Source organism: Variovorax guangxiensis (assembly GCF_003952165.1).
In the GTDB taxonomy this organism is placed as follows: Bacteria; Pseudomonadota; Gammaproteobacteria; order Burkholderiales; family Burkholderiaceae_C; genus Variovorax; species Variovorax guangxiensis.
In genome coordinates, this window is sequence record NZ_RXFT01000017.1 from 1 (window position 1) to 56626 (window position 56626).

A 56626-nucleotide genomic window follows, 5' to 3' on the forward strand; every position below is an offset into this window, starting at 1 on the left:
GCCATGCAGGCGCTTCAGGTTCGCTTTCAGCTCCTCCCGGCCGGCGCCTTCATCGGGAAAGATCAGGAAGGTCCTACCCGATCTTGTGGTGGCGAATCCGACGTAACCCTTGGCCTTTCTGGGCGCGGGCACGCCATCAACCATCCGGGCAGTCAGGTCGCCGGGATTGTTGATGCGCCACGGCAGCGTTCCGCCCGAGCGCAGCAGGTGACGGCCGTCTTCGCAGATGAATTCGGCGACTTCGATGTTGGGGTGGTAGGTTGCGGATATCAGTCTGGACATGCGGGTGTTTCCCTAGCTCAAGCGAAGCCGTTCAGGTGGGCTTCGATGGCGGACTCGGAAAGAAAGTGGCCGAGGTCGAAAGCGCCCGCAGCCGAGGCATACATGGAGTCTTCCGCTTCCGGCGATTCGGTCACGCCGTCGTCACCGGCTTGGTCATCGTCCTGCGCGCCACCTGGCTCGGTGCGAATCGTCGGAACGGGCGTCCAGTCCCAGGCCTCCTCTCCAACGACCAGCACCGCCTCGTCCGGCGTTTCGAACGCGACGCGGGGCAGCCGTCCGTCGTCGGGAATGACGCCTTCGGCCAGCGTTTGGCGCTTCTCGCCGAGGATCCGGTAGGGCAGCCCCGACATGCCCGCGTGCTTGAAGATCTCGTCGCTGCCAAGGGGCGCGAAGCGCACGCTGTACCTGTCGTCGTGGCTCACGCCTTCCATGCGACGGCGCTTGGCCATGTCCATCGGCCCTGCATAGCTGTGGGTGGCCGCGTGCTCGCGCCAAAGGCCCTGGGTGCCGTGCACGATGCCGGAGGCACTCCACCTGGAAAAGCTGCCGCCGCCGTTGATGACGACCTCTTCCTTGGCGCTGATGCTGATCCTGTCGGACTCCATCTTGATGTCGAGCCTCGCCAGGAGGTTGATGCTGTTCTGCAGGGCGACGATGTCGATGCCGGCCGTGGCTGCGGTCAGGCGGATGGCCTTGCATGCGAAAAGGCGTACGGCTTCTTTCACGCTCACCAGAAAGCTCCTGCCGGCGCTGATGCTGGTGTGCCCGCCGCTGCTCAACGCGTTGTGCGTGATGCTGGCGATGTGGGTGGCGCCCGCCGCCGTGCTCTGGATGCCTGCCGCACTGGCGAGCACGAGGTGCGGTTCGCGGAGTTCAGGGAAATCTCCATGCCGCGAATGGCGGCCCTTGATCGCATCGTTCTGTTCCTTGAGGGCCTGCGTGACCGCGTCCTGGTCGCCCGCTTCGTGCGCCTTCGCTTCCTGTGCGGTCCGGCTCTGCCGTTCATGCAGGTCGCGCGCGGCCGTCAGGCGTGCGACTGTTTCCCCAAGATCGGTGATGTGCGCATCGGCACCGGGCCTCGGCTCGGTGCTGAGCAGCAAGCCCCTTGCTGCGCGCACCGCGGCATGGCCATCGGTACGCAACTCGGCGCCCTCGCCGCGGTCGTCCTTGCGGCCTGCCGTGTCGTCGATGCGCCCGATGTGGCCGAGGCTCAGGCTGCTGCTGAGATGGTCGCTCTTGAGCTGTGCCTGGATCTTTCCGGGCTGATCGTCCAGCACCAGGTGGTTGCCGCGCGATCCGCCTGCTGCACCCGCATTCAATTCACGGCTGCGCAGGCCCGATAGGTTCTGCTGGTCGGGCAGCCGCCACGCGGGCATGTTCTCGGCATTGAACACACGGCCGGTGATGATGGGACAGTCCGGGTCGCCGCCGAGGAAATCGACGACCACCTCCTGGCCGACGCGCGGCAGCGCAGCCGCCCCGAACGTCTCTCCGGCCCAGGCCATGGACACGCGGATCCAGCAGCTGGAGTTCTCGTTGCGCTGCCCGATACGGTCCCAGTGGAACTGCACCTTCACGCGGCCGTACTGGTCGACCCAGATCTCTTCGTTCTTCGGCCCGACAACGATGGCCGTCTGCGGTCCGCGGGTGCGCGGCTTCGGCGTGGTGCGTGGCGTGCGCCACGCGTGGCTCACGGGCTGTGCCTCGAAGACGAAGCGCTGGACGGAGCCTTCGCCGGCATCGGCGCCTTCGGTGGCCCGGAGGTTCTCCCGCAACTCGTAGTCGACGGCAGTCAGAAGGTACTTGCGGTTCTGATCGTCCCTCGGATGGCCCGCCAGCTCGAAGATGCAGCCCGGCGCGAGTTCTCGCCTGTTTGAACGGCCGCTTGCAACGCTGCCACCGCTCAGTTGCTCTTCGATGCGGGTGCGCGCATAGGCCTCGCCGTCGTCGTAATGCCTGTACCCACCGGGCCATTCGTACAGCTCGAGCTCGTCGTGCGAGTGGCCGGTGCGCAGCTCCCGCCGGCTGGAGAGGTCGGCCTTTGGCTTGAGCGGGTCGTAGTCGTTGGTGAAGTGCAGGCCGGAACGGACTTCTTCGCTCGTGCGCCACTCATGGATGCGTTCGTTCGAACCATCGCCACCGCCGGTCATCCCCGCCTTTTCCAACGGATGAAACCGCACCGTCTCCCCTCCGGGCATCGGATCGTGCGAGCCCAGCACGTCATCCGCAAACACCAGCACCTGCCGCCGAGCCTCATGCCGGAAGTAGTAGTAGATGCCTTCCAGCTCGCACAGCCGCGAGACAAAAGAGAAATCGCTCTCGCCGTACTGCACGCAGTACTCCCACACGCGGTAATCGCGGGCCAGCCGCTTCTCCATGGCGTAGCCGTAGGCTTCGAGCACGTCGGCGACGATGTCCGGAACGGTCCTGCCCTGGAAGATGCGGAAGTCGCTTCGCCGCGTCGCGAGCCACAGCCACGGGCGCAGCCTCATGCGGTAGAAGCTGTGCCGTGCGTCCTCTGCGGCCAGGCCGAAGGACGCGACGACGCCGCCCAGGTAGCGCGTGCCGCCGCTCTCGGTCTGCATTGCCACGGTGGCGGTCTTGCCGAGCAGCGCTTTCGCGTCAACGTTGTTGCTGCTGCCCAGCAGTTCCACCTCGAAGTCGTGGAGCCGGCTCAGCGCCTCGCGGCCGGTCAGCCGATGGAACTGCAGCGCTTCCCCCAAGGGGGTCTGAATGCAAACCCGGCGCGTCATCGCACCACCGCGGACGCAACGGCGCACGGCGCCGGGCGAACGTGCCGGCGCGTGCCATCGAAGATGGACATGGATCCTCCCTGAAATCATTCGTTGCCGCTCTGTTCGGCGGCATGTTTCGTCGGAGTATCCAAGTGCGCGGCGTCTTTCGTTCGACGCCGGCGAATGCTTCAGCGGATTCGTGAACGAATGCGCGCAGCGGCGGCGGTGCCTCTGTGTGCGCCGGATCGCAGGTGTCGAATGTTCACAAGCCGCATGGGCCGCGGCCGATGCGGATCACGCGTTCGCGAACCTGTCCGCATACGCGCGGAACATCGCGTTGCGCTCGTCGAGCGCCTCCTGCGTAGCGGGCACCATGATCGGCGCGCCTTCGCTCGCGAATGCCTGGCACTGTTCGACATACGGCCGAAGCTTCTCGTGATAGACCGGCGACGCCGCCGCCATGTCGCCGCCGTGCTCGGTCCACGTGGTCGCCAGGAGCTCCGCCGAGACCATCGCCAGCGTCGTGCCCATGCCCGACAGCAGCGCGGCGCAATGCCCCGCATCGCCGATGACCGCGACATTGCCCTTGATCCAGCCCGGCATGCGCGTCTGGCTCACCGAGTCGAAGTAGAAGCCCTTGGCATCGGGGTCGATGAAGGCCGCGCGCATCGCAGGCACCTGCCAGGCATCCACGCGCGAGAGGAACCGGCCGAGCAGCCTGCGCTGCGCATCGAGGTCGCGGTAGTCGTAGTCGATCTCGGGGCTGGCGACGATCATCATTCCCTGCGGCCCGTCGCCGGCGTCGCGCACGGCGATGGTGAGGCCGGGCACGCTGAGCATCGCACGGCGCCATGGCCGGCCGGGCGGCAGATCGACGAGCGCGACGTAGTGGCCGAAGTGCCGCACGTAGTCCCTCTCAGGCCCGAAGGCCAGCCTGCGCACGTTGGAGTGCAGGCCGTCGGCGCCGACGACCAGGTCGTAGCGGCCCCTCGCGCCGTCGGTGAAGCCGATGTCCACTCCGCCCGCTCGATCGTCGAGCGACACGATCGAAGTCCTGAAGCGGAACTCCACGCCCGACGGAATGGCGTCCAGCAGGATCCGGTTGAGGCGGTCGCGCGTGATCTCGATGTCCTCGTCCGTCTCGTTGGCGAACCAGCGCAGGTCGAGCGTGGCGACCTGCGTTCCGCTGCCGTCGAGCACCGGCGCCGGCTCGGCGATGGCGACCTGCTCCTCGGCGATTCTCTGCAGGAGGCTCATGCGCTGCGCGGTGCCGAGCGCGCGGCCGCGAACGTCGATGGGTGCGCCCCCCGGGCGCACCCCGTCGGCGCGCTCGACCACGGTGACCCGGTGGCCCAGGCGGGCGAACCAGCAGGCGGCCGACAGGCCGGCCATGCTGGCGCCGGAAATTAGTACGTCCATGGGCTGATCCTCCTTCTGCGGCTACAGCTTGATTTCGCGGGCCATCTGGATCACCGCCTGCTTGTCGAAGGCGTTGATCTCGTCGATCAGTTCGTTGGTGAACAGCCGGTTCGGGTCGCCGAGTTCGCTCGCGAGCTTGGGGTTCTTGCTGGCCTCGGCGGCCATCTCGACGTTGGCCTTCCATTCGGCCGTCGACGATGCGCCCATGCGCTGGTCGGGGTCGTCGGGGCGGCGCATCCAGCTGTTCTTGCGGTCTTTCAGGATGAAGGCGAGCTCCTTGCGCGCGTCGTCCTCGCTGCGGCCCTTGGGCCGGCTCTCGGGATAGACCGCCCAGTGCAGGTCGATCGCGGCTTCGAGATTCGCGTTCGAGAACAGGGTCGACTTCGCGATGCCGCGGAACAGCGCCACCAGCGACTTGCGGTCCTCCTTGAGCATCTTGCGCGGCACGCACATCCAGCCCGAGCCCACCTGCGCGAACCTGGGCGTGAGCGGCACGTAGCGCAGCTTCGTTCCCACCAGCTCGATGCGGGCGGCTGCGGTGTCGAAGGCCACCATCGCGTCCACGCGGTCGTTGTCGATGGCCGCGCCGGCCGGCGCGCCGTCGCCGATGGCGATGTACTCGCAGCCGTCGTCCTTCAGGCCCAGCTCGGCCAGCATGGTCCTGGTGATGACGATGCCGGTGTCGCCCTGGCTGCGCACGCCGATGCGCTTGCCAGCGAGGTCGGCGGCCGACCTGATCGGGCTGCCGGGCTTCACCACGATGACGTTTGCGTTGCGCGGCAACCACTTGTAGACGCTCACCAGGTCGAGCGACGGGTCCTTCGCCATCGCGGGCAGCAGGATGCCCGGCACCGCCGGCCCGAAGTCGACGTGGCCGGCGCGCAGGCTCTGCAGCGCCTGCGTCATGCTCGACATGTTGACGTACTCCACGTCCACGCCTCCGGGCTTGTAGAAGTTCAGCTTCGGGTGTTGGCCCGCGGTGCAGAAGCACTGCTGCGGATCGTTCACCGCCGCGGTGTTCGCCACCTTCATCACCCGCACACTCTGCGCCAGCGCCGGCAGGCTCCCGGCCAGGCCGAGGGCACCGAGGCCCAGGCCGAAATCACGTCGCGTCAACATGGCTCGCTCCTTCATATGGAAAAACAGGAATCCTGAATTGCGGGGATGCGGCGTTCAGACGTTCACCGTCCGCTGCGAGGTGTCCGCCGGCATCCAGTGCAGCACGCGGCGCTGGATGCGGCGCAGCAGGTCGGTCATCACGATGCCGATCACCGAGAGCACCACGCACACCGCGAAGCTGCCGCCGGTGTCGGCCTGCGCCTCCATCTGCAGGATGAGCACGCCCAGCCCCGCCTGCGCGCCGACGAACTCGCCCACCACCGCGCCGACCACGCTGAAGGCAGCGGCCATGTTCAGCCCCGCGAAGATGTAGGGCAGCGCGCTCGGAAACTTGGCCTTGCGGAAGATCTGCCACTGCGTCGCCGAGAGCGAGCGCAGCAGGTCGATGCGGTCGGGGTCCACCGCCTTGAAGCCTGCGATGCTGGTCACCAGCACGGGGAAGAAGGTGAGCAGGCAGATGATCATCACCTTCGAGCCGACGCCGAAGCCCAGCCACACCACGATGATCGGCGCGACCGCCACCTTGGGCACGCTCTGCAGCGCGGCGACGTAGGGCTCCAGCAGCGCCTCGACCCTCGGCATCTGCGACACCACGATGCCGATCGCGAGGCCGACGCCGCTGCCGACGAGAAAGCCCAGCAGGATCTCGGTCACGGTCACGCCGCCGTGGTACCAGAAGCCGTCCTTCGCGAGCGGCCCGGTGGCGAGGCCGCGCCACAGCGCGACCAGGATGTCGCTCACCGGCGGCACGAGGTGCTGCGGCACCTTGAAGAGCCGCACCCCCGCCTCCCACGACCCGAGCAGCGCAGCGAGCAGCAGGATCGACTGCACCCGCGTCGAGGCGAGCGGGTTGGCGCGGCGACGCGGCCTGGGGCCGGCGGCGGGGGCCGGCGCGCGGTCGCCGGATAGCGCAGGAGAGTCGGACTTGGCGAGCATGGCGGTGGTCATCTGGTGGCCTCTTTGAATCGAACGGACGGAATCAGTCGAACGAAGCCGCATGCGAGAAGCGTTGGCGGATCGACGCGGATGCGGCAGCGAAGGCGGGGTGCGACATCACGTCCATCGAGCGCGGACGCGGCAGGTCCACCGGCAGCACGCGCTCCAGCGTGCCGGGGCGCGGCGACATCACGAAGACCCTGTCGCCGAGGAACACCGCCTCGGGAATCGAGTGCGTGATCAGCACCACCGTCTTGCCGCTTTCCATCCAGATGCGCTGCAGTTCCAGGTTCATGCGCTCGCGCGTCATGGCGTCGAGCGCGCCGAAGGGCTCGTCCATCAGCAGGATCTTGGGGTCGTGCAGCAACGCCCGCGCGATGGAGGCACGCTGCTGCATGCCGCCGCTGAGCTGGCGCGGCAGCTTGTGCTCGAAGCCTTCGAGCCGGACCATGTGCAGCAACTGCATCGCGCGCTCGCGCGCCTGCTTCGCGGGAATGCCCAGCACCTCGGCGGGCAGCATCACGTTCTCGAGGATGGTTCGCCAGGGCAGCAGGATCGAGCTCTGGAACACCACGCCCACGTCGCGCCGCGTGCCGCGTATGGGCTGGCCGTCGAGCACGACGCGGCCCATGCCGTAGTCGAGCAGGCCCGCGAGGATGCGCAGCAGCGTGCTCTTGCCGCAGCCGCTGGGCCCGACGATGGTCACGAAGCTGCCCTGCTCGATGCTGCAGTCGATGTCCTTCAGCGCGAGCACGCCTTCGGTTGCGTCGCCGAAGTGCTTGGATAGCCCTTCGATGCGGATGTAGTCGGCGCGGCCGCGCGCGCGGTCGTGGTTCGTGCTCATGGCCTGGCTCCTTCGGGTTTCAGTTCTTGAGGAAGCGCACGATGTGCTGCGCCAGCATCTGCGGCGCTTGCATCGCGGTGACGTGGCCGATGCCGGGCAGCAGCACCGCATCGGCGCCGCGGATGCGGCCGGCCATCGATAGGGTCACGCTCGCGGGCACCACGCGGTCGAGCTCGCCGGCCAGCACCAGCGTGGGCGCGACGATGTCTGCCACGCCCCGCTCGATGGCGGTCAGCGCCGTCGCCATCCGCCGCGCGGAGCGCGCCGAACCGGGCCGTGCGCTCGCGAAGATGCTCCGCAGTTCGGGCCGCTGCTGCAGGAAGGCTTCGGGGAAGAACCATGTCGCCAGCTCTTGCGCCGTGGCCGGTAGCCCGCTGCGCAGCTCGGCCAGGCGCTTCGCGTCGGGGCACAGTTCTTCGTAGGGCCTCGGCAGCGGCCAGGTGCTGCCGAGCACCAGATGGTCGACCGAGCGCGGATGCAGCAGTGCCAGCGCCTGCGCCACACGCCCGCCGAAGGACGAGCCGAACACGTGCGCGCGCCTGAAGCCCAGCGCCTTGATGAGCCGCTGTGCGTCGTCGGCAAGATCGGCCAGCGTCGATGGGCGCTGCGGCCCTTCGGTCTCGCCGCAGTCGCGCTGGTCGTAGGCGATCACGGTGAAGTGCTTCGACAGATGCGGCACCAGCGCCGAGAACATCTGGCGCGAGGCCTCGGCGCCATGCATGAGCACCAGCGGCGGGCCTTCGCCCTCGCGCTCGAAGGCGACGCGCAGTTCGCCGGCCTGCAGGAAGCCGGTCATGCCGTGCCCCCCTTCCCGCCCTGCCGATCTTCCTGGTCCATCCAGAAAGTCATCTCGATCTTCAGCCCGCGCGGGTCGTGCAGAAAGAGCTGGTGGATCGCCCAGCCCGGGATCGGCGCCTCGGCGAACGCGACGCCGTGTGCGCGAAGGTGCGCGCGCATCTCGGCGAGCCCATGGGCGCGGAACGAGATGTGGTCGACGTGGCCGGTGACGGGCTCGACCGGCTCGTCGGGCGTCGAGAGATGCGCGTAGAGGTGCACGATCGGCTGGCCGTCCGCATAGAGCCAGGCGCCGGGCGCGGGGATCTCCGGCCGCGCGCCGACTGTGAGGCGCATCACGCGGGTGTAGAAGTCCAGCAGCGGCGGCAGCTCGTGCGGCGCGCAGCGGATCGTGAAGTGGTGCAGGGCGGTCACAGGCATGGCGTTTCCTCGAAGCTGTAGGCGAGCCCGGGCGCGACGGGCACCCAGCGCGCGGCGGCGAGCGCCAGCATGCGGATGCCCAGCACTTCCTGCGGCAGCCAGTACTCGCGCGTGCCGAAGACGTTGAAGGTGGCGAAGCAGGTCCGCCCTTGCATCAGCGGCACGTTGACCACGCTGCGCAGGCGGTACTCGCGCATCTGCTCGAAGTCGTCGAAGTTGCTCGCGAGCACGTGCTCGCCCTCGCCGACGAACACACGGCCGCGCACGAAGAGGCATTCGCTCCACGGCGTGAGCGTCTTGCGCTTCGCGCCATTCACCGGAAAGCTCGACGCCTCCGACGAATAGAAGCGGCGCAGCAGGACCTGACCCGCGGCGTCGCCGTCGGTCGTCACGTTCTGCTGGATGCTGAAGATGCTGCCGGGCGCGACCTGCAGCCGGCGCTGGTCGATCAGCCGCATCGCCTCGCCGGCGTCCTGCGTCTCGGCCAGGGAGTCCAGGAAGGCGGCCGTGATGGCGGTGGCGGAGGTCGCGGAGGTGGCTGGCGGTGCGGTGGTCGGGTCCATGCAAAAAGTCTAGGACCCTCGATTCACCAAAGTGAAATAATTTCTGATAGCTCGATAACCGTGGAGTTATGACCTTGCCCACCGCCCGCGACCCCGCCGCCGAACTGCAGCGCGCGCTGCTCTCCCGCCTCAAGCTGCGCCAGCTTTCGCTGCTGCAGGCCATCGACCGGCACCGCACGCTCGGCCGCGTCGCCGCCGAGATGCAACTGAGCCAGCCCGCGATCACCAAGGCGCTGCACGAAGTGGAAGACATCTTCGGCAGCACGCTCTTCGAGCGGACCAGCAGGGGGCTGGTGCCCACGGCCGCGGGCGAGGCGGTGCTGCGCTATGCGCGGCGCTGGCTGGCCGAGCTCGAGGCCACCGCGCGCGTGCTCACCTCGCTCGAGGCGGGCCGCGCCGGGCGGCTGCGGCTGGGGTTCACGCAGCAGGTGCCGCAGCAGTTGATGTCGGCTGCACTCACCCACCTGCTCGACCGCACGCCGCGCATCTCGGTGATGGCGCGCGAAGGCACCACCGACGAACTGGTCGCGAGCCTCGTCGCGCGCGAACTCGACTGCGCCATCGGCCGCTCCTACGACGGCGACGCGACCGGGCTGGTGCAGGAGGCGATCCACGAGCAGGAGCCCTGCCTCGTGGTCGGCGCGAAGAACGTGCGGCGCCTCTCGCGCGGCCCGCTCGACTGGGCCAGGCTCGCGCAGCTCGACTGGATCCTGCCGCCGCCCAACACGCCGATGCGCAGGACCTACAACGCGATCTTCGTCGGCGCGGGCGTGCAGCCACCGCTGCCGATCCTGGAGACCACGTCGATCCGCAGCATCGAGACGGCGCTGCGCCAGGAGCCCAACGCGATCACCATCTTCGCGCGCGACGTCGTGGCCGGCATGGAAGGCGCGGGGCACCTCGCGGCGCTGCCCCACCGGCTGAGCTGGAACCTGCCGCCGGTGAGCTTCTTCACGCTGAAGGAACTGGAGGCGCACCCGACGGTGCAATCGCTGCGCGCCGCGGTCGTCGAGACCGCGCGGCGCATGAAGCGCGCGGCGGGCTGAGCGCCGACACCGTGGCCGGCGAACACGGCGACCCGGCGTTCCCTTTTTCTCTTTCTCTGTCCCGCCTTTCTTCTTTACTTTCTTTCTTATTTAAAGATAGTAGTAGATAAGGGTAAACCCTGTCTGTGGAAAGTACCGCTTTTTCCTTGCGCGACAGGGACTTGCGGTCGCCGTACCGCTGTGAGCGCGCGTGCTTCGGTGCTGCATCGGAAATGGGAACAACATCCGGCAAGCGGCTGCGACTGTGGATAACGCATGACTTGTACCGGGACTGTCCCCAGGTTTTCTGTCGGTGGCCTCCCCTCGCCCGGATCGCGCTGACCGCGAAAGAGGGACCGAAAAACAAAAAAGCCGGACACCTTTGAAAGTGTCCGGCTTGGTAGCTGGTCCGCCGCCAGGGATCACATATCGCCTGGAAATGCTTATAGATCCTAGAGATTCTGATCTTCACAAGGAAAGATACCGGCAAAAGTACCTGCAAAACTAAAAGTGTCCTACCTGTTGCTGTTTTGCCACGGGCAATTACAGCAACCCAAGGAGCCTATAGTGGGGCGGGAGCCTCATCTAACGTGTCATCTTCGACCAAGCAGACTGGCAGAGATGCAAGCTCTCGGATCGTCGGCTTCTACAACCGAGGACGAACAAGGGGATGGACGCACAGTCGCGGGTCATCGGCGGCGGTAATCTGCTGGCATCGTTGATTCGGTGATCGCCATCCGCTACTGACGGGCTACTTCGAGGCAGGCTTCTGTTTCTGCGCCGCAACGAACCTCGTCTCGAAGTCGCTCATCATGGCTTGCAGTTGCGTGGCTTCCGTCGCGCCCGGTTCAATCCCACCACCATCCACGATGCCCTTGACCAAGTAGTACTCGGCCTCGGAACGGATCGTCCCTCGCTTGAGGATTTGCAGGTATTTCTTCGAATAGCGCCGCCTGACCTCACTCAGGGTGAGACTGCCTACTTCTGCAAATTTGGCATCGGCCTCAGCAAGCTGCTTCGGTGTCCAGTCCGAACTCATTTCAACTACATCATTGACCGCCATCTGTAAGCCTTTCTTGGCATTGGAGAGGGAGGTCTTTTCCAAGTTACCGAGAAACACCAATGGCTGGTGCTCGGGTTCATCACTTCGGTGTGTTGGCGGGACGAATAGATCAACGTAGCAGACAAAGAATTTTTTGAGCTGCTCGTAATCCTCCGTTGAAAGGCTGTTTTTCATTTTGTCTAATTACTGGCATGTGCATTTGCCTGCGGGAACTGGCGCACCGAACTCTCTGTTCGCGCTTGGTATGTAGAGCAGTGGTCCAGCCACGTTAGCAGGCGAGATGCCATTGATCTTATTCCTCGAATCTCCCCCGCTGCTTTGAGCTCCGCCATTCAAGTCCATCACTTGCTGTTCTCGCCCTCGAATGGCGTTGTAGCTTGTCGAAGACCGATCAACCACGCCCGGCAAAAATCCCTCTGCGTTGAGAAGAGGTTGCCCGTACCCACGATTCTTGACGTTCTCCTCGGGAGTACCGTATCCCGACGTACGACCTGTGTAGCACTGACCTGTGAGGGGGTTGTAGCGAGTGTACGTCTGGTATGTTTTTTCTCGCTTTTCCTGATTTCCTTCAAATGCTCGGCTCAGTCGATCTGCAAGATCCTTGTTCCCATCGAGAACCGGGTTTGGTACACCCGGAATGGGCATGGGCGGAGGGGGCATCGGCACTTGCAACCCCAGCGGGTCCATATTGCCCAACGGATTGGCATTGGCATAGATGCGCCGATTCCATCCGCCGTCTAGCCCAATCGGGTCGTTCTGCGTATAGAAGCCACCCGCCGGTGAGTACGTTCTGAACCCGTTGTAGAACAACCCAGACTCCTCATCCGCGTATTGCCCCGGATACCTCAGGTTGAACCTCACCTCTCCGATGCCGGTCGTACCCGGGTTGGAGGTTGTGTCCGTGTTGGCGAACCTGTTCTTGGCTGTTGTCGGCTTGTCCTCCCCGAAGGCGCTGTAGCCCCACTGCCAGACGGCCTGGCCGTCGGCGTTGGAGAGCTTGCGCGGGGTGTTCAGGTGATCGCTGTGCACGGCATAGGTGGCGCCATCGATGAAGGCCACGATCGGCATCGGGCCGTTGGCCGTGGGCAGGTAGATGTACTGGCTCTGCCCTGCACTGTTCGTTCCCCCGCTGCCCACCTCCGCGATCAGCGTGCCCTGCTCGTCGTAGATGTAGGCATAGCCCAACTGCTCGGCCGTGGCGGTTGTCGGGCTCCACAGCTTCGTGAAGAACGCGATGAGGCTGGCCATGAAGCCAGGGTCGGCCTCGTCGCCCTGGCTCGGCGGGTACAGAGGCTCCGTCTTGAACACCCGCTGGCCCAGCGCGTTGTGCGCATAGCGCGTGGTTGGGCTGACATCAGTGGCCCCGGTGGTGGCCGCCGCCAGGCGACCTTCGGCGTCGTAGGTGTAGCTGCGCAGACCGTCAGTGAGCAGGTCGCCATTGGCGTTGTAGCCGTAGGTGACGCTGGTGTTGCTCGCGCCGTTGATGGTCTGGGTGAAGCCGCTGAGACGGTTGCTGGAAGAGCCGACCGTGTAGGTGCGGTCGGTGGTCTGGCCGTTGAGGCCTCGGGTGCTGCTGGAGCGGTTGCCGTTGGCGTCGTAGCCGAAGCCTGCGGTGTTGCCCGTGGCGTTGAAGCTGGTGATGCGGCCTACGGCGTTGTAGCCCACGCTCCAGGTGATGTTGGCATTGGCGATAGTGCTGTGGGTGGGGTCAGTGTCACCGGGCTGCCAGAGGTTCTGCATGAGGCTGGTGATCCGGCCTGCGGCGTCATAGGCGTAGCTGCTGAATTCGGTGGTGGTCAGTCGGCCTGCGGTGTCGTAGCTGCGGCTAGCCGCCAACTGCGGGCTGCTGGTGGTAAAGGCCCAGGTCCATGCAGTGGGCTGTCCCAGCGGGTTCCAGGCGATGCCGCTGACCAGCGGGGTGCCGTTCCAGTTCAGGCCCGTGAGGCGGCCCGTGGCATCGTAGCTGTGGCTGAGCGTGCCGCCGTTGGGATAGCCGATGCTCGCGAGGGTGCCGTTGGGGTTGTAGGCGTAGCTAACCTGCTGGATGCTTCCGTTGGCGAGGGTCTGCTTCTTGAGGGTCACTCGCCCGAAGGCATCCCGGGTGTACTCGGTGGTGCCACTGCGGTCGATGATCTCGGACAGGTATCCCTTGCTGTTGGCTGAGAGGTCGTAGCGCAGTGTGATGGTCTTGCCGTCGGCGAAGACCAGGCTGGTGGGACGGCCCAGGGCATCGCGGGTGATCGTCGTCGCTTGGCCCAGGGCATCGGTGATCTTGCTGGGCAGGCCGAGGTCGTCGAACACGGTGAGGATCTCTCCAATGTCCGAACTGCTTTCCTTTGTGACGTTGCCCCGGCCATCGCGCACGCGTGTGGTGCTCACGCCGTTGAAATCCGTCAAGTTCGCCAGCAAGCCGAATCTGTTGTACCAAAGCGTTGCAGAGGCATTCGCGGCGTCCGTGACACTCTGAAGCCGACGCAGGTTATCCAGCGTGTATCGCGTACTTTGATTCATGCCGTCGGTCGCGGTGGTCAATTCACCGTTCGCGTCATAGCCAAAGCTACTGGTCTGGTTTGGACCTTCGGTTCTTCCCGAGGGGCGATTAATGTTGTTGATGGTGCGTGCGACGCTCCATGCGACGTTGCCCGTGGAGTCTTTGATCTGTTCGGCGGTGCGGTTTCCCATGCCATCGAGGGTGTAGGTGCCGGACTCGCCTCGGTTACTGCTCCAGCCCGTGAGGCGATGAGCAGCATCATAGGTATAGGTCAGTACGAGTCCTGTGGGCAAGGCGACTGTTTCTACGGAGCCGAAGGGCTTGTAGGTCAGAGCAGTGGTTTGGCCTCCAACTGTCTGAGTTAGAAGGCGGTCGCGAAGGTCATAGGTATAAGTGGTAACAAGGCCATTGGGCTCTGTACGACTAACAATACGGTTGGCGGTGTCATAGGTAAAGCTAGTGATGTGTCCCACACCATTTGTCGAGGTGAGGACATTGCCTCTGGCGTCGTAGGTGAATTGGGTGACTGCACCGTTGGGCTCTGTGGCGGTACTGACCAACTGCTGGGCGTTGTAGGTCCAACTCCAACTGCTGTTGCGCGATGCCAAGTTATCGGTGACCGTGCGACTTAGTAGATTTCCAATGCTGTCGTAGGCGTAGGTCGTGCTAAGGCCGCCTCCCGTAACCCGCACCGGTAGCCTGAAGGTGGAATGCCACTCAGTGGTGGTGATCAGTGCTTCGGGCTTACCAGAGGCACGCTCGACGCTCAGGGGCAGCCGTCGGATCGTGTCCCACGTAAAACTGGTCTTGATGCCCTTGAAGTCAGTTTCGGATTCGAGCAGTCCAGCAGTGCCCAAGCGCCGGCTGGCCGCATCCTTTCCTCCGGTCTCGGAAGGCAGAGAGCTTTGTCCGACGGTCAGTTCCCCCCCACGGGTTTCGTAACCGTAGGTGCGCACCGTGCCCAAGGGATCGGTGACAGTGGCCGAGTAATTTGAGGGATAACTAACCTGATAGCGATCGACGGCCCCAGCCAGAGCCGAATCGATGGCACGTCCTTGACTGTCATAGGTGAAAGTCGCGAAGCGTGCGCCGCTTTCATCTAGGAGTCCAGTGAGGGCGTGCGGAAAGGCAGCATTCTCGTAGAGAAAGCCTCGAGTCTTGCCGTCGGGATAGGTCACGACCGAGAGGCGGCCCGCGGCATCGTAGGCATATGCGATGACACGTTGGTCGGGCATCGTGATGCTACTCAGTTGCCCGCCGCTGCCGTAGGCCAAGCTCAGAGAACGGCCGAACCCGTTCGCAATGGTGCTTAACTGGCCCGTTGCGTTGTAGGTGTAGGTCGTGCTCCAGCCATTGCGCGAGACTAGGCTACTCAGCTTGCCGTTCGAAGCAAAGTTCAGGGTAGCGTCGTCATCGGCTCGACGATAAGTCCACGAACCATTGCCGTTTTGTGCGAGGGTGTCCGCACTCTCAAGAGCACTCCATGTCGCAGTGCCCGGGTCTTTGAGAAACGCCCTCACAGTGCCCTCGGCATCTATGACGGAAACAGCGGTGGGATTCGTTGGCGGGGTCGCCATCAATGCCAAGGCGTGCCCGTGCGTCCATGCCTTGTCGAGCACTCCGATGGAGCGCGAAGGATCCATCCCCCATTCGCTTCGATAGACACGAGAGAAATTCAGCGGTGCGGGCCCGCTATCAACAAAGTCACTCTCTGAACGGTACTTTTCCCCGCTGGCAGGCAAGATCGGAAAGGGTGTGGCGGCCCCTGCTTGGCACATCTTGTTTGATGCTTTGGTTGCTGGCAACGTTTGCGTGAAGCATGCGTTTTCGAGCGTGGCATTGCCGAAGGCTCCCTTCGAGGGAACCCAGCCAGCTTCCGTAGGGAAGCCGTAACCCTTGGGGCAGCTTGCCGTCTTGAAGCTCGAAATCGAATGTAGAGCGTCGCTGACACTGCCGTCAGAGTTACGAACCTTCAAATTCCACGCTATGTTGTTTCGTACTAATTCGACGCCCCAAGCGCTCACGGGATCTCCAGCGGATCCCTGGGACATACTAATTACGTCATGACCCCATTGTGCAGCCCAGTAAAGGATCGCTTCTTGGGGCGTCTCGAACTTGGGGTCATAGGACTCCCGTGGATCGTCCCTAGACGTTGGCATTACGTGATAGCGCAGTTCCGCAATCTGTATAGGAGCGCAGTATCCGATCGCTAACGGTGAGGAGGGATTCTGGTCGGGACTTGTGCAGGCGTACTGTGCGATAGCAGGCGAGGAGCCCCCCAATATGAACACAAGTGCAAGAAGAATCCTGCGGCAAGAATGCAAATGTCTAAAAACCGATTTCATGCCCCCTCCGGCAACCTCTAACATTTTTGGACGCCCCCTCAGGGGGAATAGCGCACCGCCCCCAGCACGCTCCGTACATATTGTTTTCAGGCTAGCCGATAGGCCCCATGCAGGCAATGATAGATTGATGGCGTGGAGAGATTTAACGCATGGAATGAATCGGAAAGTACGCAAGCCCTTTTGATTGCTGTCGCGAGCGAACGACGGCTACGGCCAGCTGCTGATCCACAGGCAACCTTCTTACCCTGCTTTGGGCCTAGTGAAGAGCACAAAGAGGCCGAGGATGATGTCCCCCACCACCCACAAGCCAATGATCAGGATTGCACCAACTCCTGCCCCGACTGCTGCTCCTGCCTGGTGTGCAGAACTCATCCCTTCAAGCCCTTTGGTAGCCGCGCTCATCCCTGCGATCAGCCACCAAGCCATGACGACGTTGAACACGATGAACGCCCACTTGAAGAGCTTGCCAAAGAAGCCCCGCTTGGCCTTCCTCAGCTGAACGCCGCAGTTCTGACACTTGTAGGCAGTGTCGCTGACTTCTTTGGCGCATTCGGGACACGAAATAAGTGACATATGAATCAGTGATGTTCGGGTTGATCTGGGTGCCGCATTTCTTGCGGATTTGGTGAATAGGAGCTTGCTAGCCTAAAAAACTCGGGCCAGGCCCCTCACTTTCACCTCGACCTTTCCATCGGTCTGCTTCATCCCCTTCGCCTCGTACACAGTCATCAGTGAGGTATCGAGATGGATGATGGAGGTCGGCTTGCCTCTCTCCCAGTTCGGCCGTTCCCCATCGTTCAAGGCAATCGTGCCCTTCATGGTCGTCGAATAGGAAATCTCACATGAGATTCCATTGGGGAGCCAGTCTCGAAGTTCAGCCTTTGCAAACCTCCATTGGATCTGCACGTTGACCTGCCGAGCTATATCGCCCTTCTCGTAGATAGGGCGGAGGTAAAAGTAGAAGTCTCTTTCTGCCTTCGGCTTCAACCTCGTCGGCATGCTGTTTGCCACATTGAGCGGCTCCACGGGGTCATTCAGCTTCTCTTCAATCTTCCTCCTCACCTCCGGGTTGTTGGCGAGTACGGAGCAGTTATTGAATGCTTCGGTCGTCGGCCCCGTCGGGGCAGCAAGCTTGGGGAAGGCATTCGGATAGCTCAAGCGCACAACCTCTTCGGGCACGCCCGACTTCAATGCCAACTGCGCCTTGGCGACTTCGGCGGCGTTCAATCCCTCGTCAATCATGCTGCCGATCGTTCGAGCTTTACTAGTCTGCTCGGGGTCCGAGACCTGCGGCAGGTTCGATTGGGCCGATGCCAAGCCCGACGCCAGCATGAGTGGGAGAAGGGGAAAAATCTTCATGGACGTACTCCTCGCGGTGAAACGGATGTTCTGTGGGTTCACATGCATGGTGCAAGTCCCGATGAACGGGTCGTCTGCACGCATTAGTACCTCGCTGCAAGTGTACGCAATTTTGATACTCATAGACCGCGATGTTTTGGACCGTCACTCTATGGACCGTGGCTTCTTGGACCTGTTACGAGGACCATTTCCGAATGGCTCGTATCCCTCCCCCGCTCGAAGAAAGGCACCCGGCACTTACCGCGTTCGGTGAGGCCGTGCGCCGACAGCGCAAGGCTCTTGGCTATTCACAAGAAGCGTTTGCTGATGCTTGCGAGATTGACCGCAGCTACATGGGTGGGGTGGAGCGTGGCGAGCGCAACTTGGCGATGATTAACATCATGCGAATCATCGAGACGCTCGGGATGAGGCCTGCCGACTTCTTTCAAGGAATGGACTATCCCAAGAAGAAAAGAACCAAGACAACGCAGTGATTGCCGGGTCCGATATCTGGGTTGATCCCCGCAGCCTATGTTCGAGCAAAAAACATCGGCCAATGTTTACGTCCAATAGCTACGCTGGGCCGCTTGCCTGACCCGCGATGAAGGGTTCTACCCTCTTTTCGTCATAGCCCATCTCACTGGCAGACCCAGGGCTACGGAATGCCGTAGCCCTAGGCTCATACGAGCTGATTGCCCGCAAGATGCGGCAGCTCAAGGGCAAGCAATCGCCAACATCAACGACCACCCGGACATCCGCCGGTGCTTCGGAGGGTGGGATGGAAAGCCTGACGACCGATTACGCCGTTGGCGCCGATGCCAGTCGGGCCGAGCAGGAGGAGCTGATCATCTATTCATGGGATCGAGAATCAGAAGCCGCTGAGCTATTCTGAGCGTCCCAAACAAACGAGGAGAAGCGATATGCCGGGTAGCCGCGTTCATCTATTTGTGGACAACTCAAACGTGCTGATCGAAGGCCGAAGGCTCGCCTACGCCAAGCGCAATGCGGGCGGGCGTCGTGGCACACAGGTGGATGACTCCTATGAGGTCGACTGGGGGAAGTTCCTCTATTTGGTCAAAAGTCGGGGCGACCGGCTGCTTTCCCGTGTGCCGACCCTTTACGGCTCCCGCCCACCGCCAGACGATACAGTGTGGCAGCAGATCCGCGATGAAGGGTTTGATGTCCGGGTCTTCGACAGAAACATTCGAGACAAGGAAAAGGGTGTCGATATGGAAATGGGAATGGACGTGGTCGAGCGTCTATTCGAGGTGACGCCGCCAGAAATCCTTGTTATCGCTGCGGGAGATGCGGACTTCAAGGGGATCGTCGAACGGGCCAAGAAAAAGGGTTGGGATGTCGAAGTCTGGTTCTGGGGCAATGCGGCCGCGGAGATGCGGAAGTCAGCGACCTTTGTGGATCTTGACAAAGCGTTCGACTACCTCCGAAAGGGAGGCGGCGTCGCATTACCACCGGCACTCTGACTCTCTCGCAGCGACGGAAAATCAGCGCAGTTAACGGCTCGAGCTGGTCCACCGCTGCCGAGCGGCGAGTACGTAAGCGCGAGCCCGTTTGCAGCTAAATCTCCGTACTTGGCTAAGGTGCTCCTGGTTGGCAGGCTATGTTTCGTCCACAAAAATCCGCACAGACTCTTACTTCAGGCATTCCGCTACGGCCTTCCCCAAGCTGTCGACGTAGATAGGCTTAGTTTGGTTGTTCTTCACACGCCAGATAGTGAATCCTTCCTTCGACACTGTCTTCGCCCCAAGGCCGTCCTGTTTGCCTTTGACCACAAAACGCACATGAACTCGCGTTTTCGCTCCGTCTCGGATGTCAAACATCTTCCTCAGTAAAGCGTCTGTTAGCAGGTGCCTACCTTTAGTGTCGATAGCAAATACTTTATTTCCTTTCCAGGCTAAAAAGTCGGGAAAGAAATTGGCTGTGTCACCAGGCGAAAGTAAGGGAATCGAATATCCTCCTGACACAGGGTTTCGATGCCAGGGGACACCGGCCGCATCCAAGCCTCTGGCAAACGCGACCTCCTCAGTGCTCATCTTGCCGTACTGCGGGTAGAGGCTATTAGTGAATTTAACGGCCCCCTCCTTCACTACCCGAACCGGTCCAAAAGTGAAGGGGTCGTCTTCCTCATAAACTAATTCGGAGTGCTCGAAATATGCCTCCCCGATTTTTTCCGCCAACCCTCTCACCGCGACATCTGCATTGCTCCGCACTTGCACTCGCACGTCAAATTTCGAATTATTCGTGTTCACGATCTTGCCGGCTTGCGGGGCACACGAGCGCACGGCCAACGACAATAGCCATCGCAATCGGACGGGGTTGGTATGGCCTCCCTCGGTCCACTCTGGCTCGGTGGGGCTGCCGTCTTTATCATTCACCTTGATAACCGCCTTAGCGCTCTCCGCTGTGCCGATTGAATCAGGCCCGCCCTCCGAAAAGGTAGGGAATTGATTCAACAAGCTATCCACTACCGTCATAGCCTCCTCCTTCAGCACATAAATGCTGTGAAGAGGTGCCGCTACATCGTCACGCGGTAGAACTTCCACCGCTCCCGGGCTGCTGCTACCCGAGAAAGAGGACGAAATCGCGATGGGCGCCCCTTCTTGGTCCAACTTCGCCCTCACTAAGTCAAGCGCTTGCGTAAAGACGCTCTTTTTATCAACGCGCAAGAAGAAGTGCGCCGCGTTTAAGACTTCGCTGTTGTAGTGAGTCGCATCGGGCTGGCGCAGCACGCGACCGATAACCTGTTGGACTTGGGTCGAAGAACCCATCGACTTATCGATGTAGGCCAAGTAGCACTCTGGATCGTCCCATCCCTCTTGCAGAGACAGGTTGAAGATGATGTGCTCGAAGTCGCCTTCGCGGAACTTGTCAAAGTCATCATCCCCCTTGGAGAAATGCGCCACCTCTTCCGGTTTTGTACCGTCGGTAAATTTCAAATCGGAGTATATCGCGATCGTGGCAGGATCGACGCCCTTAGATTCAACGAGATATCGCCAAATGCGAATGGGGGGAGCTTGTCGCAAATTGAATGGCTTAGCTGGATCATCAGGCTGGCCGTCATCTGTGATATTCGTCTTGCACACATATATCGCCTTAGGTTTGATACTCAGGCCTCTGTCATCTATCTCCTTTTGGATAATAGATCGGCGTTCGATGAGGCTATCGAGGCATGCCTCCATAGGTGCCGTTGTGCCGTCGAAGTGGATAGCGTTCTTCACCAGTTCAGCATCAACGACCTTTTGGCTTTCTACTTGTGTCGCCATCCACGCATCTGGATCCGATGCTCCATTCTTAATCGCACCCAAATCGCGAAACTTCTCAACCTCGCCCGAACACCGCACCACCCAAGACTTGGTAGGTTGAATCACTAAATCGTGAAATTTGGTGGGCAACTTGATCGTAGCGCTAGCCAAAAGCCAAGCCTCGGGCTCCAGTTCGTGCAAAATGTCGGTTTGTTGCTCAGATAGGTTGTGTGCTTCGTCATAGACGATGATTAGCGGGCGGCGGCCTTGCCCCTCGTTGCGGTCTATCAGACGCTGCCACATCGATTTGCTGCCTTGACTGTCCTGAGCAGGGCGGTAAATCTTTAAATCACCTTCGGCCTGATCTTTATTGTTGAACAGGCCCGTAGTTGTAAGTACGAGCAGCGGGGTGCTACCATCCTCCACCATTTGTGGCTTTAAGTCCCTGATGGCACAAACTTGAAAACCTTCGATTAACGGCGCATATTTTCCGCCGTTGAAATTGTTGAATGTCTGAGCAACGACAGATCGCGCCTTAGACATCCACAAAACAATTGGTTCTCGCTGGAGCTCACTACGGATCAAGCTTACAGCCTCCGCGAGGATCGGTGTTTTACCAGCACCCGTCAATGCGGACAGAGCTTGAAAAAACGGATCGCCGAGATGTCGCGTCCCCGGGCGAAATCGGTGATTCGCGAAAAATGCATATCGGCGTGCGATCTGAAGCGCCGCGTCGTTCTGAAACTTGATTTCCTTCATCTCTGTTCCATTTCGCTCTCTGGCGCGATTTCGTTGTTGAAGGCGTCCGCGCGCGTATTGAAGCCAATATGTTCCAAAACACGATCTGGAATTTTGTAAAACTCTACCGTGCGACCTGAATAGGGCGCCAGAGAGGCGTACACGTGATAACGGTCCATGAGACCGTACGCCTTAGCCTCTTCTACAATAGCTTTAAATGTGTCACGATTCAGTATAGAAGGATGTGAGGCACCGTCCCAAATCAAAAAGAATCCTTCGTTACGCGCATTAGTCGCGAATAGAAATCGGCGACTCGCCTCGGGCGAAAACCGGGTGAGCGAAGTTTTTGCACGATCAGACTTATCCCAATGAACGGTCAACAAAAGATCGATCATTTCTTCTCGTTGCAGCGCATTGACAGCAGCCGCATCTACTTGTTGACGCTGCAATTCAATGAACTGAAAGCCCCCCTCCAAAGGCTCGCGTTTACCCGACTTCCAATCGCCTTTAATCACTCGACGGACTCTGTCCGCCGTCAAGCTCTTAGCATAGTGGTCGCCTTTTTCATCATTTCCTTGCTCTACAAGAATGAAGCGCCGTGAAGCGGCACTTTCCTTATTTAGGTCAAGAACGGCATGAGCAGTCGTTCCTGAGCCCGCGAATGGATCGAGCACTATGCCATCCGATTTGCACCAGATTTGAATAATTTTCTTGAAAAGACGAAGCGGCTTAACTGTGCGGAAATTGTGATTTTTTCCAACCACAGCATCAAGCTCCGTCACCCCTGTCTGACTATGACCACTCTCGGTGTGATCCCAAGATTGGCTTTCAATATTCAGCGGTGATTCGTAGTCCTCATCGGCCCAATAGGTCATCGCAACCTTGCCCCGCTTCACGTCTTTTAAATAATTTTTGAGCTGGGGACCGTTTTCGCCATCCACACCGAAATAAAGCGCCGGCCAAGCGCCTCGTTTAAGGATCTTCAATGCGGCATCTCTTGCCTTGATCACAACTGGATCGCCACGTACTGGCTCGCCCTCGTGAAACTTTGCTCCCTTCAATACCAGGGCTTTGGCGAAACCGTCGCCGAGGTCCTTCCTCGTATATTCGGAACCCCATGCAGTCAACCATCGTTTCATCACAGGGGCATCGTTAGCCCAGTGTCCGCGTCCCTCTCTGGGATAGAAAATGCGGCCGGTGAAGGGACTCTGAACTCCGTAGGTACCCGTTTCACGGATCTCAGGCGCCGAAGCATCAGCCGACTTCCAATCGAGATCAGGATCGTTGTCGTAGTTTCGGTACCTCGAGTTCATCACTTCGGTGCGATCTAGAAGCTGCGTGGTCGCCCGATCTACGTCCTTTGCATACACAAGCACGTACTCTGTGGCCGTGGAGATATGCTTTTGGCTTCGTGCCGAATAGCTCTTCTGCCAATTGATGATACCGATGCGATTCTCTTCTCGGAAAACCTCATCCATCAGCATGCCCAAGCGATATAGCTCTCGGTGGTCTATGCAAATTGCAATCACACCACCGGGCTTCAGCATTTCGCGCATCATCCATAGCCGCGGCGTCATGAAGCGCAGCCACTTGGAGTGTCGAGACCCGTCTTCCTTGGGAACCAAGTCACCCAGATCGGGATCGTTGGGGTCTTTATCCCACTTGTCGTTGTAGCGAAAATCCTCGCCTGTGTTGTAGGGCGGGTCGGTGAGGATCAGATCGACTTGGCCACGATATTTATAGAGTGTCACCATGGCCGACAGGTTTTCGCCATCCATGATGATGTTCCGTCCCTGCGCCTCCGCACCCCCTACGGATGACCGCTGGTGAATTTTTGTCAGTTTGGGTTTGACTTGACGGATGATCTGCCAAGGGGCCGTGCGACCCGTATAGGACATGATGATGCCGTCCTTGCCTGCTTCGGCGCGCTCCGCATCGTGCTGTTCGAGCAGGCGGATCAAGTCCCCGCGCGTCAGTTGCTCGTATGCCATTCTGTTTCTCTCGTCTTGTGGGCTGGAGTGCCACACGCTGTTCATATAGAAGGCCATGGCGCGGACTCTCGTCCAGGCCATGGCCGTTGATTTGGATACTGTAAATGCATACAGTATTTTGGTGCAACCCAATTCGCGGAGAGCGTACCAGTGTTTGAGAGCTGAGCCCCCTTCTCTGCCTCAGCACCGACTACATCGCCAGCGGTTGACCAATGCCATGCAGCTCATGACGTCCCTGACACACTCCTGGAAACGGTTGCGGCGATTCATGCTCTTGGCACCCCCAGCCATTTGATACCAGTGCGATCATGGCGAGACTGAGGGGTCTGTAGCAGGGCCTGCTTCGCGATGCGGCTGAAACTGTACTCGGCGCGGTCAAGGGCTACGCTGAAGTAGCCACCCTTTTTCGGCATTGAGCGTGCTGCAGGCTTTGCATTGCGCTGATCGTCATTCAGGATGGCGGGTTTTTCCCCGTGTTGCGCATCGGCGGGCCGCGTTGCGAGGCCCCGGACGTTTTACGGGCGCACGCGCACCAGCAGCAGCCCTCGGCTCATGTAAATGTTGGCCAGCGCAAGGGCCGTGGATGCCCTCGTCGCGTTCTTGTGAAGTCCACGATACCGGACCTTGCTGAAGCCCCATAGCCTCTTGATGACACCGAACACGTGCTCGACCTGCGCGCGCACCTTGGACTTCTTGCGGTTGCTCAGCCGCTGGCCCTCGTCGGGCACCCCATCGACCTTGCGCACGCGCTCGTTGGTGCAGTCCAGCGCCGCAGGCGCCTTGCTGGCGATCAGTTCCTGCTGGCCCGCGTAGGCGCAATCTCCGTAGACCTTCAACTCTTCGCCGTGCAGCAGTTCGGGCAGTGGGTGCTTGTCGTGCACATTGGCCGCCGTGACCACTGCGCTGTGGGCCAGCCCCGTGCGGCTGTCTACGCCAATGTGCAGCTTCATGCCGAAGAACCAGTTCTTGCCCTTGGCCACCTGGTGCATCTCTGGATCTCGCTTCTTGTCAGCGTTCTTCGTGGAGCTGGGCGCGCTGATGATCGTCGCATCTACGATCGTCCCTGTGCCTACCTTCAGCCCTTGGCCTTGCAACACTTCGCCCACCTTGGCAAACAGCGCCTGCCCAAGGTGGTGCTTCTCGAGCAACCGGCGAAACCTCAGCAGCGTCGTTGCATCGGGAACACGCTCACGGCCCAGGTCGATGCCCACGAAACTGCGCAGGCTGGCGCTGTCATACAGCGCCTCTTCGCACGCCTCATCGGCGAGGTTGAACCAGTGCTGCACGAACAACATGCGCAGCATCCGCTTCAGCCCGACCGGCGGGCGCCCGCCTTCGCCCTTGGGGTAGTGCGGCCGCACCACCGCGCAAAGCTCCTGCCAGGGCAGGATCTTGTCCATCATGTTGAGGAACACGTCCCGCTTCGTCGGGCGGCGGAATTGCTCAAAGCCTTTGTCTGCGGCCATCGCCAAGGTCTGTTGCTTCATGCTCTGGTCAACGAATCAGCCGGGATGGCGGTGGACCTTTTTCAGCGTAGCCCTAGAACTCTTCTTGGACCGCTTACGATACGTTTGCACGCTGTGGCCCATTCTGAGATTCCTCATCAACTCAACCGTGGCCCTGCATACCCGCGCAACGTTAACGATCCAATCGCTCATCTAGTCCGCCACGGGCCGATCCACACATGCAGCTATAGCCGGAACGGGATCGACCCAGCATTGATCCGGGCCTGATTGAGTAGCTCCCGCAGGCGCCGCTGAACTGTTAGCCCACCAATCGGAGCGGGTCAGGGGCGCGTTCTGAGGGCTCAAACGCAGCGCTCCTGGACCAACAGGCCACTACCCCCTTGCCGCCGTCTCGTGGTGCACGCTTGATGGGCATACGCACTGTTCCGCACCTCTACGTGACAAGCAAGGTGGCCCTGCGTTCAATGCCTCGTGTTACCGGCATGCTCGCCCGCTGCAAAGGCAGTCCCTCGGTAGTCCGAGGAGATGTACCACTCGGTGAAGGAGCTGCTCTTGGTCATGTAGACCGTGGCCGCCTCAAGGTCGACTTCGGTGTTGCGGATGGGCTCGATGTGGAGGTCCCCGGTACGGACGATCTTGTTCCAACGCTCCGGGGCGATCCTGAGGAACCAGTCCTCCCGGCTGGGGTTCACCCTGGCAACGCAGTGATAGTGAAGGTGGTCGCGTTTGGTGTATTCCGGGTAGCCGACCATCACAAGGGCCTTCTCGTCCGGGGTGACGCTCGGATGCGTCTTGAACAGGCGGCGGTGCACCTGACGGTTCCATTCGTCCATCCGCTTCTGGGCCTGCTCCATCGAGTAGTAGTTGTAGAAGTTGAACGTCAGGAAGTGGGTGGGGTTGATCCCCTTGGCCATCTCGATGAACGCTCGCCTGAGGTCAGAGATGTTGTCTTTGGCCCTGGTGAAGGTGGACTGGCTCATTGCAAATCGATCGAGCTGGGTTTGATGGAGATTCATGATGGGTTCTCTGGGCTAGTTTCTTCAAGGGATGAAGAGCGAATTGATTGGCTCAAGGGTTTTGCTGGATCAATCATTCAGGTTGGATCAAGGTCTACTGAGTTCTTTATCGAGGTCCGATCAACAATCTCAGTCGGCTGGATTGCGACGTGAACTAGTTGGTGGGCAGATCGACTGGGCCAGTGAGATTGGTTGATCTTGTTTTGAATGTTCTTTACCTGACCCGCATAAAACCCAAAGACCATAGCGGCAGCAAAGCACCTACGGTACTTCGGGTAAGCCTCATAATGAAAAAGGGCGAAACGCACCTTCAAAGACACCGCCGTGATTGCAAATTTAAGCGGTAGGCACTTCTAGTTAGGCTGCTCAACATGAAGGATGGGCAGCACCTCGCAAAAACTAATGGGGCTTAGGCTGGATCGAGAGATCGAGCCTCCAACCAAGCGACCACTTCTTCGAGCTTCCAAGCCGTCACATGAGCCGTGAGCTTGATAGGCGCAGGGAAGTTGCCCGCTTTGACCCAGCGCCAAATAGTGGCCGGTGACACAGGGACAACGTCTGGCACGAGTTGGGCCAGCCTCAAATACTTGGGCAGGGGTGCGGCATGCCCACCGTCACGGTGGTTACGCACTGGAGTCGACCGCGAGGTCCGGTAGATCTGATTGTGGTGGGGCTCAATGCCCGGCTTCTGCAACATGTCCTTGGTACTTTCGAAAAAACGGTCTATGCGATAGCCCCGTGGGCCTCGCGTGAAAAACCGTCCTTCTCCAAGGACGAATGCCTGATGTCGTTATTGCTGCTGTCGAACCAGGTTCGATGCGGGATCACTGTAACACACGATTCGTCAAAGATTTGACGACAAAAACGTTGGTTGTGCCCCGCCGGGGCGATGGCTGCAAGCTATCGATGCGAACCTGTCAAATCAGCCCCGCGCTGAGGTGGGCGCGCACATGAGAGAGGAGATTTTGCGGCAACGGTCGGGGAGTACGGCGAATCCCCAATTCGCTATCCTTGATGCCAAACTTGGCCAGGCGACCTCGAAGGGCTTCCTCCATAGCCGAGATGTTTTCGACCAAATTTTCGACGTGATTTTTTGCGTGAACCATGGCAGCAGCGCTCCTGAGCAAAGCAGCATCGCAAGTGGCTGAATCGACGTTTTCCATCTCTTGGTCGAGTTTGCGAAGAACTGACAAGCGATCAACGCTCATATTGCTTACTTCGGTGATTAAGTCAAATTCTGTTTTGAACATTTGAAAATCCTTAAAAAGATTGCCCGGGCGGAGGCGGATTTGACGCCCAGACAGAACTGTAGAGGCAAATCCTTCAAAGAACTTTTGTTAAGCAATCTGTCAACCTCATTGAAGTCCCCGCGCCGCAAAGGGTTTTAGCGCGACTGCGGTGACCATTGACAAAGTGTTTGGGCGCCTAGTCAGGCCGAAGCTGGCCCAAGCAAAGCAACCGCCTTGCTTTGAGGCGAGGGCTACCGTGGTGCGTGGTGGTAGAAGCCTTCCCAGCCAAGGGGCTCTGCAAAGCGAGTTGCAAAGGCTGCGCGCGTGACCTCGTCTTGGCCGAGAAACCAGTCGAGCCAATCAAGCAGGTAATCCTCTCCGTCGCCCATCCGCCAGCCGATGGAGCGGGGCGGAATCTCCGGGAACTTGAGCCAGGGAGGCAGCAAGCTTAGGCCGCTGGTCGTAGCGGGATCACTTCTGCGCCGATGCGCAGCTTGTCGAGGTAGTCAGCCCAACGCTGCATCATCTCCTTGCGAGCAGGCAGGTGGGCGGTGCGGTTGTAGGCGCGGCCGTTGGGGTCTTTGACCATATGGGCAAGCTGATGCTCAATGAAGTCAACTCGCTCGCCCAACACCTCGTCCATGATCGTTCGCGCCATGGCTCGAAAGCCGTGTGCCGTCATCACGTCCTTGGCGTAGCCCATGCCGCGCAGCGCCGCGTTGACCGTGTTCTCACTCATGGGCCGCTCGCCCGTGCGAATGCTGGGGAACACGTAGCGGCCATGTCCTGTAGCTGCATGCTGGTCACGCAGCAGCGCAACCGCTTGGGTCGATAAGGGCACGATGTGATCGATGCCCATCTTCATCTTCGAGCCCGGTAGGCGCCACTCTGCGGCATCCAAGTCAATCTCAGCCCACTCCGCGGTTCGGAGTTCGCCTGGGCGCACAAAGACCAGTGGCGACAACTTCAGGGCAGTGAGGGTGTATTGGTGCCCACCGTAGGCATGGATGGCGCGCAGCAAGCCCCCGACCTGCACAGGATCGGTGATGGCTGCGTAGTTGGCCTTCTCGACGGTCGCCAATGCTCCGCGCAGGTCTACCGTCACATCACGCTCCACGACACCCGAGGCGACCGCATAGCGAAACACCTGCGAGCAAATCTGCATCACACGGTGCGCGCTCTCGTGGATGCCCCGCGCTTCCATTCGGCGCGCCACCTTGTCCAGCAAGTCCTTGGCTCTGATGGTCGAGATCGGCCAACCTCCAACGTAGGGGAACACGTCCTTCTCCAGCCACTTGGTGACCTTGGCCTGTGTGCCCTCGCCCCGCTTCTTCGTGGTGTTCTTCAGCCAGTCCCGTGCAACGGCTTCAAAGGTGCTAGCTGCTGCCGTAGCCCTAGCGACCTTCTCTTCGCGCTTGGCGACGCTGGGGTCGATGCCAAGCGCCAGCTTCGTGCGTGCCGTCTCTCGGCGCCTACGTGCCTCAGCAAGTGTGATGGCTGGGTAGACGCCTAAGGCTAAGGTTTTAGCCTTGCCCTCGAAGCGGTAGTCCATGCGCCAGTACTTGCCCGCCGCCTTGACTCGCAAGTACATGCCGCCGCCATCGGCGTAGCGCTCGCCGATTACCGCGCCCTGATGTTTGACTTGTTTTACGAAGGTGTCTGTAAGTGGCATGCCTCGCCTCCCCATGTTGTAGGTACCTGATACGCCAGCGCGTGGCCGGTACCTGCAAAAGTACCGGCAAAGTACCGATATGGGATGCTACGCCGTGCGACAACACGAGGCAAAGAAAAACCCGCTGTACCTGTGAAGCACGCGGGTTTTGAGATGGGATGAGACAGTATGAATCTGCTATTTGGTCCCGCCGCCAGGAATCGAACCTGGATCTCAGCCTTCGGAGGGCCGAATTCTATCCGTTGAAATACAGCGAGAAATTGGGATCCGGTTTGCACCGGAGTCCGACATTATCGCCTATCAGACGACGACTGCTTCGGCCTCCGCCGCAGCCGCGGCTCCCGGTTGCGGCCGGGCGAAGCCGAGACCCGCCAGATAGACCCTGAAGGTGCGCCTTCCCGTCGGCACGAGGTCGAAAGCTTCCGGATCGAGCAGCCAGTTCTGGATGAGCCCGCTGATCAGCGCGTGCAGCCCCTGCGCCGCCACATGGCCCGGCACCGGCAGCTTGATGCGGCCTCGGCGCGCGGCCATGCGCAGGGCCTTCTCGAAATCGGCGACGCAGGCGTTGCGGGCATCCAGGTGGCGCTGCTGCACCGAGGCCATGTCGTGCGTGTATTCGACCTTGTGGGTCGCGATGTCGAACACGCGGCGCACCTGCAGGTCGGTGGTCATGAGGTTGAGCGCGTGGACCATTCCTTCCTCGATCTCGGCGAGCGGGTCCTCGACGTTGGGCGCGGTGGCGGCCGCCCTCGGCGTGGTCTCCAGCGGCAGGATGACGCGCTCCATCATCGCGTTGAAGAGATCGGCCTTGTCCTTGAAGTGCCAGTAGATGGCGCCACGCGTCGCGCCGGCCTGCTGCGCGATCTGCTGCAGCGTGGTCTGCGAGACGCCTTGCGCCTGAAACAGCAGCTCCGCGGCGTCGAGCAGACGATGCCGCGTGGCCAATGCTTCTTCCTTCGTACGACGTGCCACCAAGTCTCCTGATTTGTAAAGACAACGCCCTCTATGTATCGTGGGGCCATTGCTCGGCTGTCACTATACATCCATGAATGTATGTAAACTAGCCGGCTTCCCCGATGGCCCGCCTGGCCGTACAGGTTTCCGGTTCGCCCCGCGAACGCGCCATCTCCCGTCTTCGCTTCAAAGGAATCGCATGCCTCTCTTGCATGTTTCGCGCCAATCGTCCTTTTCGCCGCGCCTCGCGACCGTGGCCGCCGTCGTCCTGCTGGTCCTCGCGGGCTGCGGCAAGAGCGACGCACCCGGAGGTCCGGGCGGCGGAGGCGGTGGTGGTGGCGGTCATCCCGCGCCCGAAGTCGGCGTGGTCGTGGCCGCGCCGACCGACGTCGGACTTGTTACCGAACTGCCCGGTCGCCTCGAAGCCTCCCGCGTCGCCCAGGTCCGCGCCCGCGCATCGGGCATCCTGCTGAAACGTGAATTCCGCGAGGGCAGCGACGTGAAGGCCGGCCAACTGCTGTTCCGCATCGATCCGGCGCCGCTGGTGGCCGCCGCCCAGAACGCCCAGGCCACGCTCGCACGCGCCGAAGCCAACGCCGTGCAGGCCAAGGCCCTGGCCGACCGCTACAAGCCGCTGGTCGAGGCCAACGCGGTGAGCAAGCAGGAATACGCGACCGCCGTCGCATCGCAGAAAACCGCCGAAGCCGACGTGGCCGCCGGCCGCGCAGCGGTGCAGACGGCCAAGATCAACCTCGGCTATGCCGACGTGACCTCGCCCATCGCCGGTCGCATCGGCCGCGCCCTCGTCACCGAAGGCGCGCTGGTGGGCCAGGGCGACGCCACCGAGCTCGCCGTGGTGCAGCAGATCAACCCGCTGTACGTGAACTTCACGCAGTCGGCCTCCGACGTGCTGAAGCTGCGCAAGGCCGTGGCCGACGGACAGTACAAGCGCGCCAGCGGCGACGAAGCCGCGAGCATCCGCGTGGTGCTGGAAGACGGCACCGACTACCCGCTCGAGGGCAAGCTGCTGTTCTCCGACCTCACGGTCGATTCCACCACCGGCCAAGTCACGCTTCGCGCCGAAGTGCCCAACCCCAAGGGCGAGCTGCTGCCTGGCCTGTACGTGCGCGTGAAGCTCGAGCAGGCCCAGGCCACCAACGCGATCACGGTGCCGCAGCAGGCCGTCACGCGCACCCAGCAGGGCGACACGGTGTCGGTGGTCGACAAGGACGGCAAGATCAGCAAGCGCACCGTCAAGATCAGCGCCGCCAAGGACAACCAGTGGGTCGTGCTCGATGGCCTGAAGGCCGGCGAGCAGGTGATGGTCGACGGCTTCCAGAAGCTGCAGATGATGCCGCCCGGCACGCCGGTGAAGGCCGTGCCCTGGACCAAGCCCAACCCGAATGGCGGCGGCGCAGCGGCCAAGCCCGCCGCCGAGGCAGCCTCGCCCGCGGCACCCGCCGCGGCTGAGAAGGCTCCGGCCGACAAGGCCCCGGCCGAAAAGAAGTAATCAGGAGCGCGCCCGCAAATGGCCAAATTCTTCATCGACCGACCGATCTTCGCCTGGGTGATCGCACTGTTCATCCTGGTGGTGGGCGGCGTGTCAATCACCCAGCTGCCGATCTCGCAGTACCCGCCGGTGGCGCCGCCCGCCATCGTCATCAACGTCGCCTACCCGGGCGCCTCGGCACAGACGCTCGAGGACAGCGTGCTGTCCGTCATCGAGCGTGAAATGAACGGCTCGCCGGGCCTGATCTACATGGAATCGGTGGCCCAGGCCGACGGCACCGGCTCCATCACGATCAGCTTCGAGCCCGGCACCAACGACGACCTCGCGCAGGTGGACGTGCAGAACCGGCTGTCGCGCGCGACGCCGCGCCTGCCCTCCGCCGTGACGCAGCAGGGCGTGCGCGTGGACAAGTCGCGCAACAACTTCCTCATGTTCGTGATGCTGTCCTCGGACAACCCGAACTTCGACCCTGTGGCGCTCGGCGACTACGCCGCGCGCAACGTCGTGCCCGAACTCCAGCGCGTGGTCGGCGTGGGCCAGGCGCAGCTCTTCGGCTCCGAGAACGCGATGCGCGTGTGGATCGACCCGGCCAAGCTGCAGGGCTTCAACCTGTCGGCCACCGACGTCAACAACGCCATCCGCGCGCAGAACGCGCAGGTGTCCTCGGGCACGCTGGGCGACCTGCCCAACATTCCCGGCCAGGCCATCGCGGCCACGGTGACGGTGAACGGCCAGCTGGTCAACGTCGAGCAGTTCAAGAACATCGTGCTGCGCGCCAACACCGACGGCTCGACCGTGCGGCTGAAGGACGTGGCGCGCGTGGAACTCGGCGGCCAGTCGTACGCCACCTCGGCGCGCCTGAACGGCGTGCCCGCGGTCGGTGTCGGCGTGCAGCCCACGCCCAACGGCAACGCGCTGCAGTCGGCCAAGGCGATCCGCGCCAAGATGGCCGAGCTCGAGCGCTACTTCCCGCAGGGCGTGAAGTGGGCCATTCCGTACGACAGCTCGCGCTTCGTGCAGATTTCGATCAGCGAAGTGGTCAAGACGCTGCTGGAAGCCGTGGCGCTGGTGTTCCTCGTGATGTTCCTGTTCCTGCAGAACTGGCGCTACACGATCATCCCGACCATCGTGGTGCCGGTGGCGCTGCTGGGCACCTTCGCCTCGCTGCTGGCGCTGGGCTTCTCGATCAACGTGCTGACCATGTTCGGCATGGTGCTGGTGATCGGCATCGTGGTGGACGACGCCATCGTGGTGGTGGAGAACGTCGAGCGCATCATGAGCGAGGAGGGGCTCTCGCCGCTCGAAGCCACGCGCAAGGCGATGCGGCAGATCTCCGGCGCCATCATCGGCGTGACGGTGGTGCTGATCTCGGTGTTCGTTCCGCTGGCCTTCTTCGCGGGCTCGACCGGCAACATCTACCGCCAGTTCTCCGCGGTGATGGTGGCCTCGATCGCCTTCTCGGCCTTCATGGCGCTGTCGCTCACGCCGGCGCTGTGCGCCACGCTGCTCAAGCCGGTGGAAGCCGGCCATCACCATGAGAAGACCGGCTTCTTCGGCTGGTTCAACCGCGGCTTCGCACGCACGGCCAAGGGCTACGAAGGCATCGTCGCGCGCATCCTGCGCCGAGCCGCGCGCTACCTGGTGATCTACGTCGCCATCATCGGCGCCGTGGCGTTCACCTACAGCCGCCTGCCGAGCTCGTTCCTGCCGCAGGAAGACCAGGGCAACATCATCGTGAACGTGCAGCTGCCGCCCGGCGCCACGCAGGAGCGTGCGCTGTCGGTCATGCAGCAGGTCGAGGGCTTCATCCTGAAGCAGCCCGAAGTGCAGAGCATGGTGGGCGTGATGGGCTTCAGCTTCTCGGGCCAGGGCCAGAACGCGGGCCTCGCCTTCGTGACGCTGAAGGACTGGGAAGAACGCAAGGACCCGGCCCACTCGGCCAGCGCGCTCGCCGGCCGTGCCTTCGGTGCGCTCTCGGGCATCCGCGACGCCTTCATCTACCCGCTGAGCCCGCCGCCCATTCCCGAACTGGGCAACGCCAGCGGCTTCAGCTTCCGCCTGCAAGACCGCTCCGGCGCGGGCCATGATGCGCTGATCAATGCGCGCAACCAGCTGCTGGGCATGGCCTCGCAGAGCAAGGTGCTGGCGCAGGTCCGTCCCGACGGCCTTGAAGACGCGCCGCAGCTGCAGATCGACATCGACCGCGACAAGGCGAACGCGCTGGGCGTGAGCTTCGACGCGATCAACGCGACGCTGTCGACCGCACTGGGCTCGAGCTACATCAACGACTTCCCCAACCGCGGCCGTCTGCAGCGCGTGGTGGTGCAGGCCGACGCTCCGGCGCGGATGCAGCCCGACGACCTGCTCAAGCTGAACGCCAGCAACACGCAGGGCCAGCCTGTGCCGCTGTCGGCCTTCGCGACCACCAAGTGGGTCACGGGCGCCACGCAGACGGTGCGCTACAACGGCTATCCGGCGATCCGCATCAGCGGCGACGCGGCACCGGGCTACAGCACCGGCGCGGCGATGGCCGAGATGGAGAAGCTCGCATCGCAGCTGCCCGCCGGCTTCGGCTACGAATGGACCGGCCAGTCGCGAGAAGAAAAGCTCGCCGGCTCGCAGGCCATCATCCTGTACGGCTTCGCGATCCTGGCGGTGTTCCTCTGCCTGGCCGCGCTGTACGAGAGCTGGTCGATCCCGCTGTCGGTGATCCTGGTGGTGCCGCTGGGCGTGCTGGGCGTGCTGGTGGCGACGATGCTGCGCGCGTATTCGAACGACGTGTACTTCCAGGTGGGCCTGATCACGATCATCGGCCTGTCCGCGAAGAACGCGATCCTGATCATCGAGTTCGCGAAGGACCTGCAGGCGCAAGGCAAGGGCATCATCGAATCGGCCCTGGCCGCCGCCCACCTGCGGTTCCGCCCGATCATCATGACCTCGCTGGCCTTCGGCCTGGGCGTGGTGCCGCTGGCGATCGCCTCGGGCGCCGGCTCCGCCAGCCAGCGTGCCATCGGCACCGGCGTGCTGGGCGGCATGGTGACAGGCACCGCGCTGGCCGTGATCTTCGTGCCGGTGTTCTTCGTGGTGGTGCGCAGCCTGTTCAAGGGCAGCGCGCGCCAGCACGAGGCCGACAAGCGGCATGCAGAAGCCGCGGGCATCTCCGCGGAGGAAACCAAACATGACTGAACTCGGGCACACCCCCAGGCTTCGCGCACTGCGTGTCGCTACGCCCACCCCCTTGCAGGGGGCAACACCTGCGGCCCGGCAGAGCCGGTTCCGTGGTGTTTCCCGAACAGGCCGCGCAGTGCGTGCAGCGCGAGCGGCCATGGAGTCGCAATGACAATGACGAAATTCATTCCAACGGCACTGGCCGCGGCAATGCTGCTGGCCGGCTGCTCGCTGATCCCGACCTACGAGCGCCCCGCCGCGCCGGTGCCCACCACCTACCCGGGCGACCCGTCGCAGCCTCCGGGCCAGGCCGCGGCCACCCTGCCGTGGCAGGACTTCTTCACCGACCCGCGCCTGGCGGGCCTGATCCGCACGGCGCTCGCGAACAACCGCGACCTGCGCGTGTCGGTGCTCAACATCGAGCAGGCGCGCGCGCAGTTCCAGATCGAGCGCTCGAACCTGTTCCCCGCGCTCGGCCTGACGGGCACGGGCTCGCGCTCGAGCCCCAACGCCTACCAGGCGATCGACCCGAGCCAGGGCAGCGTTTCGTCGCAGTACGCCGTCAACTTCGGCTTCACCTCGTGGGAGATCGACTTCTTCGGCCGCATCCGCGCGCTGAAGGACCAGGCGCTGGCCCAGTACCTCGCCACGGACGAGACCCGCAAGGCGGTGCAGATCAGCCTGATCGCTTCGGTGGCCAACGGCTGGCTCACGCTGCTGGCCGACGACGAGCTGCTGGAGATCACGCGCCAGACGATGGTCACGCGCGAGGAGTCGGTGCGCCTCACGAAGCTGCGCTTCGACAACGGCGTGTCGTCCGAACTCGATTTCCAGTCGGCGAACTCGGCGCTGGAAACCGCGCGTGCCGCCTATGCGCAGCAACTGCGCGCCCGCGCACAGGACGAGAACGCTCTCGCCCTGCTGCTGGGCGCGCCTGTGCCGGCCGATGCCACCGCCGGCGGCGCCAAGGGCCTGGACGGCATCAAGCCGATGCCCGACGTGCCGGCCGGCCTGCCTTCGGACCTGCTGGCCGAACGTCCCGACATCCGCTCGGCCGAGCAGCAGCTGATAGCGGCCAACGCCAACATCGGCGCGGCGCGCGCGAACTTCTTCCCGCGCGTGTCGCTGACGAGTTCCATCGGCACCGCGAGCAGCGAGTTCTCGGGCCTGTTCGACCGCGGCTCCAAGGCCTGGTCCTTCGCGCCCACGGTGACGCTGCCCATCTTCGACGCCGGCCGCAACATCGCCACGCTCGACTCGGCCAAGGCCGGGCGCGAGATCGCGGTGGCGCAGTACGAGAAGTCGATCCAGACGGCGTTCCGCGAAGTGGCCGACGCACTCGCGGGCCGCGCGACGCTGGGCGAGCAGGCGCGCGCGCAGCGTGCGCAGGCCGACGCGGAAGCCGTGCGCTTCAAGCTCTCCGACCTGCGTTATCGCAACGGCATCGCCAGCGCGCTCGACCTGCTCGACGCGCAGCGCTCGCTGTTCACTGCGCAGCAGTCGGCTGTGACGACGCGCCTGCTGCAGCTGCAGAACCAGGTCACGCTGTACAAGACGCTGGGTGGCGGCTGGGCCACGCGCGACAGCAACGACGCGGCGGGCGGCAAGGGCTGAGGAAGCTCCCGGCGTCTCGGAAGGTCCCGAGACGCCAAGGCGTCCCATAAGGGAGGTCCCTTGCTCCTGCCGGCAAGGGCTCTCTCTATAATCGCCGGTTGGTTAGGAAAAGCCCCCCGACGAGCCCCCGATAATTGAGGACGCGAATGAGCGCAGACCCGCATTACCAGGCCACAGAAGAAGCCCACACCGGGCCGATCAAGAACCCGAAGCAACTGCTGCTCGCGGTATTTTTTTCCTTCATTGCCCCGATCCTGATCATCGTGGGTCTTGTCTCCTACGTGGTCTCGGGCAACAAGCCCGCCGGCACCGCCCAGGGCGACAACATGGCGCTCTACGGCGTCACCAAGGAAGCGCGAGACCGCGAAGTGGCCGAGCGCCTCAAGAAGGTCGGCAGCATCGAGATCCGTGACGCCAACCGCCCGCTCGCAGCCGGCGAGGCCGTATTCAAGGCCCAGTGCGTCGCCTGCCACGGAGCGCCCGGCATCCCCGGTGCCCCCCACCTGAACGACGCGGCAGCCTGGGGCCCGCGCATCGGCCAGGGCTACGCAACGCTGCTCGAACACGCCCTGAAGGGCAAGGGCGCCATGCCTCCGCAGGGCGGCGGCGACTTCGAAGACCTCGAAGTCGGCCGTGCCGTGGTCTACATGGCCAATGCCGGCGGCGCCAAGTTCCCAGTGCCGGATCGCCCTGCCGCAGCCGCGGCGCCGGCCGAAGGCGCTTCGGGCGCGGCGCCTGCCGCACCGGCGAGCGCGCCAGCCAAGTAAGCGTTTTCCCTAATCAGCCAAAAGAAGAAAGCCGGCCCAGCGCCGGCTTTTTCTTTTCCGCTCAGGTGGTGTGCGGGACGGCTGCGTGGCGTCCGGCCGGGCTCAGCACGTGTCCGAAACGCGCGGGCAGATCGCTGGCCTGCACCGTCTCCGGCGTCCAGATCCCGCGTTCGACAGCCTCGGCCGCGATGCCCACGTCCTGCGTGTGCACCAGCCCGAGCCCCAGCGGCGAGGCCAGATAGAGCCGTCCGTCCTCGTCGAGCAGGCAGCCCGACACCGTGACCGCCGCGCCCGTATGAGCGATGACGGCGAAGCCCCCGCTCGCATCCTCGGCGACACGCCATACCAGCGGTGCCGCCTCCAACTCCACGTACACGCGCTGCGGTCCGTTCTGGAAGAACCACTGTCCTTCGTCGTCGTGCTCGTAGTTGCGGTGGATGAATTCGATCAGCTTGTCGTGCCGCAGCATCGAGCCCTTGGCCGTGCGGAACGGGCCCTGCGCCTGGGTGCGGTCGTCGCGCATGTACCAGTTGCCGCGCGCATCCAGGCCCAGCCAGCCGTAGCAGTGCGGCACGTTGGGCCATTTGGCGAGCGCCTGCTTGACGATGTCATCCATGGCGTCATTCTCGTCCCGGCGGCAAGCCCCCGCCGTCAGCGGAGGCGCCGCCGTGCAGCTGCAGCCAGCCACCGACCTGTTCCGGCATGCCCCGCACATGCCCTGGCGGCAGCCCCATCGGAAAGCCGACGTGCCCGCCGTGCTCGGGCTGCCACAGCGTGACGTGCGAACCGACTTCGCCAGGCCTTGGCAGGCTGCGCGCCGGAATGAATGGATCGTTGCGCGCATTCACCACCAGCGCCGGCACGCGGATGGAGGCCAGGTGCGGCTTGGCCGAGCCCCGCGCCCAGTAGTCGTCGGCATCGCGAAAGCCGTGCAGCGGCGCGGTGAAGACGTTGTCGAATTCGTAGAGGTTGCGCGTGGACACCAGCCTCTCGCGGTCGAACAGGTCCGGAAACTGCGCCAGCTTGGCCAGCGCCTTGGGCTTCATGGTCGACAGGAACATGCGCGTGTAGACCAGCTTGTTGAAGCCCTTGCCGATGGCCTCGCCGCCCGCGGCGAGGTCCAGCGGCGCGCAGACCGAAGCCACGGCGCTCACCACGCCCGTGGCGGTTTCTCCCGCCTCGGAAGCCCATCGCATCAGCGCATTGCCGCCCAGAGACACGCCCGCGGCCAGCACCGGGCCGCCGCCCTTTTTCACATGCTGCTCGCGCATGCGCGCGAGGATCCAGCCGATCTCCTCGAAGTCGCCCGAGTGGTACGCGCGCGGCGCGAGGTTCATCTCGCCGCTGCAGCCGCGGAAATGAGGTACCGCGAAGGCCATGCCGCGCGATGCCGCGAAGGTTGCGAAGGCCTCGGCGTAGTGGCTGCGCGACGAGCCTTCGAGCCCGTGGAACAGCACCAGCAGCGGCCGCGCGCCGGGCATCGGCGCGTCGACGAAATCGACGTCGATGAAGTCGCTGCCATCCGGCGTCGACCAGCGCTCGCGCCGGTAGGCCGGCGCCTGGCCTTCGAAGCGGCGGGCATAGAGCGCGGCCCAGATGGTCTGCAGGTTGCCGCCGGGCAGCCAGCGCGGCGCGGTGTAGTCCATCGGCTGGAGGGAGGTTCCGGCAGAGGCAGCCGGAGAGAAGGAAGCGACCGGAGAAAGCATCAATCGATCAATGCAGGACCTGGGGCGGATCGTTGGCGTCGTCCGGCTCGCGCGCGGTGCCGGGGCTCGCATGGTGCGCCACCATGCGCCAGCCCTGCGCGGTCTTGTGATAGACGTTGGTGGCCAGCACGAAGGCATGGCGCGGGCCTTCGGCGGTGAGCACCTCGATGCGCTCGAGCACGTTGTGCACCGCGCTCGCGAGCGAATCGATCTTGCGCACCCGCGCGGGCATGGCGTGGATCGCACCGTTGCCGAACATCTGCTCGAAGGCAGCGCGGATCGCCACGGCGCCCACCAGCCTCGGGCCGCCGGGGTGCACGCAGAACACCTCGTCCTCGTCGGCCCAGCAGGCCATCAGCGCGTCGATGTCGCCGCGCTGCAGCGCTTCGTAGAAAGCCGCCTCGACGTCGTCGGCGGTGCCGCCGATGGCCGCGGCGGCGCGGAGTGGGGTCTTGGGCATGGCGTGATTTTGCCGCGTGCTCCGTGACGCGGGCGCTGCACCGCTTTGGCCCCGGCCGCACCGCGGTGCCGCAGCCCGGCCGAATCTTCTGCTCCGTTTTGGACCAAATGGTCAAAAGGAAAGCGCGGATTTTCCACAAGCCATTGATATCAAAGAACTTATTCAACTGGCACGGTGCATGCAAGGAGCCTCCCGAACCCGCAACAGGAGCCCTTCCAATGAACGTCGGCATCTTCATTCCCATCGGCAACAACGGCTGGCTGCTTTCCGAGAACGCGCCGCAGTACAAGCCCAGCTTCGAGCTCAACAAGCAGATCACGCTGAAGGCCGAGCGCTACGGCGTCGACTTCGCGCTGTCCATGATCAAGCTGCGCGGCTTCGGCGGCAAGACGGAGTTCTGGGACCACAACCTGGAGTCCTTCACGCTCATGGCCGGCCTCGCCGCGGTCACCAGCAGGATCAGGCTCTTCGCCACCGCGGCATCGCTGGTGATGCCCCCTGCCATCGTGGCGCGCATGGCCTCCACCATCGACTCCATCTCCAACGGCCGCTTCGGCCTGAACCTCGTCACCGGCTGGCAGCGGCCCGAGTACTCGCAGATGGGCATGTGGCCCGGCGACCAGTTCTTCGGCACGCGCTACCAGTACCTGTCCGAATACATCCAGGTGCTGCGCGACCTCTGGGGCAAGGGCTCATCCGACTTCAAGGGCGACCACTTCAAGATGGACGACTGCCGCCTCAGCCCGCAGCCGCAGGCCGACATGAAGGTGATCTGCGCGGGCCAGAGCGACGCGGGCATGGAGTTCTCGGCGAAGTACGCCGACTACAACTTCTGCTTCGGCAAGGGCGTGAACACGCCCAAGGCCTTCGCCCCCGCGGCCGACAAGCTCATCGAGGCCACCGCGAAGACCGGCCGCAAGGTCACCACCTACGTGCTGATGATGGTGATCGCCGACGAGACCGACGAGGCCGCGCGCGCCAAGTGGGAGCACTACAAGGCCGGCGCCGATCACGAGGCCATCGCATGGCTGGGCCAGCAGGGCGCGGCCGACACGAAATCGGGCGCCGACACCAACGTGCGCCAGATGGCCGACCCGACCTCGGCCGTGAACATCAACATGGGCACGCTCGTCGGCTCCTACGAGAGCGTCGCGCGCATGCTCGACGAAGTGGCCGAGGTGCCCGGCACCGAGGGCGTACTGCTGACCTTCGACGACTTCGTTCAGGGCGTCGAGGCCTTCGGCGAGCGCATCCAGCCGCTGATGAAGAGCCGCGCGCATGTGCAGAGTCCCGTGCCCTCGCAGGCGGTGCCCGAGCGCCTCGCAGCCTGAGCAGGAGCGCCAAATGACCACTCCGGCACGCAACACCACCCTCACGTCGAACACGCCCGTGGGCGCGCCGCGCGCACCCGGTGCGCCCGCGCCGCTGGTACTGCCCGCGCGCCCCGAGCCGCTGGCGCTGAACGCCACCGACTCCGCGCTGATCGTGGTCGACATGCAGAACGCCTACGCCTCCATCGGCGGATACGTCGATTCGGCCGGCTTCGATATCTCCGGCGCACAGGGCACCATCGCCAGCATCTCGCGCAGCATCGCGGCGGCGCGCGCGGCCGGCATGCTGGTCGTGTTCCTGCAGAACGGCTGGGACGCGGCCTACGTGGAAGCCGGCGGCCCCGGCTCGCCCAACTGGCACAAGTCGAACGCGCTCAAGACCATGCGCGCCCGGCCCGAGCTGCAGGGCAAGTTCCTCGCCAAGGGCGGCTGGGACTACGAACTCATCGAGGAGATGAAGCCCCAGCCCGGCGACATCGTCGTGCCCAAGACGCGCTACAGCGGCTTCTTCAACAGCACGCTCGACAGCACGCTGCGCTCGCGCGGCATCCGCCACCTGGTGTTCACCGGCATCGCCACCAACGTGTGCGTCGAATCGACGCTGCGCGACGCCTTCCACCTCGAGTACTTCGCCGTGATGCTGGAAGACGCCACGCACGAGCTCGGCGGGCCCGCCATCCAGAAGGCATCGGTCTACAACGTCGAGACCTTCTTCGGCTGGGTGTCCACGACGGAGCACTTCTGCAGCACCTTCGCGCCCTCCCTCAACACGCAAGCCGCTCAGCCCGCAAAGGCCGAGGCGGCCGTCGCCTGACTTCCCTTTCCACCCTCCTCGACAAGGACCCTCCACCATGCCCAAGCAAGCCATCATTCCTCCCGGCACCGGCGTTCCCATCGCTCCCTTCGTCCCCGGCACGCTCGCCGACGGCGTGCTCTACGTGTCGGGCACGCTGCCCTTCGACAAGGACAACAACGTGGTGCACGTGGGCGACGCGAGCGCGCAGGCAAGGCACGTGCTCACCACCATCAAGGGCGTGGTCGAGGCCGCCGGCGGCACCATGGACGACGTGACCTTCAACCAGATCATGCTCAAGGACTGGGCCGACTACGCGAAGATCAACGCGGTGTACGCCGAGTTCTTCCCCGGCACCAAGCCCGCGCGCTATTGCATCCAGTGCGGCCTGGTGAAGCCCGACGCACTGGTCGAGATCGCGTCGATCGCGCACGTGGGCAAGAAGGCCTGAGCTTCATGAGCGCGCTGCACTACGAGGTGCACGGGCCGTCCGATGCAGCGGCCACGGTGCTGCTGTCGTCGGGCCTCGGCGGATCGGCCGGCTTCTGGCAGCCGCAGCTCGGCGCGCTGATCGCCGCAGGGCACCGCGTCATCGCCTACGACCAGCGCGGCACCGGCCGCAGCCCCGCCGCGCTGCCCGAGGCCTACGCGATCGCGCACATGGCGCGGGACGTGATCGAGATACTCGACGCGACGAACACCTCGCGGTGCCACTTCGCGGGCCATGCGCTAGGCGGCCTCGTCGGACTGCAGCTCGCGCTGGATGCGCCTTCGCGCATCGCGAGCCTCGCGCTCGTCAACGCGTGGTCGAAGCCCAACCCGCATTCGGCGCGCTGCTTCGATGCACGGCTCGCACTGCTGGGCGCATGCGGTCCGCGCGCGTACGTCGAGGCGCAGCCGATCTTCCTGTACCCCGCCGCATGGGCCGCCGAGAACGCGCAGCGCGTGGCCGATGAAGTCGACCATGCCTTCGCGCACTTCCCCGGCGAAGCCAACATGCGCGCGCGCATCGCCGCCCTGCGGGCCTTCGACGTGGATGCGCGCCTCGCCGACATCTCTGCGCCCACGCTCGTGGCCGCAGCCAGGGACGATGTGCTCGTGCCCTGGACCTGCTCGCAACGCCTGGCCGACGGCCTGCGCGACGTCACGCTCGACTTCGTGCCGCACGGCGGCCACGCGCACTGCGTGACCGAGGCCAAAGACTTCAACCGCAGCCTGCTCGACTTTCTTTCGCGGGTCAGCGCACCCGCCGTTCCAGCATGACCACCACCATCGCTTCCACCCTCGACGACGCCGCGCTGTCGCTGCTCTTCACCGGCGCGCGCAGCCACAACGGCTGGACCGACGAGCCCGTCACCGACGCGCAGCTCGAGCAGATCTACGCGCTCGCGAGCCTGGGCCCCACCTCGGCCAACTGCTCGCCCGCGCGCTTCGTCTTCGTGCGCACGCCCGAAGGCAAGCAGCGCCTCGCACCGGCGCTCTCCAAGGGCAACCTCGACAAGACCATGACCGCGCCAGTCACCGTGATCGCCGCGTGGGACCGCAAGTTCTACGACAGGCTGCCCACGCTGTTCCCGCATGCCGATGCACGCAGCTGGTTCACCGGCAGCCCCGAGGCCGCGCACGAGACGGCCTTTCGCAACGCCAGCCTGCAGGCCGGCTACCTGCTGCTCGCGGCGCGCGCGGTCGGGCTCGACGCGGGGCCGATGTCGGGCTTCGACAAGGCGAAGGTCGACGCGGCCTTCTTCGAGGGCACCGACTGGACCGTCAACTTCCTCATCAACCTCGGCCACGGCGACGCGTCGAAGGTGTTCGGCCGCCTGCCGCGGCTGGCCTTCGACGAGGCCTGCCTGCTGGCCTGAAGGAGTCACGCGAGATGCTGCACAACGCCATGGCCTCGAACCCTGCTCCATCGTCACCCAACCCTGTCCTGCTGCCGCAGGGCCTGCAGAAGGCCGACTACCGCAATGCGATGGCGCGGCTGGGCGCGGCGGTGAACATCATCACCACCGACGGCCCGGCCGGCCGCGCCGGCTTCACCGCATCGGCAGTGTGCAGCGTGACCGACGAGCCGCCGACGCTGCTGGTGTGCCTGAATCGCTCGGCCTCGGTGTACCCGGCGTTCAAGGCGAATGGCGTGCTGTGCGTCAACGTGCTGGCTGCCGGGCACCAGTCGCTCTCGGCGCTATTTGGCGGCAAGACGCCGATGGACGAGCGCTTCGCCGCCGCGCGCTGGAGCAGCAAGACCACCGGTTCGCCGATGCTCGACGACGCGGCCGTGTCCTTCGACTGCCGCGTGGTGCATGCGACGAGCGCGGGCACGCACGATGTTCTTTTCTGCGAGGCCGTCTCCATCGCCATCGGCGGGGCGGCGCAGGGGCTCATCTACTTCGATCGCCGGTATCACGAGATCGCTGCGCCGCCGCAGCACTGACCCGTTTTCTCCCCTCTCCCCTCGGGGAGAGGGTTAGGGTGAGGGGGTAACGGCGCTCGCAACAGCAGCAGTGACTTTCAGGCCGCCACCCTCTCCCCAAGGCCAGAGGGAGCAGGCCTCAGCGCGGCACGATCCCCTGCAGCACGATGCGCTGAACGTTCTCGACGGTCTGCTCGAAGAACCCTTCGTCCTCCAGCGTGTGCCCCGACAGCGCCTGCACCTGCACGCCGAAGTCCGCGTAATGCTGCGTCATCGCCCACAGCGCGAAGATCAGGTGATGCGGATCGACCGGCGCCAGCTTGCCGGCTTCGATCCACGCGCGGATCACTTCCGATTTCTTCTCCACCAGCGTGCGCAGTTCGCGATCGAGCTCGTCGCGCAGCAGCGGCGCGCCCTGGATCATCTCCAGGCAGAAGAGCCGTGACGCGTCGGGCCTGTCGCGCGAGACCACCAGCTTGCGGCGGATGTAGTCGCCGATGGCCTGGGCCGGATCCTGCTCGGCGCTGAAGCCGCGCAGCGGTTCGAGCCACAGTGCGAGCAGGTCGCGCAGCACGTTCACGTAGAGCTCTTCCTTGTTCGCGAAGTAGTAGAGCAGGTTGCTCTTCGACACGTCGGCGCGTGCGGCCACCTGGTCGATGGAGGTGCCGTGCAGGCCGAAGCGCGAGAACAGCCCCAGCGCCGCGCCGAGGATCGCGCTGCGCTTGTCCTCTATCTGACGCAACCGGCGGTTCACCGCGGAAGCGCTTCGCACCGCGGGCTTCGCGCGCTTGCGCGCCGGGCTTTCCTTGCCGGCATTCGCAGCCAGCGCTTTTGTCTTCGGCATCTTCCCTCGCTCTTGATCTGATCGTGAATCGACAAACGCGCACCACTGTAAGGCCACGGTGCATCGCCTTGCGCCCTGACCGCATTCGCAACGCATTCGCGCGCACCATGCTGACGCGACGGATGCTGTTTGTCCATTTGGTCCAACTGGCACAGACGTTGCATGGCGAAAGGCATGCCAAGCATGAGGAACCTGCCATGACCCTGCTTTCCGTACCCATCATCGATCTCGCGCCCTACTTCGCCGGAACGGACGAAGGCAAGGCGGAGGTAGCGAAGAAAGTCGACGAGGCCTGCCGCAGCATCGGCTTCCTCGTCATCACCAACCACGGCATCTCGCCCGAGTTGATCGCTCGCGTGTCGTCCCTCTCGCGCAAGTTCTTCGACATGCCACTGGGCGAGAAGCGCAAGGTCGATCGTCCGCGCGAGGACGCGGTGCGCGGCTACAGCGCGGTGGGCGAGGAAGGCCTCTCCTACAGCCTCGAGGAGGCGGCGCCGGGCGACCTGAAGGAGTCGTTCTCCATCGGCCCCTCGAACGTGCCCGACGACGACTACCACCGCGGCCCCGCCGCAGGCCCGCACTTCGAGCCCAACAGCTGGCCGCCCATCGAGGGCTTCAAGGAGGCCTACGAGCAGTACTTCGAGGCGATGAGCGATCTCTCGCGCTCGCTGATGCGCGTCTTCGCGCTCGGCCTCTCGCTGCCCGAGACCTTCTTCGACGACAAGATCGACAGGCACATCAGCATGTTCCGCGTGCTGAGCTATCCGCCGCAGCGCGAGCAGCCGCTGCCCGGCCAGCTTCGCGCGGGCGCGCACAGCGACTACGGCAGCCTCACCATCGTGCTGCCCGACGACAAGGGCCTGCAGGTGTTCAACAAGGCCGGCCAGTGGGTGGACGTGCCGCAGGTCGAGGGCGGCCTGGTGGTCAACATCGCCGACCTCATGATGCAGTGGACCAACGACCAGTGGGTTTCCACGCTGCACCGCGTGATCAACCCGCCCTTCGAGGTGGCGAGCACGAACCGCCGCCAGTCGCTGGTGTTCTTCCACCAGCCCAACTACGACGCGATGGTCGAGTGCCTGCCGAGCTGCCTCGCGCCCGGCGAGCAGCCGAAATACGCGCCCATCTCCTCGGGCGACCACCTCACCTCGAAGTTCGTCAAGCAGACGACCTTCGGCGGCACCAAGGTCACGGCCTGAATCGCGCGGATCACATGGCCCACCTGTCCTACGTCAACGTCTTCGCGAAGGACGTGGTCGCGCTCAGCGGCTTCTACCAGCGCGTGTTCGGCTTCAAGGAGATCGAGGCGATCCGCTCGCCCATCTTCCGCGGGTTGGACACCGGCAAGTCGAGCCTTGGCTTCAACGCGCTCGATGCCTACGAACTGCTGCACCTGGGCGAGTTCTCCGACACGCGCGGCGTGAAGTTCCTGCTGAACATCGACGTCGACAGCCGGGCCGACGTCGACCGCATGGTGCCCGTCGCGCTCGAAGCCGGTGCCACGCTCGTGAAGCCGCCCTACGTCACCTACTACAACTGGTACCAGTCGGTGCTGCTCGATCCCGAAGGCAACGTGTTCCGCATCAATTTCATGATGTAGCGGCGCGGCCCTCCATCTCCTCTCTCCTCTCTCTCCCCGTTCTTCACGCTCCTCACGAAAGGTTGCTCCATGCCGCGCATTTCCTCCAACGGCCCGGCCCTCGGCCTGGCACTGACGCTCGCAGCCTGCGGCGCCTCGTTCTCGCTGCCGGCCGCCGCCGACGGCTTCACGCTGAAGGACAAGCCGAAGATCGCGATGCTCTACTTCGGCCCGAAGAACGACGGTGGCTGGACGCAGGCCTTCGACGAGGCGCGCGTGAAGATCGAGAAGGAGATCGGCCAGAAGATCCAGTTCGTGGAGAACGTGCCCGAGGACGCCTCGGCCATCAAGCCCGCGGCGGAAAAGTTCATCCAGCGCGGCGCCAACATCGTGATCGGCACCGCCTTCGGCTACTCCGACAGCTTCAAGGACCTGGCCGCGAAGTACCCCGACGTGGCCTTCCTCAACGGCTCGGGCACCACCAACGGCAGCAACCTCGAGTCGTTCTACGGCCGCACCTACGAGAGCCAGTACCTCTGCGGCATGGCCGCCGGCGCGGCCTCGAAGACGGGCAAGCTCGGCTTCGTCGCGGCCAACCCCTTCGGCGTGGTGAACTGGACCATCAACGCCTTCGCGCTCGGCGCGCAGAAGATGAACCCCAACGCCACCGTCAACGTGATCTACACCGGCGCGTGGAACGACCCGGTTAAGGAGCGCGCGGCGGCAGCAGCGCTCATCGACCAGGGCGCAGACGTGATCGGCCAGCACGTGGACAGCCCCACGCCGCAGATCGTCGCGCAGGAGCGCGGCGTGTACGGCACCGGCCATCACCGCGACCTGCGCCAGTTCGCGCCCAAGGCCACGCTGTGCTCGTCGGTGTGGGTGTGGGACCGCTTCCTGACGCCGGAGCTCAAGAAGATCATGGCCGGCGGCTGGAAGCCCGCACAGTACGGCGCCTTCATCGAAATGAAGGACGGCGGCACCGACATCGCCGGCTTCGGGCCCGCCGTGCCCAAGGACAAAGCCGCTCTCATCGCCGCCGAGCGCGACGCGATCATGAAGGGCAAGCAGGTCTACGCCGGCCCGCTCGCCGACCGCGATGGCAAGGAGCGCGTGGCCAAGGGCGCCGTTCTTTCGGACGCCGAACTCTGGAAGATGGACTGGTTCGTCAAGGGCGTGGTCACGCAGAAGTAAGCCGGAGCCACGCACCTCATGCCCAATGCGCTCGAACTCACCGGCATACGCAAGTCCTTCGACGGCTTCGCGGCGCTGACCGATGCCCGCTTCTCCGCACGCTGGGGCGAGGTGCATGCGCTCCTGGGCGAGAACGGCGCGGGCAAGTCGTCGCTGATGAACATCGCGGCCGGGCTCTATGCACCCGAGGCCGGGCAGTTGCTGGTGGACGACAACGCGGTGCGGTTCGCCGGGCCGCGCGACGCGGCGAAGCACCGCATCGGCATGGTCCACCAGCATTTCAAGCTGGTGCGGCCTTTCACCGTGGCGCAGAACATCCTGCTCACCGCTCCGCCGCCGGCGGAGTTCCAGAGCCATGGCGAGCGGCTGCGCGAGATTTCGCGCGACATCCGCAACAAGGCCGCCGAGCTGGGTTTCGACATCGATCCCTCGAAGCGCGTCGATGCGCTTTCGGTCGCCGAGCAGCAGCGCGTGGAAATCCTCAAGGTGCTGCTGGCGGGCGCGCGCATCCTGATCCTCGACGAGCCCACGGCCGTGCTGACCGACCAGGAGGCCGCGCGCCTGCTGCAGACGGTGCAGGGCCTGGCGCGCAAGGGCGCGGCGGTGGTGCTGGTCACGCACAAGATGACCGACGTGAAGACTTATGCCGACCGCGTGACGGTGATGCGCGGCGGCCGCACGGTGGCCACGCTGAATCCGCAAGAAGCATCGGTCGCCGAGCTGGTGAAGCTCACGGTGGGCGAATCGATCGCTGCGCAGGGCTTCCAGCCCTCGGCGGCGCCGCGCGGGCCGGTGCGCCTTTCGGTGCGCGGCCTGCGCACGCCCGCATCGCCCGAGGGCCGCCGCGTGCTCGACGGGGTGGACCTCGACCTGCATGCGGGCGAGATCTACGGCCTCGCCGGCGTGGGCGGCAACGGACAGGGCGAGCTGGCGGGCGCGATCATGGGCCTGGAAGGCGAACCCACCGAGGGCGAGATGCGGCTCGAAGGCCATCGCGACCTCAAGACGATGCCCGCCTCGGTGCGCCGGAGCATCGGCATCGCGGCCATTCCTGCCGACCGCTACGGGCTCGCGCTCGCCGGCGGCCTCTCGGTGGCAGAGAACTACGCCATCGGCCGCGTGCACACCGGCCGCTACGGCCCCGTGTGGCGCCTGCGCCGCAACCGCATCCAGAGCGACACGCAGGAGGCGGTGCGCGCCTTCGACGTGCAGGGCGTGCGCTCGGTCGCGCAGAAGGCGGCGCTGCTGTCGGGCGGCAACGCGCAGAAGCTGGTGCTCGCGCGCGAGTTCGGCAAGTCGCCCACGCTGGTGCTCGCGCACAGCCCGAGCCGCGGGCTCGACGTGCGCGCCAGCGCCGAGGTGCATGCGCGGCTGCGCGCCGCGCGCGACAGCGGCGCGGCGGTGCTGCTCATCAGCGAAGACCTCGACGAGGTGCTGCAGCTCGCCGACCGCGTGGGCGTGATGACGCGCGGGCGCATCGCCGGCGAGTTCGCGCAGCCCGCCGACCGCCAGGCCATCGGACAGGCGATGGTGGACCATGGCTGAAGCATCGCTCTCCGCCGACATGGCCTCGTCGCACAAGACAACGGCAGCGCAACAGCCCCAGCCGCTCGCCGGCCGCCGCTATGCGCTGGAGATCCGCCAGCACATGGCCTGGCACTGGCAGGCGCTGATCCTCGCGGCCGCGCTGCTCGCGGGCTTCGCCATCTCGGCGGCGATCCTCATCGCGGCGGGCGTGCCGGCCGACGAGCTCGCCAACGAGTTCGTGGTGCAGACCTTCCTCGACGGCCAGAACTTCCGCGCCGTGCTGTTCCAGGCCGCGCCGATGATCCTCGTCGGCCTCGCGGGCTGCGTCGCCTTCCGTGCGCGTTTCTGGAACCTCGGGCTCGAAGGCCAGATGATCTGGGGCGCCATCGGCGCGACCACCATCTCGATGTGGCAGATCGGCCCCGAGAACCTGCGCCTGCCGCTCATGTTCGCCGCGGCCATCGGCTGCGGGCTGCTGTGGGTGCTGGGGCCCGCGTGGCTCAAGCTCAAGCTCGGCGTGAACGAGATCATCTCCACGCTGATGCTCAACTACATGGCAGCCAACTTTCTGCTGCACCTGGTCTACGGCAGCTGGAAGGACCCGAAGGACAACTTCCCCTACTCGCCGCAGTTCCGCGCGTTCGAGCGCCTGCCCGAGCTGGGCGCGGGCATCGGCAGCTCGATCCTGCTGGCGGGCGTTGTCGCGCTGCTGGCGTGGTGGCTGGCGAGCGTGAGCCGCATGGGCCTGTACCTGCGCTTCGTCGACGCGAACCCGCGCGTGGCGCATGCCAGCGGCGTGCCGGTGCGGCGCACCATCTACGGCGCGGTGCTGCTGTCGGGCGCGATGGCCGGGCTCGCGGGCTTCGCTGTGGCGGCGGGGCAGGAGGGCCGGCTCACGCAGGCCTTCTATCAGGGGTACGGCTTCTCGGGCATCCTCATCGCCTTTCTCGCGCGCAACAACCCGCTGGCGGCCACGGTGGTGGCGCTGCTGGTGGCGGCGCTCTTCGTCACCGGGCGCAGCCTGCAGGTGTTCTACCAGGTGCCGTTCTCGATGGTTCAGCTGATCCAGGCGGTGATCGTGGTGTGCGTGGCGTCGAGCGATTTCTTCATCCGCCACCGGCTGCGCCGCGTGGGCGGGGAGGCCGTGCAATGAACGGCGGCATCATCCTCAACTGGCTGGCGAGCACGCCGGACTTCGCCGTGCCTTATGCGCTCGCTGCGCTCGGCCTCATCATCTGCGAGCGCGCGGGCGTGCTCGCGCTCGGCGCCGAGGGGCTGATGCTGGTCGGCGCGCTCGCCGGCATCGGCGCGCAGATCGTCATCGGCCAGCCGGCAGTGTCGCTGGTGCTCGCGATGCTGGCGGCCAGCGTGGTGTCGGTGCTGTTCGCGGTGATGGTGATCTGGCTGCGCGTGAACCAGGTGATCGCCGGGCTCGCGCTGGTGTTCTTCTGCCAGGGGTTCACTGCGCTGGTCGGCTCGATGGCCGAGTGGACCAACCATGCGACCGAGGGCATCGGCGCGATGGGACTGTGGCCGCTCTCGCTGCTGCCGGGCGTGGGCAAGCTCTTCGAGCAGAACGCAATGGTGTGGCTCACGCTGCCGATCTTCGGCGCGGTGGCGTGGTTCTTTGCGCGTACCTCGGCCGGCCTGCGGCTGCGCGCGGTGGGCGAGAACCCGCAGGCGGCCGACGCGGCGGGCATCCGCGTCGCCGCCTGGCGCTTCGCGGCGGTGCTCGCGGGCTCGGCACTGGTGGGGCTGGCGGGCGCGTACATCTCGGTGGTCAGCACCAAGCTGTGGATCGCGGGCATGACCGGCGGGCGCGGCTGGATCGCGGTGGGCCTCGTCATCTTCGCGCGCTGGTCGCCGTGGAAGGCGCTCGCCGGCGCGCTGCTCTTCGGCTGCATCGAGGCGCTGATTCCCCAACTGGCCGCGGCCGGCGTGCAGCTGCCGCAGTACTTCGTGATGATGACGCCGTACGCGGTGACGCTCGGCGTGATGGTGTGGGTCGCGCTCTCGCGGCGCGGCGCCGACGAAGAGCCCGGCGCGCTGGGCCAACCCTACGTGAGAGAAGAGCGCCGATGAAGGCCTGGGTCTACAACGAGGAGCGCGAGCTCGACGCGGCGAAGTTCGCCGACTACCTCAATCCCGCCACCACCGCGGTCGTCTCCATCGACATGCACCGCGGCCACCTGGACGACGGCCCCGACTGCCCCTGCCCCGCGCCGCGCGCGCGCGACGTGGTGGCGCCCATCGACGGCTTCCACGACGCGGTGCGCGGGCTGGGCGTGCGCATCGTGCACGTCAGGTCGGTGCTGCGGCCCGGCGGGGTGGACGACATCAACGGCATTCCGTCGGCATGGCGGCGCACCTTCCCGCTGCACGTGGGCGAGATCCCGAACGCCGACGCGCACGCCATCGAAGGCTCGAAGTGGACCGAGTGGGTCACGCGCGTGGAGCCCGGCGACATGCGCGTGGACGGCAAGCGCCGGCTCTCGGCCTTCTATCCGACCGACCTCGACTTTCTTCTGCGCAACCAGCGCATCGAGACCGTGGTGCTCGACGGCGGCTTCACCGACTGCTGCGTGCTCAACACCGCCTTCGACGCCAGCAACCGCAACTACCGCGTGATCGTGCTGCGCGACCTGGTGCGCGGCACCGACGCACACCTGGAAGGCGCGGCGCTCGCGATGGTGTCGCTGCACCTGGGGCTGGTGATGGACTCGCGCGAGCTGCTCGACCAATGGGGCGGCGCGCCCCGCCATGGCTCTTCTCCTTCTCCATCCCTTTCCTGAGATCCGACGCCCGATGCCGAACTCCATTCCCCTCGTCGACCTCGGCGGCAACCTCGACCCGAGCACCCCCGCGGCCAAGACTTCCGCCTTGCAGCTGCACGAAGCGCTGAGCACCATCGGCTTCGCCTACATCTCGGGCCACACCGTGCGGCGCGCCACGCGGGACGCGGCCTTCGCGGCTTCGCGCGAATTCCACGCCTCCACGCTCGAGCAGAAGCGCTCGCTCGCGATCAACGCCTTTCATCGTGGCTACATGGGCATGGCCACCTCGACCATCGTGACCTCGTCGGTGGCCAAGGTCACGCGGCCCAACATGAGCGAATCGCTGATGCTCATGCACGAGCTGCCGCCCGACGACCCGGGCCTGCTCGCCGGCCTGCCGATGCAGGGCCCGAACCAGTGGCCCGGGTGGCTACCGGGCTTCAAGCCCGCGATGACCGCGTACGTGAGCGAAGTGGACGCGCTGGGCCGCTACATCGTGCGCCTGATCGCCATGAGCCTCGGCCTGGAGGCGCACGCGCTCGACCACCATTTCGAGCGCCCGACCACATTCCTGCGCGCGCTTCACTATCCGCCGCAGCCGCCCGTGGAGGACGACCAGATGGGCTCGGCGCCGCACACCGACTACGGAATCATCACGCTGCTCGCGCAGGACGATTCCGGCGGCCTGCAGGTGCGTCCGCGCGGCGGCGACTGGATCGAGGCGCCGCCGATTCCCGACACCTACGTGCTGAACGTCGGCGACATGCTGGCACGCTGGACCAACGACCGCTTCGTTTCAACGCCGCACCGGGTCATCAACCGCTCGGGAGGCGACCGCTACTCGCTGCCCTACTTCCTCGATCCCGGAATGGACGCGCTGATCGAGTGCCTGCCCACCTGCACCGACGCGCGGCATCCCCCGCGCTACGAGCCCGTCACCTACGGCGAATACCTGCTCGAGCGCCTCGACAAGAACTACGCCTACCGCAAGCAGGCCAACGCCTGAGCGGCCTCTTCTTCCATCTTCCCCAGGACCTCCACCATGAAAAACTTCTCCCGCCGCGACTGCCTGCAAGCCATGGCGGCTGCGGCCGGCATGTCCGCACTCGCGATGCCCGGCATGTCTCTCGCCGCGCAGAGTCTCGTCGTCAACACCTACGGCGGGCGCTGGGAGAAATTCTGGCGGTCCGACCTGATGCCGATGTTCACGAAGTCGGCCGGCGTGGACACCACGCTCGACGTGGGCCTGGGCAAGAACTTCGTCGCCAACCTGCGCGCGGCCGGCGTCGCGAAGCCGCCCTACAGCATCCTGATGGTCAACGAGAACATCGCGAGCCTGGTGCGCGCCGAAGGCTACTTCGAGCCCATTCCCGCGGCCAAGGTGCCCAACCTCGCGAACGCATACCCCATCCTGCGCAACCCGGACGACAACGGGGTGCGCGGCATCGTCTCGACCATCGGCATCGGCTATCGCAAGGACCTGGTGAAGACGCCGCCCAAGTCGTGGTCGGACCTGTGGAGCAACCCCGAGTTCAAGGGCAAGATCGGCCTCTACCAGATCGGCAACACGGCAGCGATGCTGTTCCTGCTGATGACGGCCAAGCTCTACGGCGGCTCTCAGGACGCGATCGACCGCGCCTTCGTCGAGATCAAGAAGCTGCTGCCGTTCACGCAGGCGGACTGGAGCGGAACGCTTTCGACCATGCTCACGCGCGGCGACGTGACGGTGGCGGTGATCGACTTCCCCGAGATCGTGGCGCTGCAGAAGAAGGGCGTACCGGTGGAGATGGTCGTGCCCACCGAAGGCGTGCTGGCCTTCGAGCAGTCGTTCAACGTGCTGAAGAATGCGCCGGCCAAGGAAGAGGCCTACAAGTATCTCGACTTCATCCTGCGCGCCGACGTGCAGGAGATGATGGCCAAGGAATTCTTCACCTCGCCCACCAATGTGCGCTCCAGGCTGTCGCCCGAGCTCGCCAAGGACGTTCCGGTGAGCGGCGAGCGCATGAAGTCGATCTTCCAGTTCGACTGGACCAAGGTCAATCCGCAGGTCGCGGCCATCACCGACCGCTGGAACCGGGAGATGAAGTGAGCGCGTCCGCCCCCACCCGCACGGCGACCGGCCGGCGCACCACGCGGGTGTCGCTCGACGGCCTGCGCAAGCGCTTCGACAACGCGCCGGCACCGGCCATTGCGCACCTCGACCTGAAGACCGAGGAGGGCGAGTTCATCTCGCTGCTGGGCCCGAGCGGCTGCGGCAAGACCACCACGCTGCGCTGCGTGGCCGGGTTCGAGTTTCCCGACGAAGGCCGCGTGCGCCTGAACGACGAGGACATCACCGACCTGCCGCCGGAGAAGCGCGACATCGGCATGGTGTTCCAGAACTACGCGCTGTTCCCGCACCTCACGGTGTGGCGCAACCTCGCGTTCGGCCTGGAGATGCGGGGCATCGGCAAGGCCGAGTGCAAGCGCCGAATCGACGACGTGCTCGCGATGGTGCAGCTCACCGCCATGGCCGAGCGCTACCCGCGCCAGCTCTCGGGCGGCCAGCAGCAGCGCGTGGCGCTGGCACGCGCGCTGGTCATCGAGCCGCGGCTCCTGTTGCTCGACGAACCGCTCGCCAACCTGGACGCGGTGCTGCGCGAAGACATGCGCGTGTTCATCCGCGAGCTGCAGAAGCGCGTGGGCATCACCACCCTGTATGTCACGCACGACCAGTCGGAGGCGATGGTGATGTCCGACCGCGTGGCGGTGATGCTCGGCGGCCGGCTGCTGCAGTTCGACGTGCCCGAGGCGATCTACATGCGTCCGCGCAGCGTGGAGGTGGCGCGCTTCATCGGCCGCTCGAACCTCATCGAAGGCCGCGTCGAAGGGCTCACCGACGAGCCCGGCCCTTACCCGACCTACCGCGTGAGCACGGCGCTCGGCAGCGTGCCGGCAAGCCACGACCAGCCGCTGGCGACGGGCCAGCCGGTGCACGTGACGATCCGTCCGGAGGCCATCCGCTGGCGCAACGACGGCCCCTACGCCGGGCTGGTGCAGTCAGCCTATTTCCTCGGCAGCACGGTGGAGCACATGGTGCAGTGCGCCGGCGGCCAGAGCCTGCTGGTGCAGACCTCGCCGGGCCAGCGCGCGGAGGCCGGAGCCGAGGCGGCCTTCGCCTTCGACCCGGGCCACGCCTGGATCATCGCGGCTGCGCCATGAATGCCGTGATGACGGCCGAGGCACCGGTGCACGGCGCCGACCGGTTCCATGGACGCAGGGCACGCAAGGGACGCCCGGGCCGGGGCGCGTTCTGGCTGATCGCTCCCGCGCTGGTGCTGATCGGCGTCTTCCTGGTGCTGCCGTACCTCAACATCATCGGCATGAGCCTGCGGCCCACCGCCGTGGGCGCGCCCTATGGCGCGGGCTTCACGCTCGCCAACTACGCCAACGCGCTGGGCGACGGCTACATCCTCGGGGTGCTGGCCGACACGCTGCTGCTCGGCGTCACCACGGTGCCGATCTGCCTGCTGCTGGGCTACCCCGTCGCCTACCACCTCGCACGCACGCGTTCGCGCTGGGGCGGCCTGCTGTACGTGCTGGTGCTGTCGCCATTGCTGGTGGGCGTGGTGGTGCGCAGCTTCGGCTGGCTGATCCTGCTGTCGGGCAACGGTGTCATCAACCGGGCGCTGATCGATCTCGGGCTGATATCGACGGCCCTGCAGCTCATGAACAACCGGCTGGGCGTGACGATCGCGCTGATGCACGTGTTCCTGCCCTTCATGATCCTGCCGCTGGTGGGTGTGATCCAGAGCATCGATCCGACGCTCGAACAGGCGGCGCGCTCGCTCGGCGCCTCCCGGCTGAAGGTGTTCTGGCGGCTCGTTCTGCCGATGTCCTGGCCCGGCATACAGGCCGGCACCATCCTCGTTTTCGTGCTCACGCTGAGCGCCTACGTGACGCCGGTGATGCTCGGCGGCGCCCAGGTCAAGACGATGTCGGTGCTGGTGGTGCAGAACCTGATCGACAACTTCCAGTGGCCCGCCGGCGCGGCGCAGGCACTGGTGCTGTCGGCCTGCGGCATGGTGGCCGTGTGGCTGTACGCCCGCCTCACCGGGCGCTTCATGAAAGGCCTGCAATGACGATGAAGCGCAAGCCACTGGCCGCGCGTGCGGCCGATGCCATGGGACTGGCCTACGTCGGCGCGGTCTACGTGTTCCTGCTGCTGCCGATCGCGGTGATCGTGCTGATGTCCCTCAACGCGGGCGAGTTCCTCACCTTCCCGCCGCAGGGGATCTCGCTGCGCTGGTTCGGCGCGCTCTTCGCCAACGAAGCCTTCATGCGCGCCATAGGCACCTCGCTGCAGGTGGCGGCCATCGCGACGGTGTGCTCGACCGTCATCGGCGTGGCCGGTGCGCTCTACGTGGTGCGCCACGCCACGCGGCTGCGCGAGGGGCTGCGCACGATGCTGATGCTTCCGCTCATGCTGCCGGAGATTCTCACGGCGATCGCGCTGCTGTTCTTCCTGTACGCGAGCGGCATCGGTACGCGCACGATGTTCGGGCTGGTGGTGGGGCACGTGCTGGTCACGCTGCCCTATGTGTTCACCAACGTCGCGTCGTCGCTCTACAACCAGGACGGCACGCTGGAGCAGGCCGCGCGCAGCCTCGGGGCTTCCCCGTGGCGTGCGTTCGTGCGCGTGACGCTGCCGCTGATCAAGCCGGGCATCATCACGGGCGCCCTGTTCGCCTTCGTGATCTCGTTCGACCTGTTCAACATGTCGCTGCTGCTCAAGGGCATCGGCATGACGACGCTGCCGCTGCAGCTGTTCGACTACCTGCGCTGGGATTTCGACCCGACGGCGGCGGCCGTGTCGACGGTGAGCATCGTGGTCACGCTAGTGGCGGTGGTCTGCGTGGATCGCACCGTGGGGCTGCGCTCGCTGCGTTTCGGCTGAGGCCTAGGGCCGGAGCCACGCGCGCGCCGCGCCCTCCATGTCGCCCTGCGACGCGCGCCACACCATCTCTGGCGCGGCCACGTGCACGCCGGGCGGCGCGATGCGCAGCGCCACGTCGACCAGCTCGGCCACCTTGGCCGCGCGCACCGGCTGCTCGCTGCTGGGCACCATGAAGCGCACCACCGACAGCATCCAGGCAGCGACGCGCTCAAAGGGATTGGCGAGCTTCGCGTTGGCCGGCTTGCGCGCCGAGCGCACGAGGATCACGCGCTCGAAGCCGCAGGCCACCACCGCCTGCTCGTCGAGGCT

51 protein-coding genes, 1 tRNA gene and 1 pseudogene (1 of these 53 cut by a window edge) are annotated in these 56626 nt (G+C 64.5%); 26 read left to right on the top strand and 27 right to left on the bottom strand.

The genetic code is table 11. The annotated features are described in order from the left end of the window. The 9 genes and pseudogenes from EJP67_RS28355 to EJP67_RS28395 form a co-directional block, all read right to left on the bottom strand. A pseudogene (locus EJP67_RS28355) lies at positions 1 to 282 on the bottom strand (LysM peptidoglycan-binding domain-containing protein); the annotation flags it as partial. Between the two features lie 17 nt (positions 283 to 299). Next, positions 300 to 3035, bottom strand: coding sequence for a type VI secretion system Vgr family protein (locus tag EJP67_RS28360; protein WP_126025072.1), 2736 nt, complete (start codon positions 3033 to 3035; stop codon positions 300 to 302). Positions 3036 to 3311: 276 nt separating this feature from the next. Next, on the bottom strand, positions 3312 to 4436 hold the full coding sequence (locus EJP67_RS28365) for an FAD-dependent monooxygenase (protein WP_126025073.1): 1125 nt from the start codon (positions 4434 to 4436) through the stop codon (positions 3312 to 3314). A gap of 21 nt (positions 4437 to 4457) precedes the next feature. Then, positions 4458 to 5555, bottom strand: coding sequence for an ABC transporter substrate-binding protein (locus EJP67_RS28370; protein ID WP_165909720.1), 1098 nt, complete (start codon positions 5553 to 5555; stop codon positions 4458 to 4460). A 54-nt stretch (positions 5556 to 5609) separates the two neighbouring features. Next, positions 5610 to 6503 (bottom strand): ABC transporter permease, encoded by an 894-nt coding sequence (locus tag EJP67_RS28375; RefSeq protein WP_165909721.1) that lies wholly within the window; start codon positions 6501 to 6503, stop codon positions 5610 to 5612. 31 nt (positions 6504 to 6534) lie between these two features. After that, positions 6535 to 7335: an ABC transporter ATP-binding protein gene (locus tag EJP67_RS28380; protein ID WP_126025076.1), complete on the bottom strand. Its 801-nt coding sequence runs from the start codon at positions 7333 to 7335 to the stop codon at positions 6535 to 6537. Positions 7336 to 7354: 19 nt separating this feature from the next. Next, positions 7355 to 8131 carry an alpha/beta fold hydrolase gene (locus EJP67_RS28385; protein WP_126025077.1) on the bottom strand — a complete coding sequence of 259 codons (777 nt, stop codon included), beginning with the start codon at positions 8129 to 8131 and terminating at the stop codon, positions 7355 to 7357. Further along, positions 8128 to 8550, bottom strand: coding sequence for a VOC family protein (locus EJP67_RS28390; protein ID WP_126025078.1), 423 nt, complete (start codon positions 8548 to 8550; stop codon positions 8128 to 8130). Before EJP67_RS28390 ends, EJP67_RS28385 begins: the two co-directional genes overlap by 4 nt. Beyond that, positions 8541 to 9113 (bottom strand): GAF domain-containing protein, encoded by a 573-nt coding sequence (locus EJP67_RS28395; RefSeq protein WP_126025079.1) that lies wholly within the window; start codon positions 9111 to 9113, stop codon positions 8541 to 8543. The genes EJP67_RS28390 and EJP67_RS28395 overlap by 10 nt, the downstream gene beginning before the upstream one ends. A gap of 74 nt (positions 9114 to 9187) precedes the next feature. Between EJP67_RS28395 and EJP67_RS28400 the strand changes: the two genes are divergently transcribed. Then, positions 9188 to 10159 (top strand): LysR family transcriptional regulator, encoded by a 972-nt coding sequence (locus EJP67_RS28400; RefSeq protein ID WP_165909722.1) that lies wholly within the window; start codon positions 9188 to 9190, stop codon positions 10157 to 10159. 730 nt (positions 10160 to 10889) lie between these two features. Here the strand turns inward: EJP67_RS28400 and EJP67_RS28405 are convergent. The 4 genes from EJP67_RS28405 to EJP67_RS28420 form a co-directional block, all read right to left on the bottom strand. Continuing rightward, the gene (locus EJP67_RS28405) at positions 10890 to 11375 is read right to left on the bottom strand and encodes a hypothetical protein (protein ID WP_126025081.1); all 486 of its coding nucleotides are present in this window, start codon (positions 11373 to 11375) and stop codon (positions 10890 to 10892) included. Between the two features lie 9 nt (positions 11376 to 11384). Next, on the bottom strand, positions 11385 to 15716 hold the full coding sequence (locus tag EJP67_RS28410) for an RHS repeat-associated core domain-containing protein (RefSeq protein ID WP_165909723.1): 4332 nt from the start codon (positions 15714 to 15716) through the stop codon (positions 11385 to 11387). A gap of 561 nt (positions 15717 to 16277) precedes the next feature. Continuing rightward, positions 16278 to 16610, bottom strand: a complete 333-nt coding sequence (locus tag EJP67_RS28415; protein WP_126025083.1) for a zinc ribbon domain-containing protein — start codon at positions 16608 to 16610, stop codon at positions 16278 to 16280. Between the two features lie 72 nt (positions 16611 to 16682). After that, on the bottom strand, positions 16683 to 17396 hold the full coding sequence (locus EJP67_RS28420; RefSeq protein ID WP_126025084.1) for a hypothetical protein: 714 nt from the start codon (positions 17394 to 17396) through the stop codon (positions 16683 to 16685). 194 nt (positions 17397 to 17590) lie between these two features. Between EJP67_RS28420 and EJP67_RS28425 the strand changes: the two genes are divergently transcribed. Next, complete coding sequence (locus EJP67_RS28425; RefSeq protein WP_126025085.1) at positions 17591 to 17869, top strand: helix-turn-helix domain-containing protein; 279 nt, start codon at positions 17591 to 17593, stop codon at positions 17867 to 17869. A gap of 426 nt (positions 17870 to 18295) precedes the next feature. Then, positions 18296 to 18856, top strand: coding sequence for an NYN domain-containing protein (locus EJP67_RS28435; protein WP_126025087.1), 561 nt, complete (start codon positions 18296 to 18298; stop codon positions 18854 to 18856). A 168-nt stretch (positions 18857 to 19024) separates the two neighbouring features. Here EJP67_RS28435 and EJP67_RS28440 read toward each other — a convergent pair whose 3' ends face one another. The 5 genes from EJP67_RS28440 to EJP67_RS28460 form a co-directional block, all read right to left on the bottom strand. After that, on the bottom strand, positions 19025 to 21394 hold the full coding sequence (locus EJP67_RS28440) for a DEAD/DEAH box helicase family protein (RefSeq protein ID WP_126025088.1): 2370 nt from the start codon (positions 21392 to 21394) through the stop codon (positions 19025 to 19027). Then, entirely contained in the window at positions 21391 to 23364 is a 1974-nt protein-coding gene (locus EJP67_RS28445; protein ID WP_126025089.1) for a site-specific DNA-methyltransferase, read from the bottom strand. The genes EJP67_RS28440 and EJP67_RS28445 overlap by 4 nt, the downstream gene beginning before the upstream one ends. 515 nt (positions 23365 to 23879) lie before the next feature. Beyond that, positions 23880 to 24851, bottom strand: coding sequence for an IS5 family transposase (locus EJP67_RS28450; RefSeq protein WP_126025090.1), 972 nt, complete (start codon positions 24849 to 24851; stop codon positions 23880 to 23882). Positions 24852 to 25291: 440 nt separating this feature from the next. Continuing rightward, complete coding sequence (locus EJP67_RS28455) at positions 25292 to 25846, bottom strand: hypothetical protein (protein ID WP_126025091.1); 555 nt, start codon at positions 25844 to 25846, stop codon at positions 25292 to 25294. A 409-nt stretch (positions 25847 to 26255) separates the two neighbouring features. Next, positions 26256 to 26543, bottom strand: coding sequence for a helix-turn-helix transcriptional regulator (locus EJP67_RS28460; RefSeq protein ID WP_126025092.1), 288 nt, complete (start codon positions 26541 to 26543; stop codon positions 26256 to 26258). Here EJP67_RS28460 and EJP67_RS33720 point away from each other — a divergent pair. After that, the gene (locus tag EJP67_RS33720; protein WP_165909719.1) at positions 26451 to 26702 is read left to right on the top strand and encodes a hypothetical protein; all 252 of its coding nucleotides are present in this window, start codon (positions 26451 to 26453) and stop codon (positions 26700 to 26702) included. The two genes, EJP67_RS28460 and EJP67_RS33720, sit on opposite strands and share 93 nt — an antisense overlap. Positions 26703 to 26763: 61 nt before the next feature. Here the strand turns inward: EJP67_RS33720 and EJP67_RS28465 are convergent, their stop codons facing one another. The 4 genes from EJP67_RS28465 to EJP67_RS28485 all read right to left on the bottom strand — a co-directional run bounded on the left by EJP67_RS28465 (position 26764) and on the right by EJP67_RS28485 (position 29722). Beyond that, positions 26764 to 27096, bottom strand: a complete 333-nt coding sequence (locus EJP67_RS28465; RefSeq protein WP_126025093.1) for a hypothetical protein — start codon at positions 27094 to 27096, stop codon at positions 26764 to 26766. Positions 27097 to 27523: 427 nt separating this feature from the next. After that, a complete protein-coding gene (locus EJP67_RS28475) occupies positions 27524 to 28747 on the bottom strand; it encodes a tyrosine-type recombinase/integrase (protein WP_126025095.1) in 1224 nt (407 codons plus the stop codon). Between the two features lie 182 nt (positions 28748 to 28929). After that, positions 28930 to 29004, bottom strand: a tRNA-Arg gene (locus tag EJP67_RS28480). 43 nt (positions 29005 to 29047) lie between these two features. Further along, a complete protein-coding gene (locus tag EJP67_RS28485; protein WP_126025096.1) occupies positions 29048 to 29722 on the bottom strand; it encodes a TetR family transcriptional regulator in 675 nt (224 codons plus the stop codon). A gap of 178 nt (positions 29723 to 29900) precedes the next feature. Between EJP67_RS28485 and EJP67_RS28490 the strand changes: the two genes are divergently transcribed. From EJP67_RS28490 to EJP67_RS28505, 4 genes are all read left to right on the top strand, one after another. Further along, entirely contained in the window at positions 29901 to 31211 is a 1311-nt protein-coding gene (locus tag EJP67_RS28490) for an efflux RND transporter periplasmic adaptor subunit (RefSeq protein ID WP_126025097.1), read from the top strand. An 18-nt stretch (positions 31212 to 31229) separates the two neighbouring features. Further along, on the top strand, positions 31230 to 34397 hold the full coding sequence (locus EJP67_RS28495; protein WP_126025098.1) for an efflux RND transporter permease subunit: 3168 nt from the start codon (positions 31230 to 31232) through the stop codon (positions 34395 to 34397). A 156-nt stretch (positions 34398 to 34553) separates the two neighbouring features. Continuing rightward, positions 34554 to 35993, top strand: a complete 1440-nt coding sequence (locus tag EJP67_RS28500; RefSeq protein ID WP_126025189.1) for an efflux transporter outer membrane subunit — start codon at positions 34554 to 34556, stop codon at positions 35991 to 35993. 146 nt (positions 35994 to 36139) lie between these two features. Continuing rightward, positions 36140 to 36760, top strand: coding sequence for a c-type cytochrome (locus EJP67_RS28505; RefSeq protein ID WP_126025099.1), 621 nt, complete (start codon positions 36140 to 36142; stop codon positions 36758 to 36760). Between the two features lie 61 nt (positions 36761 to 36821). Here EJP67_RS28505 and EJP67_RS28510 read toward each other — a convergent pair whose 3' ends face one another. From EJP67_RS28510 to EJP67_RS28520, 3 genes are all read right to left on the bottom strand, one after another. Beyond that, entirely contained in the window at positions 36822 to 37376 is a 555-nt protein-coding gene (locus tag EJP67_RS28510; protein ID WP_126025100.1) for a DUF2946 family protein, read from the bottom strand. A 4-nt stretch (positions 37377 to 37380) separates the two neighbouring features. Continuing rightward, positions 37381 to 38406, bottom strand: a complete 1026-nt coding sequence (locus tag EJP67_RS28515; protein ID WP_126025101.1) for a YheT family hydrolase — start codon at positions 38404 to 38406, stop codon at positions 37381 to 37383. A gap of 67 nt (positions 38407 to 38473) precedes the next feature. After that, positions 38474 to 38926 carry a YybH family protein gene (locus tag EJP67_RS28520; RefSeq protein WP_093206406.1) on the bottom strand — a complete coding sequence of 151 codons (453 nt, stop codon included), beginning with the start codon at positions 38924 to 38926 and terminating at the stop codon, positions 38474 to 38476. Between the two features lie 218 nt (positions 38927 to 39144). On the opposite strand from EJP67_RS28520, the gene rutA reads away from it, so the two are divergent. The 6 genes from rutA to rutF are packed head-to-tail and all read left to right on the top strand — an operon-like array spanning position 39145 to position 43484. After that, complete coding sequence (gene rutA / locus EJP67_RS28525) at positions 39145 to 40257, top strand: pyrimidine utilization protein A (RefSeq protein WP_126025102.1); 1113 nt, start codon at positions 39145 to 39147, stop codon at positions 40255 to 40257. A 13-nt stretch (positions 40258 to 40270) separates the two neighbouring features. Further along, the gene (gene rutB / locus EJP67_RS28530) at positions 40271 to 41071 is read left to right on the top strand and encodes a pyrimidine utilization protein B (protein WP_126025103.1); all 801 of its coding nucleotides are present in this window, start codon (positions 40271 to 40273) and stop codon (positions 41069 to 41071) included. A gap of 37 nt (positions 41072 to 41108) precedes the next feature. Further along, entirely contained in the window at positions 41109 to 41501 is a 393-nt protein-coding gene (gene rutC / locus EJP67_RS28535) for a pyrimidine utilization protein C (RefSeq protein ID WP_019657601.1), read from the top strand. Positions 41502 to 41506: 5 nt separating this feature from the next. After that, positions 41507 to 42313, top strand: coding sequence for a pyrimidine utilization protein D (gene rutD / locus EJP67_RS28540; protein WP_126025104.1), 807 nt, complete (start codon positions 41507 to 41509; stop codon positions 42311 to 42313). Beyond that, positions 42310 to 42912, top strand: coding sequence for a malonic semialdehyde reductase (locus EJP67_RS28545; protein WP_126025105.1), 603 nt, complete (start codon positions 42310 to 42312; stop codon positions 42910 to 42912). Before rutD ends, EJP67_RS28545 begins: the two co-directional genes overlap by 4 nt. Before the next feature lie 14 nt (positions 42913 to 42926). Continuing rightward, positions 42927 to 43484, top strand: a complete 558-nt coding sequence (gene rutF, locus EJP67_RS28550; RefSeq protein ID WP_126025106.1) for an NADH-dependent FMN reductase RutF — start codon at positions 42927 to 42929, stop codon at positions 43482 to 43484. Between the two features lie 118 nt (positions 43485 to 43602). Here the strand turns inward: rutF and rutR are convergent, their stop codons facing one another. Next, entirely contained in the window at positions 43603 to 44307 is a 705-nt protein-coding gene (rutR, locus tag EJP67_RS28555; RefSeq protein ID WP_126025107.1) for an HTH-type transcriptional regulator RutR, read from the bottom strand. A gap of 197 nt (positions 44308 to 44504) precedes the next feature. On the opposite strand from rutR, the gene EJP67_RS28560 reads away from it, so the two are divergent. From EJP67_RS28560 to EJP67_RS28615, 12 genes are all read left to right on the top strand, one after another. Further along, positions 44505 to 45506 carry an isopenicillin N synthase family dioxygenase gene (locus EJP67_RS28560; protein WP_126025108.1) on the top strand — a complete coding sequence of 334 codons (1002 nt, stop codon included), beginning with the start codon at positions 44505 to 44507 and terminating at the stop codon, positions 45504 to 45506. 14 nt (positions 45507 to 45520) lie between these two features. Beyond that, complete coding sequence (locus EJP67_RS28565; RefSeq protein ID WP_126025109.1) at positions 45521 to 45907, top strand: VOC family protein; 387 nt, start codon at positions 45521 to 45523, stop codon at positions 45905 to 45907. A gap of 69 nt (positions 45908 to 45976) precedes the next feature. Further along, a complete protein-coding gene (locus tag EJP67_RS28570; RefSeq protein ID WP_126025110.1) occupies positions 45977 to 47080 on the top strand; it encodes a BMP family ABC transporter substrate-binding protein in 1104 nt (367 codons plus the stop codon). A gap of 18 nt (positions 47081 to 47098) precedes the next feature. Then, positions 47099 to 48625, top strand: a complete 1527-nt coding sequence (locus tag EJP67_RS28575; RefSeq protein WP_126025111.1) for an ABC transporter ATP-binding protein — start codon at positions 47099 to 47101, stop codon at positions 48623 to 48625. Continuing rightward, entirely contained in the window at positions 48618 to 49760 is a 1143-nt protein-coding gene (locus EJP67_RS28580) for an ABC transporter permease (protein WP_165909724.1), read from the top strand. The genes EJP67_RS28575 and EJP67_RS28580 overlap by 8 nt, the downstream gene beginning before the upstream one ends. Further along, positions 49757 to 50689, top strand: coding sequence for an ABC transporter permease (locus EJP67_RS28585; RefSeq protein ID WP_126025112.1), 933 nt, complete (start codon positions 49757 to 49759; stop codon positions 50687 to 50689). The genes EJP67_RS28580 and EJP67_RS28585 overlap by 4 nt, the downstream gene beginning before the upstream one ends. Continuing rightward, on the top strand, positions 50686 to 51399 hold the full coding sequence (locus tag EJP67_RS28590) for a cysteine hydrolase family protein (RefSeq protein WP_126025113.1): 714 nt from the start codon (positions 50686 to 50688) through the stop codon (positions 51397 to 51399). Before EJP67_RS28585 ends, EJP67_RS28590 begins: the two co-directional genes overlap by 4 nt. A 13-nt stretch (positions 51400 to 51412) precedes the next feature. Next, positions 51413 to 52387 (top strand): isopenicillin N synthase family dioxygenase, encoded by a 975-nt coding sequence (locus EJP67_RS28595; RefSeq protein ID WP_019657613.1) that lies wholly within the window; start codon positions 51413 to 51415, stop codon positions 52385 to 52387. 36 nt (positions 52388 to 52423) lie between these two features. Next, the gene (locus EJP67_RS28600) at positions 52424 to 53470 is read left to right on the top strand and encodes an ABC transporter substrate-binding protein (RefSeq protein WP_240650192.1); all 1047 of its coding nucleotides are present in this window, start codon (positions 52424 to 52426) and stop codon (positions 53468 to 53470) included. Continuing rightward, entirely contained in the window at positions 53467 to 54582 is a 1116-nt protein-coding gene (locus EJP67_RS28605) for an ABC transporter ATP-binding protein (RefSeq protein ID WP_019657615.1), read from the top strand. Before EJP67_RS28600 ends, EJP67_RS28605 begins: the two co-directional genes overlap by 4 nt. Continuing rightward, complete coding sequence (locus tag EJP67_RS28610) at positions 54579 to 55502, top strand: ABC transporter permease (protein WP_240650811.1); 924 nt, start codon at positions 54579 to 54581, stop codon at positions 55500 to 55502. The genes EJP67_RS28605 and EJP67_RS28610 overlap by 4 nt, the downstream gene beginning before the upstream one ends. 2 nt (positions 55503 to 55504) lie before the next feature. Then, on the top strand, positions 55505 to 56317 hold the full coding sequence (locus tag EJP67_RS28615) for an ABC transporter permease (protein WP_240650812.1): 813 nt from the start codon (positions 55505 to 55507) through the stop codon (positions 56315 to 56317). Between the two features lie 3 nt (positions 56318 to 56320). Here the strand turns inward: EJP67_RS28615 and EJP67_RS28620 are convergent, their stop codons facing one another. Continuing rightward, on the bottom strand, positions 56321 to 56626 hold the end of the coding sequence (locus tag EJP67_RS28620) for a hypothetical protein (protein ID WP_126025114.1). It continues 447 nt past the right edge of the window; 306 of the gene's 753 nt are visible here — the last part of the coding sequence; the start codon falls outside the window, past its right edge — the gene reads right to left on this strand; its stop codon occupies positions 56321 to 56323.

Excerpts from the sequence above, each read along its gene's own strand:
- EJP67_RS28360 (WP_126025072.1), bottom strand. The coding sequence starts at position 3,035 with ATGACGCGCCGGGTTTGCATTCAGACCCCCTTGGGGGAAGCGCTGCAG.
- EJP67_RS28365 (WP_126025073.1), bottom strand. The coding sequence starts at position 4,436 with ATGGACGTACTAATTTCCGGCGCCAGCATGGCCGGCCTGTCGGCCGCC.
- EJP67_RS28370 (WP_165909720.1), bottom strand. The coding sequence starts at position 5,555 with ATGTTGACGCGACGTGATTTCGGCCTGGGCCTCGGTGCCCTCGGCCTG.
- EJP67_RS28375 (WP_165909721.1), bottom strand. The coding sequence starts at position 6,503 with ATGACCACCGCCATGCTCGCCAAGTCCGACTCTCCTGCGCTATCCGGC.
- EJP67_RS28380 (WP_126025076.1), bottom strand. The coding sequence starts at position 7,335 with ATGAGCACGAACCACGACCGCGCGCGCGGCCGCGCCGACTACATCCGC.
- EJP67_RS28385 (WP_126025077.1), bottom strand. The coding sequence starts at position 8,131 with ATGACCGGCTTCCTGCAGGCCGGCGAACTGCGCGTCGCCTTCGAGCGC.
- EJP67_RS28390 (WP_126025078.1), bottom strand. The coding sequence starts at position 8,550 with ATGCCTGTGACCGCCCTGCACCACTTCACGATCCGCTGCGCGCCGCAC.
- EJP67_RS28395 (WP_126025079.1), bottom strand. The coding sequence starts at position 9,113 with ATGGACCCGACCACCGCACCGCCAGCCACCTCCGCGACCTCCGCCACC.
- EJP67_RS28405 (WP_126025081.1), bottom strand. The coding sequence starts at position 11,375 with ATGAAAAACAGCCTTTCAACGGAGGATTACGAGCAGCTCAAAAAATTC.
- EJP67_RS28415 (WP_126025083.1), bottom strand. The coding sequence starts at position 16,610 with ATGTCACTTATTTCGTGTCCCGAATGCGCCAAAGAAGTCAGCGACACT.
- EJP67_RS28420 (WP_126025084.1), bottom strand. The coding sequence starts at position 17,396 with ATGAAGATTTTTCCCCTTCTCCCACTCATGCTGGCGTCGGGCTTGGCA.
- EJP67_RS28425 (WP_126025085.1), top strand. The coding sequence starts at position 17,591 with ATGGCTCGTATCCCTCCCCCGCTCGAAGAAAGGCACCCGGCACTTACC.
- EJP67_RS28435 (WP_126025087.1), top strand. The coding sequence starts at position 18,296 with ATGCCGGGTAGCCGCGTTCATCTATTTGTGGACAACTCAAACGTGCTG.
- EJP67_RS28440 (WP_126025088.1), bottom strand. The coding sequence starts at position 21,394 with ATGAAGGAAATCAAGTTTCAGAACGACGCGGCGCTTCAGATCGCACGC.
- EJP67_RS28445 (WP_126025089.1), bottom strand. The coding sequence starts at position 23,364 with ATGGCATACGAGCAACTGACGCGCGGGGACTTGATCCGCCTGCTCGAA.
- EJP67_RS28450 (WP_126025090.1), bottom strand. The coding sequence starts at position 24,851 with ATGAAGCAACAGACCTTGGCGATGGCCGCAGACAAAGGCTTTGAGCAA.
- EJP67_RS28455 (WP_126025091.1), bottom strand. The coding sequence starts at position 25,846 with ATGAATCTCCATCAAACCCAGCTCGATCGATTTGCAATGAGCCAGTCC.
- EJP67_RS33720 (WP_165909719.1), top strand. The coding sequence starts at position 26,451 with ATGCCCACCGTCACGGTGGTTACGCACTGGAGTCGACCGCGAGGTCCG.
- EJP67_RS28460 (WP_126025092.1), bottom strand. The coding sequence starts at position 26,543 with ATGTTGCAGAAGCCGGGCATTGAGCCCCACCACAATCAGATCTACCGG.
- EJP67_RS28465 (WP_126025093.1), bottom strand. The coding sequence starts at position 27,096 with ATGTTCAAAACAGAATTTGACTTAATCACCGAAGTAAGCAATATGAGC.
- EJP67_RS28475 (WP_126025095.1), bottom strand. The coding sequence starts at position 28,747 with ATGCCACTTACAGACACCTTCGTAAAACAAGTCAAACATCAGGGCGCG.
- EJP67_RS28490 (WP_126025097.1), top strand. The coding sequence starts at position 29,901 with ATGCCTCTCTTGCATGTTTCGCGCCAATCGTCCTTTTCGCCGCGCCTC.
- EJP67_RS28495 (WP_126025098.1), top strand. The coding sequence starts at position 31,230 with ATGGCCAAATTCTTCATCGACCGACCGATCTTCGCCTGGGTGATCGCA.
- EJP67_RS28500 (WP_126025189.1), top strand. The coding sequence starts at position 34,554 with ATGACGAAATTCATTCCAACGGCACTGGCCGCGGCAATGCTGCTGGCC.
- EJP67_RS28505 (WP_126025099.1), top strand. The coding sequence starts at position 36,140 with ATGAGCGCAGACCCGCATTACCAGGCCACAGAAGAAGCCCACACCGGG.
- EJP67_RS28510 (WP_126025100.1), bottom strand. The coding sequence starts at position 37,376 with ATGGATGACATCGTCAAGCAGGCGCTCGCCAAATGGCCCAACGTGCCG.
- EJP67_RS28515 (WP_126025101.1), bottom strand. The coding sequence starts at position 38,406 with ATGGACTACACCGCGCCGCGCTGGCTGCCCGGCGGCAACCTGCAGACC.
- EJP67_RS28520 (WP_093206406.1), bottom strand. The coding sequence starts at position 38,926 with ATGCCCAAGACCCCACTCCGCGCCGCCGCGGCCATCGGCGGCACCGCC.
- rutA (WP_126025102.1), top strand. The coding sequence starts at position 39,145 with ATGAACGTCGGCATCTTCATTCCCATCGGCAACAACGGCTGGCTGCTT.
- rutB (WP_126025103.1), top strand. The coding sequence starts at position 40,271 with ATGACCACTCCGGCACGCAACACCACCCTCACGTCGAACACGCCCGTG.
- rutC (WP_019657601.1), top strand. The coding sequence starts at position 41,109 with ATGCCCAAGCAAGCCATCATTCCTCCCGGCACCGGCGTTCCCATCGCT.
- rutD (WP_126025104.1), top strand. The coding sequence starts at position 41,507 with ATGAGCGCGCTGCACTACGAGGTGCACGGGCCGTCCGATGCAGCGGCC.
- EJP67_RS28545 (WP_126025105.1), top strand. The coding sequence starts at position 42,310 with ATGACCACCACCATCGCTTCCACCCTCGACGACGCCGCGCTGTCGCTG.
- rutF (WP_126025106.1), top strand. The coding sequence starts at position 42,927 with ATGCTGCACAACGCCATGGCCTCGAACCCTGCTCCATCGTCACCCAAC.
- rutR (WP_126025107.1), bottom strand. The coding sequence starts at position 44,307 with ATGCCGAAGACAAAAGCGCTGGCTGCGAATGCCGGCAAGGAAAGCCCG.
- EJP67_RS28560 (WP_126025108.1), top strand. The coding sequence starts at position 44,505 with ATGACCCTGCTTTCCGTACCCATCATCGATCTCGCGCCCTACTTCGCC.
- EJP67_RS28565 (WP_126025109.1), top strand. The coding sequence starts at position 45,521 with ATGGCCCACCTGTCCTACGTCAACGTCTTCGCGAAGGACGTGGTCGCG.
- EJP67_RS28570 (WP_126025110.1), top strand. The coding sequence starts at position 45,977 with ATGCCGCGCATTTCCTCCAACGGCCCGGCCCTCGGCCTGGCACTGACG.
- EJP67_RS28575 (WP_126025111.1), top strand. The coding sequence starts at position 47,099 with ATGCCCAATGCGCTCGAACTCACCGGCATACGCAAGTCCTTCGACGGC.
- EJP67_RS28580 (WP_165909724.1), top strand. The coding sequence starts at position 48,618 with ATGGCTGAAGCATCGCTCTCCGCCGACATGGCCTCGTCGCACAAGACA.
- EJP67_RS28585 (WP_126025112.1), top strand. The coding sequence starts at position 49,757 with ATGAACGGCGGCATCATCCTCAACTGGCTGGCGAGCACGCCGGACTTC.
- EJP67_RS28590 (WP_126025113.1), top strand. The coding sequence starts at position 50,686 with ATGAAGGCCTGGGTCTACAACGAGGAGCGCGAGCTCGACGCGGCGAAG.
- EJP67_RS28595 (WP_019657613.1), top strand. The coding sequence starts at position 51,413 with ATGCCGAACTCCATTCCCCTCGTCGACCTCGGCGGCAACCTCGACCCG.
- EJP67_RS28600 (WP_240650192.1), top strand. The coding sequence starts at position 52,424 with ATGAAAAACTTCTCCCGCCGCGACTGCCTGCAAGCCATGGCGGCTGCG.
- EJP67_RS28610 (WP_240650811.1), top strand. The coding sequence starts at position 54,579 with ATGAATGCCGTGATGACGGCCGAGGCACCGGTGCACGGCGCCGACCGG.
- EJP67_RS28615 (WP_240650812.1), top strand. The coding sequence starts at position 55,505 with ATGAAGCGCAAGCCACTGGCCGCGCGTGCGGCCGATGCCATGGGACTG.